The sequence below is a fragment of the Terriglobales bacterium genome (assembly GCA_035651995.1).
Taxonomy (GTDB): domain Bacteria; phylum Acidobacteriota; class Terriglobia; order Terriglobales; family Acidobacteriaceae; genus DASRER01.
On the sequence record DASRER010000035.1, the window covers coordinates 1 to 57671 of the forward strand.

48 protein-coding genes and 1 pseudogene are annotated in these 57671 nt (G+C 64.7%); 16 read left to right on the forward strand and 33 right to left on the reverse strand.

Going from position 1 to position 57671, the window contains the following annotated elements:
- The first annotated feature begins 214 nt into the window (after positions 1-214).
- Complete coding sequence (locus VFA60_12265; GenBank protein HZQ92562.1) at positions 215-2146, forward strand: ATP-dependent DNA ligase; 1932 nt, start codon at positions 215-217, stop codon at positions 2144-2146.
- On the opposite strand, the gene VFA60_12270 is transcribed toward VFA60_12265, so the two are convergent.
- Entirely contained in the window at positions 2143-3063 is a 921-nt protein-coding gene (locus tag VFA60_12270) for a cation diffusion facilitator family transporter (protein ID HZQ92563.1), read from the reverse strand. The genes VFA60_12265 and VFA60_12270 overlap by 4 nt on opposite strands.
- Positions 3064-3480: 417 nt before the next feature.
- Between VFA60_12270 and VFA60_12275 the strand changes: the two genes are divergently transcribed.
- The 3 genes from VFA60_12275 to VFA60_12285 all read left to right on the forward strand — a co-directional run bounded on the left by VFA60_12275 (position 3481) and on the right by VFA60_12285 (position 7138).
- On the forward strand, positions 3481-4833 hold the full coding sequence (locus VFA60_12275) for a BON domain-containing protein (protein ID HZQ92564.1): 1353 nt from the start codon (positions 3481-3483) through the stop codon (positions 4831-4833).
- A 322-nt stretch (positions 4834-5155) separates the two neighbouring features.
- Positions 5156-6052, forward strand: coding sequence for a thioredoxin domain-containing protein (locus VFA60_12280; GenBank protein ID HZQ92565.1), 897 nt, complete (start codon positions 5156-5158; stop codon positions 6050-6052).
- Between the two features lie 45 nt (positions 6053-6097).
- Positions 6098-7138 (forward strand): SurA N-terminal domain-containing protein, encoded by a 1041-nt coding sequence (locus tag VFA60_12285; protein ID HZQ92566.1) that lies wholly within the window; start codon positions 6098-6100, stop codon positions 7136-7138.
- A gap of 85 nt (positions 7139-7223) precedes the next feature.
- On the opposite strand, the gene VFA60_12290 is transcribed toward VFA60_12285, so the two are convergent.
- The 13 genes from VFA60_12290 to VFA60_12350 all read right to left on the reverse strand — a co-directional run bounded on the left by VFA60_12290 (position 7224) and on the right by VFA60_12350 (position 19381).
- Positions 7224-7796, reverse strand: coding sequence for a biotin/lipoyl-containing protein (locus VFA60_12290; GenBank protein HZQ92567.1), 573 nt, complete (start codon positions 7794-7796; stop codon positions 7224-7226).
- A complete protein-coding gene (gene accC / locus VFA60_12295) occupies positions 7793-9349 on the reverse strand; it encodes an acetyl-CoA carboxylase biotin carboxylase subunit (GenBank protein HZQ92568.1) in 1557 nt (518 codons plus the stop codon). The genes VFA60_12290 and accC overlap by 4 nt, the downstream gene beginning before the upstream one ends.
- Before the next feature lie 167 nt (positions 9350-9516).
- On the reverse strand, positions 9517-10374 hold the full coding sequence (locus VFA60_12300; GenBank protein ID HZQ92569.1) for a tetratricopeptide repeat protein: 858 nt from the start codon (positions 10372-10374) through the stop codon (positions 9517-9519).
- A 185-nt stretch (positions 10375-10559) separates the two neighbouring features.
- Positions 10560-10994 carry a biopolymer transporter ExbD gene (locus VFA60_12305; protein HZQ92570.1) on the reverse strand — a complete coding sequence of 145 codons (435 nt, stop codon included), beginning with the start codon at positions 10992-10994 and terminating at the stop codon, positions 10560-10562.
- 55 nt (positions 10995-11049) lie between these two features.
- Complete coding sequence (locus VFA60_12310; GenBank protein HZQ92571.1) at positions 11050-11520, reverse strand: biopolymer transporter ExbD; 471 nt, start codon at positions 11518-11520, stop codon at positions 11050-11052.
- A 113-nt stretch (positions 11521-11633) separates the two neighbouring features.
- A complete protein-coding gene (locus VFA60_12315; protein ID HZQ92572.1) occupies positions 11634-12362 on the reverse strand; it encodes a MotA/TolQ/ExbB proton channel family protein in 729 nt (242 codons plus the stop codon).
- Positions 12363-12631: 269 nt separating this feature from the next.
- Positions 12632-13375 (reverse strand): TonB family protein, encoded by a 744-nt coding sequence (locus VFA60_12320; protein HZQ92573.1) that lies wholly within the window; start codon positions 13373-13375, stop codon positions 12632-12634.
- Between the two features lie 143 nt (positions 13376-13518).
- A complete protein-coding gene (secF, locus tag VFA60_12325) occupies positions 13519-14745 on the reverse strand; it encodes a protein translocase subunit SecF (protein ID HZQ92574.1) in 1227 nt (408 codons plus the stop codon).
- Between the two features lie 112 nt (positions 14746-14857).
- Positions 14858-16477 carry a protein translocase subunit SecD gene (gene secD, locus VFA60_12330; protein HZQ92575.1) on the reverse strand — a complete coding sequence of 540 codons (1620 nt, stop codon included), beginning with the start codon at positions 16475-16477 and terminating at the stop codon, positions 14858-14860.
- 132 nt (positions 16478-16609) lie between these two features.
- Positions 16610-16927 carry a preprotein translocase subunit YajC gene (gene yajC / locus VFA60_12335; protein HZQ92576.1) on the reverse strand — a complete coding sequence of 106 codons (318 nt, stop codon included), beginning with the start codon at positions 16925-16927 and terminating at the stop codon, positions 16610-16612.
- An 833-nt stretch (positions 16928-17760) separates the two neighbouring features.
- Entirely contained in the window at positions 17761-18900 is a 1140-nt protein-coding gene (gene tgt / locus VFA60_12340) for a tRNA guanosine(34) transglycosylase Tgt (GenBank protein ID HZQ92577.1), read from the reverse strand.
- A 41-nt stretch (positions 18901-18941) separates the two neighbouring features.
- On the reverse strand, positions 18942-19157 hold the full coding sequence (locus VFA60_12345; GenBank protein HZQ92578.1) for a type II toxin-antitoxin system HicA family toxin: 216 nt from the start codon (positions 19155-19157) through the stop codon (positions 18942-18944).
- Complete coding sequence (locus tag VFA60_12350; GenBank protein HZQ92579.1) at positions 19154-19381, reverse strand: type II toxin-antitoxin system HicB family antitoxin; 228 nt, start codon at positions 19379-19381, stop codon at positions 19154-19156. The genes VFA60_12345 and VFA60_12350 overlap by 4 nt, the downstream gene beginning before the upstream one ends.
- Positions 19382-19498: 117 nt before the next feature.
- Here VFA60_12350 and VFA60_12355 point away from each other — a divergent pair, with 117 nt between their 5' ends.
- Both VFA60_12355 and VFA60_12360 read left to right on the forward strand, forming a co-directional pair.
- Positions 19499-20614 carry a PQQ-dependent sugar dehydrogenase gene (locus VFA60_12355; protein ID HZQ92580.1) on the forward strand — a complete coding sequence of 372 codons (1116 nt, stop codon included), beginning with the start codon at positions 19499-19501 and terminating at the stop codon, positions 20612-20614.
- 41 nt (positions 20615-20655) lie between these two features.
- The gene (locus VFA60_12360) at positions 20656-20880 is read left to right on the forward strand and encodes a BrnA antitoxin family protein (GenBank protein ID HZQ92581.1); all 225 of its coding nucleotides are present in this window, start codon (positions 20656-20658) and stop codon (positions 20878-20880) included.
- A 31-nt stretch (positions 20881-20911) separates the two neighbouring features.
- Here VFA60_12360 and VFA60_12365 read toward each other — a convergent pair whose 3' ends face one another.
- The 5 genes from VFA60_12365 to VFA60_12385 all read right to left on the reverse strand — a co-directional run bounded on the left by VFA60_12365 (position 20912) and on the right by VFA60_12385 (position 26193).
- Entirely contained in the window at positions 20912-22024 is a 1113-nt protein-coding gene (locus VFA60_12365) for a deoxyguanosinetriphosphate triphosphohydrolase (GenBank protein ID HZQ92582.1), read from the reverse strand.
- 128 nt (positions 22025-22152) lie between these two features.
- Positions 22153-24267: a tetratricopeptide repeat protein gene (locus tag VFA60_12370; protein ID HZQ92583.1), complete on the reverse strand. Its 2115-nt coding sequence runs from the start codon at positions 24265-24267 to the stop codon at positions 22153-22155.
- A 267-nt stretch (positions 24268-24534) separates the two neighbouring features.
- Positions 24535-24810 carry a DUF2277 domain-containing protein gene (locus tag VFA60_12375; GenBank protein ID HZQ92584.1) on the reverse strand — a complete coding sequence of 92 codons (276 nt, stop codon included), beginning with the start codon at positions 24808-24810 and terminating at the stop codon, positions 24535-24537.
- Between the two features lie 35 nt (positions 24811-24845).
- Positions 24846-25943 (reverse strand): AI-2E family transporter, encoded by a 1098-nt coding sequence (locus VFA60_12380; protein HZQ92585.1) that lies wholly within the window; start codon positions 25941-25943, stop codon positions 24846-24848.
- A gap of 118 nt (positions 25944-26061) precedes the next feature.
- Positions 26062-26193: a hypothetical protein gene (locus VFA60_12385; protein HZQ92586.1), complete on the reverse strand. Its 132-nt coding sequence runs from the start codon at positions 26191-26193 to the stop codon at positions 26062-26064.
- A 727-nt stretch (positions 26194-26920) separates the two neighbouring features.
- Here VFA60_12385 and VFA60_12390 point away from each other — a divergent pair.
- Positions 26921-28126, forward strand: coding sequence for a hypothetical protein (locus VFA60_12390; protein ID HZQ92587.1), 1206 nt, complete (start codon positions 26921-26923; stop codon positions 28124-28126).
- A 511-nt stretch (positions 28127-28637) separates the two neighbouring features.
- On the opposite strand, the gene purH is transcribed toward VFA60_12390, so the two are convergent.
- Together purH and VFA60_12400 are read right to left on the reverse strand one after the other, a co-directional pair.
- Positions 28638-30200, reverse strand: coding sequence for a bifunctional phosphoribosylaminoimidazolecarboxamide formyltransferase/IMP cyclohydrolase (gene purH / locus VFA60_12395; GenBank protein ID HZQ92588.1), 1563 nt, complete (start codon positions 30198-30200; stop codon positions 28638-28640).
- A gap of 138 nt (positions 30201-30338) precedes the next feature.
- Positions 30339-31007, reverse strand: a complete 669-nt coding sequence (locus VFA60_12400) for an MXAN_5187 C-terminal domain-containing protein (GenBank protein ID HZQ92589.1) — start codon at positions 31005-31007, stop codon at positions 30339-30341.
- Positions 31008-31144: 137 nt separating this feature from the next.
- Between VFA60_12400 and VFA60_12405 the strand changes: the two genes are divergently transcribed.
- Positions 31145-31891: a response regulator transcription factor gene (locus VFA60_12405; protein ID HZQ92590.1), complete on the forward strand. Its 747-nt coding sequence runs from the start codon at positions 31145-31147 to the stop codon at positions 31889-31891.
- Positions 31892-32060: 169 nt separating this feature from the next.
- Here the strand turns inward: VFA60_12405 and larE are convergent, their stop codons facing one another.
- Entirely contained in the window at positions 32061-32888 is an 828-nt protein-coding gene (gene larE / locus VFA60_12410; GenBank protein ID HZQ92591.1) for an ATP-dependent sacrificial sulfur transferase LarE, read from the reverse strand.
- A 182-nt stretch (positions 32889-33070) separates the two neighbouring features.
- On the opposite strand from larE, the gene VFA60_12415 reads away from it, so the two are divergent.
- Positions 33071-33277, forward strand: coding sequence for a hypothetical protein (locus tag VFA60_12415; GenBank protein ID HZQ92592.1), 207 nt, complete (start codon positions 33071-33073; stop codon positions 33275-33277).
- Between the two features lie 135 nt (positions 33278-33412).
- Here the strand turns inward: VFA60_12415 and VFA60_12420 are convergent, their stop codons facing one another.
- Positions 33413-34276 (reverse strand): sensor domain-containing diguanylate cyclase, encoded by an 864-nt coding sequence (locus VFA60_12420; protein ID HZQ92593.1) that lies wholly within the window; start codon positions 34274-34276, stop codon positions 33413-33415.
- 342 nt (positions 34277-34618) lie between these two features.
- Here VFA60_12420 and VFA60_12425 point away from each other — a divergent pair, with 342 nt between their 5' ends.
- A complete protein-coding gene (locus VFA60_12425) occupies positions 34619-35731 on the forward strand; it encodes an OmpA family protein (protein HZQ92594.1) in 1113 nt (370 codons plus the stop codon).
- Positions 35732-36003: 272 nt separating this feature from the next.
- Here the strand turns inward: VFA60_12425 and VFA60_12430 are convergent, their stop codons facing one another.
- The gene (locus VFA60_12430) at positions 36004-36210 is read right to left on the reverse strand and encodes a hypothetical protein (GenBank protein HZQ92595.1); all 207 of its coding nucleotides are present in this window, start codon (positions 36208-36210) and stop codon (positions 36004-36006) included.
- 227 nt (positions 36211-36437) lie between these two features.
- Here VFA60_12430 and ruvB point away from each other — a divergent pair, with 227 nt between their 5' ends.
- Positions 36438-37448, forward strand: coding sequence for a Holliday junction branch migration DNA helicase RuvB (ruvB, locus tag VFA60_12435; protein HZQ92596.1), 1011 nt, complete (start codon positions 36438-36440; stop codon positions 37446-37448).
- Between the two features lie 159 nt (positions 37449-37607).
- Here ruvB and VFA60_12440 read toward each other — a convergent pair whose 3' ends face one another.
- Positions 37608-38546 carry a redoxin family protein gene (locus VFA60_12440; protein HZQ92597.1) on the reverse strand — a complete coding sequence of 313 codons (939 nt, stop codon included), beginning with the start codon at positions 38544-38546 and terminating at the stop codon, positions 37608-37610.
- 257 nt (positions 38547-38803) lie between these two features.
- On the opposite strand from VFA60_12440, the pseudogene VFA60_12445 reads away from it, so the two are divergent.
- Positions 38804-39280: pseudogene (locus VFA60_12445) on the forward strand (redoxin domain-containing protein).
- 221 nt (positions 39281-39501) lie between these two features.
- Positions 39502-39720, forward strand: a complete 219-nt coding sequence (locus tag VFA60_12450; GenBank protein HZQ92598.1) for a hypothetical protein — start codon at positions 39502-39504, stop codon at positions 39718-39720.
- Here the strand turns inward: VFA60_12450 and VFA60_12455 are convergent.
- From VFA60_12455 to VFA60_12480, 6 genes are all read right to left on the reverse strand, one after another.
- On the reverse strand, positions 39712-40347 hold the full coding sequence (locus tag VFA60_12455) for a TetR/AcrR family transcriptional regulator (protein ID HZQ92599.1): 636 nt from the start codon (positions 40345-40347) through the stop codon (positions 39712-39714). The two genes, VFA60_12450 and VFA60_12455, sit on opposite strands and share 9 nt — an antisense overlap.
- A 110-nt stretch (positions 40348-40457) precedes the next feature.
- Complete coding sequence (gene accD, locus VFA60_12460; protein ID HZQ92600.1) at positions 40458-41309, reverse strand: acetyl-CoA carboxylase, carboxyltransferase subunit beta; 852 nt, start codon at positions 41307-41309, stop codon at positions 40458-40460.
- A gap of 140 nt (positions 41310-41449) precedes the next feature.
- Complete coding sequence (gene cobO / locus VFA60_12465) at positions 41450-41986, reverse strand: cob(I)yrinic acid a,c-diamide adenosyltransferase (GenBank protein HZQ92601.1); 537 nt, start codon at positions 41984-41986, stop codon at positions 41450-41452.
- A 146-nt stretch (positions 41987-42132) separates the two neighbouring features.
- Positions 42133-43617 carry a proline--tRNA ligase gene (gene proS / locus VFA60_12470; GenBank protein HZQ92602.1) on the reverse strand — a complete coding sequence of 495 codons (1485 nt, stop codon included), beginning with the start codon at positions 43615-43617 and terminating at the stop codon, positions 42133-42135.
- 125 nt (positions 43618-43742) lie between these two features.
- Positions 43743-44894, reverse strand: a complete 1152-nt coding sequence (locus VFA60_12475; GenBank protein HZQ92603.1) for an FAD-dependent oxidoreductase — start codon at positions 44892-44894, stop codon at positions 43743-43745.
- A gap of 83 nt (positions 44895-44977) precedes the next feature.
- Positions 44978-45916 (reverse strand): hypothetical protein, encoded by a 939-nt coding sequence (locus tag VFA60_12480; protein ID HZQ92604.1) that lies wholly within the window; start codon positions 45914-45916, stop codon positions 44978-44980.
- Between the two features lie 139 nt (positions 45917-46055).
- On the opposite strand from VFA60_12480, the gene VFA60_12485 reads away from it, so the two are divergent.
- Entirely contained in the window at positions 46056-48698 is a 2643-nt protein-coding gene (locus VFA60_12485; GenBank protein ID HZQ92605.1) for a glycosyl hydrolase family 2, read from the forward strand.
- A 175-nt stretch (positions 48699-48873) separates the two neighbouring features.
- On the opposite strand, the gene VFA60_12490 is transcribed toward VFA60_12485, so the two are convergent.
- Both VFA60_12490 and VFA60_12495 read right to left on the reverse strand, forming a co-directional pair.
- Positions 48874-50226 carry an APC family permease gene (locus VFA60_12490; protein HZQ92606.1) on the reverse strand — a complete coding sequence of 451 codons (1353 nt, stop codon included), beginning with the start codon at positions 50224-50226 and terminating at the stop codon, positions 48874-48876.
- A 122-nt stretch (positions 50227-50348) separates the two neighbouring features.
- A complete protein-coding gene (locus VFA60_12495) occupies positions 50349-52979 on the reverse strand; it encodes a winged helix-turn-helix domain-containing protein (GenBank protein HZQ92607.1) in 2631 nt (876 codons plus the stop codon).
- 328 nt (positions 52980-53307) lie between these two features.
- Here VFA60_12495 and VFA60_12500 point away from each other — a divergent pair, with 328 nt between their 5' ends.
- Together VFA60_12500 and VFA60_12505 are read left to right on the forward strand one after the other, a co-directional pair.
- Positions 53308-53826, forward strand: coding sequence for a hypothetical protein (locus VFA60_12500; GenBank protein HZQ92608.1), 519 nt, complete (start codon positions 53308-53310; stop codon positions 53824-53826).
- Positions 53827-54165: 339 nt separating this feature from the next.
- A complete protein-coding gene (locus VFA60_12505; GenBank protein HZQ92609.1) occupies positions 54166-57543 on the forward strand; it encodes a carboxypeptidase regulatory-like domain-containing protein in 3378 nt (1125 codons plus the stop codon).
- The last annotated feature ends 128 nt before the right edge of the window (positions 57544-57671 follow it).

A 57671-nucleotide genomic window follows, 5' to 3' on the forward strand; every position in this document is an offset into this window, starting at 1 on the left:
GCGCCGACGAACCCGACCGATGGTGTGCTTTGTGAACGTCAAAAGCGTGGACCGAATCATCTACTCCATTTTCCAGAGATTTACCCTGGAATGGAAAACCCGCACCCTCAAGCTATTTACACAAGCCGCGTGACATCACCCCTGGCAGTTGGCCCTCCGCCCTTGGCCCCTGCGGGCGCTATTTTGGCGCACAACATAGGACCCTAACCGCCAAGTGCCAACTGCTAAATGCTGGTGCCGATTCTGCGACAATGACACGTTCGTGCTCGCCTTTGCCCAGACTGCCGGCGCCGTTTCCGCCACCACCAGGAAGACGGAAAAGGTCCGCCTGGTGGCCGAACTGCTCAAGTCACGCCCGATCGAGGAAGCGGGCATCGCGGCGCTTTTTTTCTCCGGGCGCGTCTTCCCCGCCTACACCGAAACCACGTTGCAGGTGGGCGGCGCGCTGCTCTGGCAGGCCATTGCCGAGGTCAGCGGCGCGGGCGAAGCGGCGCTCGCCGCAGCTTATCGCCGCCACGGCGACCTCGGCGCCGCCGCGCACGACGTCCTCGCCCGCCGCAAGTTACAACCGCCGGCCTCCTCCTCGCCGCTCACCCTCCCCGACGTCGTGTCCCGATTCGCCGCCATCGCTTCGGCGCGCGGACCAGCGGCCAAGCTGGCGCTGGTCATTTATCTGTTGGCGCGCGCGTCCACGCTCGAGGCCAAGTACCTGGTCAAGCTGATGGCCGGCGAGCTGCGCATCGGCCTGCGCGAGGGCCTGGTCGAGGAAGCGATTGCCAAGGCCTGCGACGCGGACATTAAGTCGGTGCAGCGCGCCAACATGCTGCTGGGCGACATCGGTGAGACTCTCCGTCTCGCCGCCGCAGGACGCCTGTCCGACGCTCGCATGCGGTTGTTTCACCCGATCGGCTTCATGCTGGCCACCCCGGCCGGCTCCGCCGAAGAAGCCTTCGCCGGGTTCCCCGAAGCCGCGGTCGAAGACAAATACGACGGCATCCGCGCGCAGGCGCACATCGGCCCCGCCGATGACCAGGGCGCGCCCGGCGCGCGCCGCGTCCGCCTCTTCTCGCGCACGCTCGACGAAGTCACCGGTTCGTTTCCCGAGTTGGTCGCTCCGCTCGGAGGCTTCAGCGAAGACCTCATCCTCGACGGCGAAATCGTCGCCTGGTCGTCGCTGATCCCCGGAGAAACAGCTCCCGGCGCACTTCCCGGCCGCGCCCTGCCGTTCTCCGAGCTGCAGAAGCGCCTGGGACGCAAGCGCGTCACGCCGGCCATGATGCGCAGCGTGCCCGTGGCTTACGTCGCCTTCGACCTGCTCTATGCCGGCGGCGAGTTGCAGATCGATCGCCCGCTGCGCGAGCGCGCCGCGCTGCTCGACCAGGTCTTCGCCCGGCGCGCGCCGGTCGCATCGCACCCACCCGCGCCGCGCTCGCAGTCGCGCCTCGCATTCGAAGACGCCGCGCCCGCGCCGCTGGCCGATGCCGCCATCTCCGCCCAGGTGCTGCGCGCGCCCGCTTTCCGCGCCACGTCAGCGGAAGAACTCGACCGCCTCTTCGACGCTGCCCAGGCGCGCGGCAACGAAGGCCTGATGATCAAAGACCTTGCCTCCGCCTACACTCCCGGCCGCCGCGGCCGCGCATGGCTCAAAATGAAGCGCGAGCTGGCCACGCTCGACGTGGTCGTCACCCTTGCCGAGTACGGACACGGCAAGCGAGTGGGCCTGCTCAGTGACTACACCTTCGCCGTGCGCTCAGGCGACGAGCTGCTCAACGTCGGCAAGGCCTACTCCGGCCTCACCGACGCCGAAATCCTCGAACTCACCCAGTGGTTCCTGGCGCACACCCTCGAAGACCGCGGCTTCTCGCGCCTCGTCGAGCCCAGGATCGTGTTGGAAGTCGCCTTCAACGCCGTGATGCGCTCCGACCGCCACAGCAGCGGCTTCGCGCTGCGCTTCCCGCGCATACTGCGCATTCGAACCGACAAGCCTGTGGATGAGATCGACACGCTCGACCGCGTGCGCGAAATATTTCAGCAACAGTCCTCGCTCACTGCCCTTCGGCCGTCAGCCGGGCTTCCGCAAGGCGGCGACGATGAGAACGGGAGGTTGGGCCAGGGACCGAAGACCGAAGGCCGACAACGCTCCTAGAGCGTGTGCCCGCTCTGCTGTTGCCCTACCGGCGCCACGCAGCCGTGCGCCACTTCACACACCGCGTGCTCGAACTGGATCGTGGTGTGGTAAATGCGGAAGCGCTCGCGCAGCGCGATCTTGACGTCGCGCAGGATCGCTTCGCTCTCCGACGGCGGAATGTCGGCGATGCTGATGTGGCACGACAGCGCGTGCGATTCCGACCCCAGGCTCCACACGTGCAGGTCGTGCACGTCGTTTACGCCCGGAATGGCGTGGATGGCTTCCGCAATCCGCCCTAGCTGCATCCCCCGCGGCGTCCCTTCCAGCAGGATGTTCAGCGTCTCGCGCACAATGCCGAGCGACGACCACAGGATCAGCACCGCAATCCCGATCGAGAGTGCCGGATCGATCCACGTCTGCCCCGTCCACAGGATCGCCCAGCCGCCCAGGATCACCGCCGCCGTCGAAAGCGTGTCGCCCACCTCGTGCAGGAAGGCGCTGCGGATGTTCACGTCGCGGCTCGATCGCCACAGCAGCAGCGCGATCACGCCGTTCATGATCACGCCCGCCCCGCCCACCATCATCATCAGGTCGGGATGCACCTCCACCGGCGCGTTCAGCCGGCGGAACGCCTCGTAGAAAATGCCGAAGCTGATCACCACCAGCGTGCCCGCGTTCAGGAACGCCGCCAGCACGCCCGCGCGCTGATAGCCAAACGTCTTGGTCGACGACGGCGGACGCTGCTGGATGTACACCGCCGCCAGCGAAAGCAGCAGCGCCAGCAGGTCCGAAACGTTGTGTCCCGCCTCCGACAGCAGCGCCAGGCTGTGCGCCCGGATGCCGGCAAACACCAGCAGGCCGATGTAGACCAGGGTGGCGGCGAGCGAAAACTTCAGCACGCGCGAGGTGTCTTGACGGTGCGCGTGCTTATGCATGCGTTCAGTTTACTGTCGCGTGCGAGCGGCGTTCAACAACCCTGCAGAAGCCGGCTCTTGGCATTTCGCAACGAGCATTTGACCGGGCAGCGTGGGACGCGCCGGGGCGAAGGGCTGACTGCCAGGTTCTAAATGCCCGCCCACCTTGGGCACCGGCGTGCCCACAATTCCCGGCCCGCTCCCGCCACCCCGCCAGGGCCCTCTGCGGGCCGCGACTCTGCTTGTAAGTAGCTCGATTTCCGCCATTTACGGGCAGCCCCGCGCGCCTGGGCTGCACCCAATGGTGTACAGCGTGCAGCCAGGCGCGAAGGAGTGAGTTCTACTGGCCGCTCGATATTTCCTTTGCGCGCCCTTCGTCAATTTCGCGGGCACATCCCGCGGCATCGCACACAAAAATCCATCGGGGAGACAAGAGTTATGAGCAAGCACGTCTATACATGGGTTCTGGCGCTGGCCGTTTCAGCGACCCTGGCCTATGCGCAGGCGCCTTCGCAGACGCCGGGCTATCCGCAGGCGTCGCCCGGACAAGCGCCCACAACCCCTTCCACGTTCCCGCAGACCAGCGATCCCACACAGACCAACAAGAATCCTGACCAGACCAAGGACGAGACCCAGCAGCCGGCCAGGACCGAACCGGCCAAGCCTGAGAAGGCCGAGGCCAGGGTCGACGATGCAACGCTGGAGCGCCAGGTCAAAGAGCAGCTTTCGACCGACAGCAGCATGTCGAACGTTGTCGTGAAGGTTGAGAACGGCAAGGTCACCCTCACCGGCAGCGTCGCCAACAAGGACGACAGGAAGAAGGCGAAGGAAATGGCGAAGGCCGTTCCCGGCGTCCACAAGGTCGAGACCAAGCTGGAAGTTGCGCCCTCCACCGGCGCCTCCGCGTCGAGCAAGGCGCCAGGCAGCACCGACGCGCACGCCACGGCTGACACGCAGAAGTCCACCGCCGGCGCGACCGCTGGCAGCGCCACCAGCGCCAACGCCGGCGAGGGCCGCGCTGACACGATGGGCTCTGTCCCCAGTGGCAGCCAGAGCGCCGCGCCAAGCAGCGCCAACCCGAGCACATCGTCGCAGAGCGGCATGGGGCAGACGCCGAGCAGCGCCTCTGGTGCCACTGCGGCAGGCTCGGCGGCGCAGGCCCAGTCGCAGATTCAGGGCGCCCTCATGCAGCAAACCAACCTGAGCGGCGTAACGGTTGCGGCGGCCAGCGACAGCAGCAACAACATTCAGCTTTCCGGTACCGTCTCCAGCGAGGCTGACAGGGACCAGGCCACGCGCATCGCGCAGTCCGTGGCGCCCAACATCAACATCGTTGACAACATCAAGGTGACCGGCTCACCGTCCGGCTCATCCAGCGGCGCGATCGCCGGCGCCGGATCCACTGGCGCGCCCGGTCTGCCGCAAACCGACCAGCCTCCTGCCGGCCAGACCAGCGGCTCGCAGGCGTCCGGCAGCCAGGCGGGCACTCAGTCCGGCGCTCAGCAGTCGACCACGGGCGGCCTCGCCGCCGGCGGCCAGACCGTGGGCGGCGACCTGCAATCGCAGATCCAGACCGCGATCAAGAACGAGAGCACGCTGGCCACGAGCAACATCAACGTCAACGTCACCGACTCAGAGATCGAGCTGACCGGCGCCGTCTCCACCGGCAAAGAGAAGCAGACCGCCAAGCGCATCGCCCAGTCCTACGCGGGCAATCGCAAGGTCGTGGATCACATCACCGTGACCGGCAAGGGCAAAGACTCGAGCGACTCGATGACGCCGCCGAAATAGCCTCGTTCGGCGTCCAACTCCGGCGGCTGCCGCAGACGGCAGCCGCTCTTCTTTTCTTCTCACAGGTTTTGCTTCGAACGGGCGCCGGCATGGTGCCCCACGCCTGCCCTGTTTTGCCGGACGTGGACCGGCGATTGCGTCGTCGCCGCCAGCGCGTCCCTGCCACCCCCGCCAATCCGCTCTCCGGCATGAGATAATCACAGCAGATTCCCACGTCTGGAGAAGTTTGTTGCGTCCTGTCCAAAGATCTGTTTTCTGGTTATTGCTGGTTGCGCTGGGGTGCTCAGCGCAGTCGGCCTCGAATTCCGATGTCAACCGCCGCGTGGAACACCTGCTGCGGGCCCACTACAACATTCCCGCCAGCGTAAACATCGCCATCGGTCCGCGCCGCCCCAGCAGCGAGTTCCCCACTTACGACCTAGTCCAGGTCACGCTCAGCCGCGCCGACAAGACCACCACCCGCGAGTTCCTGCTCTCCAAAGACGGGCAAACGCTGAAGCAGTTGGTCAACATCGACGACCCGACGGAAAAGATTGACCTCAAGGGCCGTCCCTGGCGCGGCGCCAAAGACGCCAAGGTCACCGTCATTACCTACGACGACTTCCAGTGCCCCTTCTGCTCGCGCAACCACCAGACCATGTTCGACGCCCTGCTCAAGAGCTACGGCGATCGCGTGCGCTTCGTCTACAAGGACCTGCCGCTGGCCACGCTGCATCCCTGGGCCACGCGCGCGGCCATCGATTCCAACTGCCTGAACGCGCAGAGCAACGACGCCTACTGGGATTTCGCCGACTACGTGCACGCCAACCAGCGCGCCATCACCGGCGCCCAGCGCACGCCTCCCACCGATCCCAGTCCTGAGAAAGTGAAGGAATTCCAGCAGCAGGCGGCCACCGACCGCGCCGGCCAGTTCGCCCGCCTCGACGGCGCCGCGCAGGATGCCGCCCGCAAGCACGGGCTCGACCTGCCCAGGCTCCAGGCCTGCCTGAAGAGCCAGCCCGACGACGCCGTGAAGGCCTCGCTGGCCGAAGCCGAAACCCTTGGCCTCGATTCCACGCCGGTGAATTTCGTCAATGGGGTCAAACTCGACGGCGCCGTACCCGAAGAAGACTTTCGCAAGGCGCTGGATCAGGCCCTGCGCACTGCCGGGCAGCCTGCCGGTCCGGCCGGCGCCTCCGGCCCCAATGACGCGTCAGGCCAGGGCCGTAATTCCAACTAGCGGGAGCACGATCTGATCGCATCGTTCATTCGCAAACCTGGGCCAGTGGCGGCGCTGGTACTGCTCATGGCCGCTGCCGTCGCCTGCAAGGCCAAGCCGGGCGGCGACGTGGTCGCCACCGTCAACGGCAAGAAGATCCTCCGCGCCGAACTGGAGAAGTACTATCGCAACCAGACTGCCGGCACGCCGCAGCAGCCCGCCCAGCCGGTCAGCGACGAGCAGTCCGCCAGCCTGCGCCTCAGCATCCTCAAGGAACTCATCGACAACGAAATCATCATGCAGCACGCCGAGAAGCTGGCGCTGCTCGCCACCGACGAAGAAGTGGACGACAAGCTCAAGGAGATCAAGTCGCCCTACTCGGCCGACGAATTCAAAAAGCGCCTGCAGGAAAAAGGCATCACCGAAGAGGACTTCAAGCGCGACCTGCGCCGCTCCCTCACCGCGCAGAAGGTCCTGAACAAGGAGATCACGTCCAAGATCAACGTCTCCGACAAGGACATCGAGAGCTATTACAACTCGCACAAGGCTGAGTTCAACCTCATCGAGCCCCAGTACCACCTGGCCCACATCATCGTCACGCCCATGCCCAATCCGCAGGTTCGCAACCTGAAGAACGACAAGGCCAACGGCGACGCCGAAGCGCGCAAGAAGGCGCAGATGCTGATCAACCGCCTCGACAGCGGTGAAGATTTCTCCACCGTGGCGATGAACTACTCCGAAGACCCCGACTCCAGCAGCAACGGCGGCGACATGGGCTTCGTCCCCGAGTCGGCGCTGAAGGGGACCGACCCGCTCACCCGCGACGCCGTGATGAAGCTCAAGCCTGGCCAGTACAGCGCCATCATCCGCGCCGTCGATCCGCGCACCGGACAGGTGGTGGGCTACCGCATCGTGAAGCTCATCTCCAAGGAACCCGCGGGTCAGCGGGACCTCACCGATCCGCGCGTGCAGCAGGCCATCCGCGAGCAGCTCCGCGACCGCCGCGAGCAGTTGCTCAAGGCCGCGTACTACGAGAGCATCCGCGACCAGGCAAAAGTGGAAAACTTCTTCGCCGATGAAGTTCTGAAGAACGCCGGCGCGCGCTAAAAACGCTTGCCGCCGATTTCCGCGGATAAACGCGGATCAAAACAGCCAGGACCTCAGGTCGCTCTTCTCCCGGCAAGTTTTTTCGTTACTCGACTACCGCTAACACATCCCCGGCATTCACCGCCGCCCCCTCGCTGACGGCAATCTTGCTGACAGTCCCCGCCTTGGGCGATTTCAGCTCGTTCTGCATCTTCATCGCCTCGATCACCAGCACGCCTTCGCCGGCCTCGACCTTGGCGCCCACGGGCGCAAGCACCCGAATCACCTTGCCTGGCATAGGGGCCAGCAGCCTGCGAGGGCCGTCGGCATGTCCGGCGGCTGCGCGCCGGCTGCGCAGCGCCCTGGGATCGCGGACCTCCACCAGGAAGCGCCGCCCGCGCACTCGGATTTCTGCCGCGCCGTTCTCGGTGATGGTGGCATCGCGAAAGACTTCGTAGGACCTCCCGCCAATCAGCAGTGACAGCATGTCGCGCCCGACAGCGACCGCATCCGCTGTCACTTCCCGGCCGTCCACCAGCACCCGCCACTTGCGGCTGCCCCGCTCAAGCCTTCCGTTGGCTTGAGCGGGATCTTCGGCGGACGCTCCTGCGCCCGCGTTTTCCAGCGCTTTCAGCTCCACCCGGCGCCGCTTGCCGTCAACCATGACGTCGTAAATCATCGCAGCGACTCCTCGCGCGCCGCCCGCTTCCAGTTCCCCTTCTGCGGTTGCACCGGGCCGTTCCGGGCGCCCCACTCAGGCCCTCCATTGGCTTGAGGGGCGAAGTTGGCCGGCACAACTCCTGCGCTTCCGTTCAGTGCGCTGAAGATGGCCGCCGCGGCCGCCGCAACTTCCGCCAGGTCGCCGTCCTCGCGCTCCGCGCCCCCTTCAGCCCGCGCCAGCAGCCGATCCAGGAAGCCCGTGTCGATTTGCCCCGCCACAAACTCGGGGTCGCGCAGGATGCGGCGAAACAACGAGAGATTGCTGCGGATCCCGCCGATGAAGTACTCATCGAGCGCGCGCCGCAGCCGCGCGATGGCCGAAGCCCGGTCGTCGCCGAACGCGATCAGCTTGGAGAGCAGCGGATCGTAGTCGAGCGGCACGGTCCATCCTTCGTACACCCCGCTGTCCTCGCGTATGCCGGGCCCGGAGGGCGTCACCAGCCGCGCAATGCGCCCCGGCGAAGGAAAAAAATTGTTCTCCGGGTCCTCGGCGTACACCCGGCATTCGATCGCGTGCCCGCGCAGTTGCACATCGTCTTGCGCGAAGGGCAGCGGCTCACCCGCCGCGATGCGCAGTTGCAGGTGCACCAGGTCGAGCCCGGTGACCAGCTCCGTCACCGGATGCTCCACCTGCAAACGCGTGTTCATCTCCAGGAAGTAAAAGTTGCGTTGCGCGTCCACGAGAAACTCGATCGTCCCCGCGTTGGTATAGCCCGCCGCCAGCGCCGCCCGGACGGCCGCCTCGCCCATGGCGCGCCGCATCCGCTCATCCACCAGCGGCGATGGCGCCTCTTCCACCACCTTCTGATGCCGCCGCTGCAGGGAGCACTCGCGCTCGCCCAGGTAAACGCAGTGGCCGTGCTCATCGGCCAGGACCTGGATTTCGATATGCCGCGGCCGCTCGATCAGTTTCTCGATGTAGACCTCGCCGTCGCCGAACGCGCGCAGCGCCTCGCTCTGCGCGTCGCGCAGCGCGGCCCCGAGCTCGCTTTCGCTGCGCACCAGCCGCATGCCCTTGCCGCCGCCGCCCGCCGCGGCCTTGAGCATCACCGGATATCCGATGTCGCGCGCCAACCGGCGCGCCTCCTCTGCTGACGCAAGGCCGCGCGTCGACCCCGGCACCATCGGGACGCCCGCCGCCCGCATCGCCTGCCGGGCGCGGGTCTTCGACCCCATCAGCTCCATCGCCGCCGCCGTCGGCCCAATGAACTTAATGCCCGCTTCCTGGCAGGCGCGCGGAAACTCCGGCCGCTCCGACAGGAACCCGTAGCCGGGATGCGCCGCCTCGGCCCCGCTGCGCCGCGCCACCTCGATCAGCTTGCCGACGTTCAGGTAAGACTCCGCCGCCGGCGCCGCCCCGATCCCGTACGCCTCGTCGGCCTGCTGAACATGCAGCGCCGCGCGGTCCACGTCCGAATAGACGGCGACCGTGGCGATGCCCGCCTCGCGGCACGCGCGAATCACCCGCACCGCGATCTCACCGCGATTGGCAATCAGCACTTTGCGGAACATAAAAGGACGCTGCTGCTCCTCGCTGATTCCTGCTGGACAATGCGCCGCCGCTTCCCCTCAATGATTGCCCTTGGCGGGGTTCAGCCAGTGGCCGGCGGCCGGCAGCGTTTTCCGATTCTAAAAGAAAAGCCCGGCCGCTTCGGCCGGGCTCTGATCACAGGCAACCCTCACTTGGTCGGCTGGTCGAGCGTGATGCCGCCCGGACCTTGCTGCTTCTCCGCCTTGGCCTTCTTGGTGGCCATGGTCTTGTCCACCCACTCGTCAGCCGTCTTCAGGTCCGCCTGCCGCGCTTCCGAATCGCCGCACGCGATGTCACCCTTGCGCCGATACAGCAGGTTCATGTAGGCCATCGCGTCGTCGTAATCGGGACGCAGATCGAGCGCCTTCTTCAGCATATCAATGCCTTCATTCACACGCGGCTCGTTCTTCTCCTTCAGCTGCTGGCAGAGCTTGTCGTTCTTCTTGCCGGTGACGTCGTCGTCCACCTTCATCCCTTCGGCGGCCTTCAGGTCGGCCGAGTCCTTGTAGGACTGCGTCCAGTCGATCACCGCCACCGAGTAGTACGCCTCGGGATCGTTGGGATCGAGTTCGATCGCCTTCTTGTAGTACTCCTTCGCGTCGTCGAACTTCTTCATCTGCAGATACAGGTACGCGATGCCCTTCACGCTGTTCACGTTCTTGGAATCGCGCTGCAGTACGTTCTTGTACTCTTCGATCGCCTGCTCGCCGTACTTCACGTTGTCGGGGCTGTCGACGCCGGGGATGTACTGTTGCGCATAAGCGGTGGCCAGGTAGAGCCGCGCGTTGATCAGCGAGGGGTCCTGCTGCACCGCGTTCTTGAAGTGGTCAATCGCCTCTTCGTAGCGCGCGTTCTTGTAGGACTGCACGCCCTTGTTGAGCTGGTCGCGTGCCCGCAGCTTGTCGCAGCCGGCGGCCACCAGCATCACCCCCGCCAGGGCGCAGATCGCCAGCGCCCTCCCCGCGGTTTTCCTGCCTCCGTTCACCCTCTGTTCGCTTCGCCTCATTTGAGTTCCATCACTCCGTAAGGAATTCGCCGGGCCCCTTGCGCCGCGCCCATCGGGCGCCCCGCAAACGCGGGATTATACGCGCGCCAGCGGCGCGCCATCGTGACTCAACCGGCCGTGTCCGCAAAATTGTTTGGGCCGAAAAGCCGCGCGCCCGGCGCCATGCGCCGGGCCCGCGTGACGTCTTAGCCGCCCTGCTCGATCTTCGCCGTGATCAGGCCGATCTTCAGGTCGGGGTCGGCGCCGTGCGCGATGTCGATCACCTGCGCCACGTCGGCGAAGGGCAGATTGTCGTCCGCCTTCACGAACATTACCTTCTGCGCGCGCGTCTTGTAGATGTCGGTTAGCCGTCCCTGCAGCGACTCCCAGGTCACATCGTCCTGGTTGATCTTCAGCGACGGCTTGTCGGTGCCGTTGGAGATGAGCTGCACCACAATGGTGCGGTCCATCGGCTCACTCTGCTTGGTCTGGTCCTTCGGCGGCTGCGGCACCAGCGCGTCCAGGCCCTTGGGCGTGAGCGGTGTGATCACCATGAAGATGATGAGCAGCACCAGCAGCACGTCAATCAGCGGCGTTACGTTGATGTCGGCGGAGGGCCCGTTGCCACTCCCCATGCTCATTGCCATAGCCGGAACCTTTCGTCAGCCCGCTCGCGGCGGGCTTGAATTCTTGCCGCTATTTCCCGCCGCCCGTCGGCGCTGTCCCCGGCGCCGGCGCGAACGATCCCTGTTTGCGCTGCTCGGTGAGCAGCCCAAGCTGGTCCACGCCCGCGGCGCGCACGTTGTCCACCACCTCCACCACCGACCCGTACTTGGCGCGCGCGTCGGCGCGGATGAACACCCGCTTGTCCACTCGGTTGGCGATGCGGTCTTTGATCTTGGGTGAAAGCTGGTCGGCCGTCGTCTGGTCGTTGCCGAAGAACACCTTGCCGTCGCGCGTGATCGCCACCAGCAGCGCGTCTTCCTTGTCGGCGTCCGGCATCTGCTGCGGATTGTCGGTCCTGGCCATGTCCACGCTCACGCCCTTCTGCAACATCGGCGTGATGACCATGAAGATGATCAGCAGCACCAGCATCACGTCCACCATCGGTGTGACGTTGATGTTCGAATTGACCTTGCTGCCTTCGTCTCGTTTTGCGATTGCCATGCTCTGCTATCTCCCGCCTCAGCCGCTGTTTTCGCGCCTGCGGGCCCGCCCTGCCGTTGGCAGCCGGGCGGACCCGATTCAGGCTGGAGGAAAACAACCTCGAGGCCCTGGAACTACGGTCGGCGCGCTGCGCCCCGCCGCTTCAGGAAGTAATCGATCAGCTCGCTCGACGAGTTGTCCATCTCCACGTCGAACGCTTCCACGCGGTTGGTGAAGTAGTTGAACATCATCACCGCGGGAATGGCCACGAACAGCCCGATGGCCGTCGTCACCAGCGCTTCGGAAATGCCGCCCGCCACCGCGCCCAGTCCGGTTGCCTTCTGGTTCGAGATTTCGCGGAATGCGTTCAGAATGCCCACCACCGTGCCGAACAGGCCCACGAACGGCGCCGTCGATCCGATGGTCGCCAACCCGCCCAGGCCGCGCTTCAGCTCGGCGTGAACGATGGCTTCGGCGCGCTCCAGCGCGCGCTTGGAGGCTTCAATCGTCTCGCCCGGAATGTCCGAGGAATCCGAGTGCGCCCGGAATTCCTGCAATCCCGCGGTCACGACCTTCGCCAGGTGGCTCTTCTTGTTGCGCTCGGCTACGCGGATCGCCTCATCGATCTTGCCTTCGCGCAGCGCTCCCGCCACCGCCGGCGCGAAGGCGCGCGACTGCTTGCGGGCGGCGCTGAACGCCATCCAGCGGTCAATCATCACCCCGATCGACCAGCCCGACATGATGAACAGGATGATGACCACGATCCGGGCCAGCCACCCCATCTGCTTCCACAATGAAACCGGGTCCCATCCAACCGCGCCCTCTCCCTGCATCCAGAGCGCCAGGGTCCCGGCATGCGTCATTGCCAGTGCTGCTAGGTTTGCCAACATGAGTTGTTGTTTTCCTCCTCAGGAACTCGTTACGAATGACCGATTGCTGAAAAACTCCGGGCCGCCTGCGTCCATCCTTGCCGGCGGCCCCGGCCTTCTTACAGACAACGTCTCAGACGCCGCGAAAATCCCACGATTGTACGCCTCCGCGCCAGCCCGGCGGCCACAGCAGCTTTGATTCCTCGTACCTGCTCCGGGTGGGCCTGCCCTACCCATTGCCGCCTGCGTCCGGCCCAAGACGTTTAGCCGCCCGAGAGCGTGAAGTTCACCGTAATCTGCGTCTCCACCTCGACCGGTTCGCCGTTCAGGATGTACGGCTTGTAGCGCCACTGCTTCACCGCATCGAGCGCCGCCTGCACCAGCATCGGGTGTCCGCTGGCCACCCTCAGGCCTTCGATCGTGCCCTGCTTGCTGATGATGGCTTGCAGCACCACTGCGCCCTGCACGCGCGCCGCCTTGGCGATCGCCGGATAAATCGGCTTCACGTCGTGGATCAGGTTGCCCGTGGTCACGCCCTGCGAGACGCGCACCCGCTGCGGTGTCGCCACCTTCGGCACCGCCACCGGCGCGGAGCTGATGATGCCGCCAATGACGCCGCCCATCTGCCCGCCCGGCACGCCGCCGGGCACGCCGCCCACCACGCCCGCCACCCCGGAAACCGGCGGCGGCGCTTCCTCTTCCTTGATCATCTGGATCTTCTGGGGAATCTTGGTGGGTGTGCGGAGCTGCCCGTTTTCAATTTCCGTCTGGACGATCTTGACCACCTTCACCGGAGTGGCCGCCGGAGGCGGCGGTGGCGGAGGTGGCGGTGGCGGGGCCACCAGGAACGTCATGAGCTGCTGCTTCGGCAGCGCCTCGGTATAAATCAGCGGGATCAAAATCAGGATGATGATCAGCCCGGTCTGGAAGGCGAACGAGAAAATCGTCGTCCAGCCCCGCTTCGTTTTTAGCCGGCCGCCGGATTCAATAAGGCTGTCTTCAAACATAGCCTCATACCCCCCTGCAACACGTGTCCCTGTTGTTTTGACACCGGAAGCCGCCAGTTTGCTCCCGGGATGGTCTCTGCTGCTGGGCCCTTTCCGCCCCATCGCGCCAAAACCCGGCGCCACGGGGCCGTTTTCCTTGGAAATTATGCCTTTACCCGGACCTTCTGCTTCCGGGCCGGTTCACTGGCCACCGGGGCCAGGGTCCTGCGTCCCTGCTTCGCGCGCCACTCCTGGTAAGCCACCAGCATGGGCGCGGCGACCGCGACGGACGAATACGTACCGATTAAGATGCCGATTACCAGGGCAAAGGAGAACCCATGCAGGACCTCCCCGCCGAACACATACAACGAGAGCACCGTCAGGAATGTCAAGCCTGAGGTCAGGATCGTCCGGCTCAGCGTCTGGTTGATGCTCCGGTTCACGATGTCGCCCAGCGGCTCGCGCCGCAGCAGCTTCAGGTTCTCGCGAATGCGGTCGAAGATCACGATCGTGTCATTCATCGAGTAGCCGACCAGCGTCAGGATGGCGGCAATCACCGTCAGGCTGATTTCCTTGTTGGTCAGCGAGAACGCGCCCACCGTGATCAGCGTGTCGTGGAACACGGCCACCACCGCCGCCACGCCGTAGATCAGTTCGAAGCGGAACCACAGGTACACCAGCATGCCCGCCAGCGATCCGAGGATCGCCCAGCGCGCCTGGGTCTGCAGTTGCTTGCCGACCTGGGGCCCTACGATCTCCACGTTGCGCACGCCGAAGCCGGAAAGATAAAAGCCGTCTTTCAGCGCGTCCACTACTTTCGCATCCACCGCCTGGCGCAGGTCGTCAATCGAGCGCAGCACGCCCCCGTGCGCCTTGTCGCGGAAGCTCACAATCTTCTGCGCTTCGGCCTGGTATTTCTGCGTCGCGTCGGTCCCGGCGCGCAGCGGGTCTTTTTCCATCAGGAAATTCTGGATGGTGAGCGAGCTGGCGTTGTTCAGGTCTCGCTTGCCGGCGTTGGCGGCGGCCTGCGAGGCCGGCGAACTCTTCTCCAGCGCCTCGATGATGGTGTTCTTGCCCTTGTCCAGCGAGGCCTCGCTGGTTTCCTTCTCTGCCAGGCCGATCAGCACCTCATTGCTGCCAGCTTCGCCGTAGCGCTGGATGCGGGCGTTCTTCAGCCCGGCGCGGTCCAGGTCGCCGCGGATCTGGTCCAGGTTCGGCGTGTCCACGAACTTCACATACGCGTCGGTGCCGCCGCGAAAGTCAACACCCAGCGGAATGCCGTGCCACAACAGCATGCTGAGCACGCCCGCCACGCTGAACATCAGCGAGAAGCCGAGAAAGTACCACTTCTTCCCTAACCAGTCGATGTTCGGATTACGAAAAAACTCCACAAGTACCCCGGAATTCCTTATTTGTCGTTTCCTGTTGGTCCTTTGTCATGGGCGGCGCTCTTCGACGCCATCCCGCGCTCTCGCCAGGTAACCGATATCAAATCACCAGTCGCTAAATGCTCAGCGCTTCGCCCGGCTGCTTGCGGTTCAGCACCGCATCGAAGATCACGCGCGAAACGAACACAGCCGTAAACAGGTTCGCCAGCAGGCCGAAGGTCAGCGTGACCGCAAAGCCGCGCACCGGCCCGGTGCCGAACACGAACAGAATGAATGCCGAAACAATCGTGGTGACGTGCGTATCCACGATCGTCACCCAGGCGTGCTTGAAGCCCTGGTCGATCGCCGCCGCAGCCGACTTGCCCGCGCGCAGCTCCTCCCGGATGCGCTCGAAAATCAGCACGTTGGAATCCACGCCCATGCCGACCGTCAGGATCACGCCGGCAATGCCCGGCAGCGTGAGCGTAGCCCCGGTGAAGCCGAGGAAGCCCAGCAGGATGATCAGGTTCAAAATCAGCCCGACGTTGGCGTTGATGCCCGCGCCGCGGTAGTACACCAGCATGAAGATCAGCACCGCCGCCATGCCGATGATGGCCGCGCGCACGCCCTGCCGGATCGAATCGGCGCCCAGCGACGGCCCCACCGTGCGCTCCTCCAGGTACCGGATGCCGGCCGGCAGCGCCCCCGAGCGCAGCACCATGGCCACGTCTTTCGCGCGCTGCTCGTCGCCAATGCCGGTGATCTGGCCGCTGTCGTGAATCGTTTCCTGGATGGTCGCCACTTCCTGCACTTTGTTGTCGAGCACCACCGCGAGCTGGTCGCCCACGTGCGACCCGGTGAAGGCCGCGAAGCGGCGTCCGCCGTCGCCGGTCAGGTTGAAGTGCACCGCCGGACGCCCGTTCTCATCCCGCGATGACGAAGCGTCCCGCAGGTCGCGCCCCGCCACGGCCGAGCTGCGCGAAATCAGGTAGAAGGCCTCGGCCGGCTGGTCCCCGCCACCCGAGCGGAAGTTCCGCCCCTTCATCAGCACCTGGTCAGGTGGGATCGACCCGTTGTGCGCCGCCAGCGCTTCCTGCTCGCTCGCGTACGGCCCGCCAAACGACTGCCGGATTTCCAGCATGGCGGTGGACTGCATGATCTCTTTCACCCGCCCCGGATCGTCGACGCCGGGGAGCTGAACAAGAATCTGGTAATCGCCCAGGCCGTGCTCCTGGATGATCGGCTCGCTCACGCCCAATTGGTCAATGCGGTTGCGGATGGTCTCGATCGCCTGCTGCACCGCCTGGTTCTTCAGCGCGGCCAGCGACTGCGCCTTCATCGAGAGCGTCCACGTGTTCTCGGCCCCGGAAGCCAGGTCCCACTCGGGAAGCTGCTCACTCACCAGGTTGCGCACCTGGCTGGTCGCGTCGGGCGGAACTCCGCGGATCACCACTTTGTCGGGCGCGCTCGCCGCGTCGGGCTTGCTGATGTCGCTGTAGGTAACGCCGGCGCGCTTCAGTTGGTCCTTCAGGCGCTCCACCACGCGGTCGGATTCGGCGTTGACCGCGTCGGCAACCTGCACTTGCAGGATCAGGTGCGTGCCACCCTTCAGGTCGAGCCCGAGATGAATGCGGTCGGTAATCCCGGCCAGCAGCGCGCCGCCGCTCACGCCCTTCGGTATCCCAACGATGCCGAACAGGAACACCAGCAGCACCGCGCCAATCAGTATCGTTTTGCCGAGTAGGTTCTTCTTCATGAACTGCCCTGGGTCATTGAAGATCGGGTCATTGAAGATCGGGTCATTGTCTCATCGGGTCATTTGGCCGCTGTCGGCTCACGTGTCCAGTCTCAATGACCCGATGACCCGATGGCCCGATGTTCACTGCTATCAACTTTTTTCTTCCGCCACCTGCACCACCGACGACCGCGTCACTTCCAGCCGCAGGTTGTCGGGCGGCACGCGCAACTGCACCGCGTCCTCCTTGATGGCGATGATGGTGCCGCGCAGGCCGCCGCTGGTCACCACTTTGTCGCCCGTCTTCAGCGCGTTCAGCATCTCCTGCCACTTCCGCTGGCGCCGCTGCTGCGGCAGGATCAGCAGAAAGTAAAAGACACCGAAAATGAACACCAGGGGCAGCCACATCAGGATGCCCCCGCTGCCGCCCGGCGCCTGCAGGAGGACGCCTGCGCTGCTGAAGACTGTCATCGGAGCGGCCAAGTCCTCTCAACCGGGAACTCGCAGCGCCCATGCTCGTGCTCGTCGCTGCCCAGTCTTTCCTCTGTGCTTCTGCTTCGGGATTCGGGTCCCCAGGGGTACAAGCCTCGGGGATGTCCTTGCCGCTCAGGCGCGCGCGGACAACTGCTGCTTCCGTCCCTTGCCCCAGGCGCCTGCTTGCCGCCGTCCGCGTGGTGCCTCGGTGAAGGTCGGGCGTTACAGACTGGGGTGCTGCTCAATGCCACTTCGGAATGCCGCGTCCCGCCGCCACCCCCGCAAACTGCCCCGAACGCGGCGCAGGGGGACCTCAGACACAAGCCCTGCCAACTCCCCAAGTCCCATAGAATGCCGCAGCCTGCGCGCAAGTGTCAAGGTTCCAGAGACAACAGAGAGAGCGCCGGGACAAAACGGTGCAGTACGCACAATTTACGTTGCACTCACAACCGTTTTGCACGCCGGCGACCTCGCCCGCGAGCATCCCGGCACGAATATCTCGGCCCAGCACAACCCGCGTGGCGCGGGCGCCCTCGTCCGCGAGCTGGCCACCACTGCCCTCGAGGCTGTAGCGACGGGCGCCCTCGCCCGTCGGCACGCCACCTCACCCGGTTGTAGAGCAAACGCGGGAGCTCACGTAGCGACGGGCGCCCTCGCCCGTCGGCACGTCACCACCGACCGTGGGGATGTAGGCGACCTCGCCCGCACCCAGGTCCATGCACTCGACCTCTGCCAACCACCCCGCCCGCAAAGCGGGCGACATTCGTTGGCCCAGGGCCGAAGCCCCGGGGTACACGCCGGGAAACCATCGTGCCCTGGAGGGGCGGCACTCACCGCGCCACCGAAGCTCCCTGCTCAATCCGCTCCCTTACCCCGCGCATCACGCCCAGGTAATACGCCAGGTTGTGCGCCGTGTTCAGCACCCCCGCCAGCGACTCGTTCGTCGCATACAAGTGCCGCAGATACGCCCGCGAATAGCGCGCGCACACCTTGCACCCGCACCGCGGATCGAGCGGCCCGTCGTCCGCCGCGTAGCGCGCATTCTTGATCGTGATGCGCCCCTCGCTGGTGAACAGCAGCCCGTGCCGCGCCGCCCGCGTGGGCAGCACGCAGTCCATCATGTCAATCCCCATCTGGGCGTACTGCACAATTTCTTCCGGAGTGCCCACGCCCATCAGGTAGCGCGGCTTGTCTTCAGGAAGCAGCGGCACGGTCGCCGCCACCACCTCGCGTGTCATCTCGCGCGGCTCGCCCACGCTCAACCCGCCGATCGCATAGCCATCGAAACCGATCTCGATCGTGCGCTCGGCTGATTCTTTCCGCAGATCGGGGAAGACGCCGCCTTGCACGATGCCAAACAACGATTGCAGTCCGGCGGTTTCACTCGGTACTCGGCACTCGGCACTTGGCACTTCTACCCAAGGCGCCTCGTGCTTGTGCGCCTCGAAATACGCCCGGCACCTCCCCGCCCAGCGCGCGCTCAACTCCATGCTCTCCCGCGCCCGTTCCCGCTCCGCCGGATACTCGGTGCACTCGTCGAACGCCATGATGATGTCGGCGCCCAGCGCGATCTGCGCCGCCGTCGCGCTCTCCGGTCCCAGAAAACACGACGCGCCGTCCAGGTGCGAGCGGAACTCCACGCCGTCTTCGCTGATCTTGCGCAAGTCGCTCAGGCTGAACACCTGGAACCCGCCCGAATCGGTCAGGATGGGCCGCGGCCAGCTCATGAACTGGTGCAGCCCGCCCAGTTGCCGCACCTGCTCCACGCCCGGCCTCAAATAGAGATGATAGGTATTGCTCAGAAGGATCTCGACGCCCAGCTCCTCGAGCACATCCTGCGGCACGCTCTTCACCGTCGCCAGCGTCCCCACCGGCATGAAGACAGGCGTCTCCACCGTGCCGTGCGGCAAGCACAGCCGCCCGCGGCGCGCAGCGCCGGAGCGGGCAAGGATATCGAAGCGGAGGGACACAACAGAATTCTAGCGGACGGGAATGCGGTCAGTTCGGCGGCTCACAGGTCTTTCGGTTTCAGTCCCGTGTACTTCGCGATTTTCTTCAGGGCAATCGGACCGGTCTCCACCGAGTCGTGCCACGCCCACGTGAACTCCCGATATCCTTCGCGCTCACGCTGAACGTGCGATCCGCCTTTGCCAGGTTTGCGACGCCACCCGATGCGCAGCAAGGCTTGGTAAACACGCCGTGCTTTGCTGCCCGGCAACGAATTCACTGGAACTTGATAGCTTTCGGAGGCTTTCTCGACTCCTCGGTGCGATCTGCAATCACGCGCAATGCCAGCGCGGTAACCGCGACTTCGGCGTCCTCCCTGGTCGCGCCATAGGCCATGACTCCCGGCAGTTCGGGGACCTCGGCGAGCCATCGGCCGCCGGTTTCGCGTTCAAAAACGATGCTGAACGATTCCGGTCTCTCCGGTGGCTGCGGAACGGTGGCCATTCGCTCTCCCTGCAACTGGCAGGAACTGAACTTGAAAGCGATCATGGGGATTCAAGCGGCCCGCGCTCGTTCCACCATCCGAGACCGTCCAGCACCCCACATTTACAATGCTCCCCCATGCGACGACTCTTTCCCGTGCTGCTGTTCGCCATCATCACGACTACCGCGTGCCGCTCCGCCGAAGTCGATCTCAACCGCCTCCACCTCCCGCCCGGCTTCCACATCTCCATCTTTGCCGAGACCGGCGCGCATCCGCGCCTCATGGCCTTCAGCCCCGGCGGCGTGCTGCTGGCCACCTCGCAGAGCGACGGCCTGGTGCTGGCGTTCCCCGATCCCCTGCACACCGGCAAAGCGCAGCGCGTCGTGAAGGTCCTCGAAGACCTCGACGTGCCCCACGGCATCGCCTTCCACAACGGCAAGCTCTACATCGCGGAAACCAACCGCGTCGTCCGCTACGACTGGGACGAAGCCAGCCTGAAGGCCACCAACCCGCAGCCCATCCTGGAGACCCCGCGCAGCGGCATGCACTCCACCCGCACCATCGTCTTCGCCAACGGCAAGCTCTACGTCTCCATCGGCTCGTCGGAAAACGTCACGCCCGAAAAAGACCCGCGCCGCGCCAGCGTCATGGAGTTCAACGAAGACGGCGCCGGCGGACACGTCTTCGCCCGCGGCCTGCGCAACGCCGTCGGCCTCGCCTACAACGAGAAGACCGGCACCGTCTGGGCCGGCGACAACGGACGCGACTGGCTCGGCGACAACCTCCCTCCGGAAGAAATCAACGACCTGGGCAAGACCGGCGGCGACTTCGGCTGGCCCTACTGCTACGGCGACCGCGTCATCGATCCGGCCAACGCCGCCGAAGGCGCCAGGCGCTGCCCCTCCACCATTCCGCCGAAGGTGAAGTACCAGGCGCACTCGGCGCCGCTCGGCATCGCGTTCTACTACGGCTCGCAATTCCCCGCCGAATACCGCAACAGCCTCTTCGTCGCCTTCCACGGCTCGTGGAACCGCAGCGTCCCCACCGGATACAAAGTCGTCCGCATCCCGCTCCCCGATGGCTCCACGCCCGGCACGCCGCAGGACTTCATCACCGGCTGGCTCAAGCCCGGCGAAACCAAAAAGGGCGAATGGATGGGCCGGCCCGTGGGCATCGCCTTCGACAGCCAGGGCTCCATGTACGTCACCGACGACGCCAGCGGCCCCATCTACAAGATCACTTACGGTAAATAGGACGGTCATTGCGTTGTAGTTACATTTGTAGCTACAATACGGTGCGATTTGAATGGGACGAGCGCAAGCGCGCTCTCAATCTCAAGAAGCACGGAATTGACTTCGCGGATAACGCGATCCGAATCGCGCCACGCAAGAAACAAGTCACCCTTCGAGTCGACGCAGACGTTCTGGAGTTCTTCCGCAAGCGCGGCAAGGGTTATCAGACCGCAATCAACCTGTTGCTTCGGCGCTATATGGATGCTCAAAAGAAACGTGCCAGCTAGCCCTGTCTCTGTGTCTCTGCGGTGAACACCTTTACCCCGTCACCCTTCGGTGCTGCTCCAAAATAAAGTTGTCGGTCATCCCCGCGATGTAGTCGCACACCACGCGCGCCAGAGGTTCCTGTCGCGCTTTCTCCTGGTAGCTGCGCGGCAGGTCTTCGGGTTTCTGCATCCAGTGCGCGAACAGCTCTGAGATCACCCGATCGGCGTGCTCCTTCTCCGGCTTGAGATCAGGACTGTAATAGAGCGCCTCGTACAGAAACGCCTTCGCCTGCGCGCGCTGCCGCTCCACCGCATCGCTGAACGCCGCCAGTCGCTGCGGATTCGCGCGCACGTCTTCCACGCTCTTCACGCCGGCCGACGCGATGCGCGCCCGCGTGTTCTCGATCAGGTCGGTCACCAAGCGGTCGAGCATGCGCTTCAGCGCATCGTTGAAGCGCAGCTTCTCCGGAGCTGAAGGATGTTTCCGTCCCGCCTCGTCGTAGAAGCCCGCGAAAAGCTCCACCCGCTCCCGCACCTGCTCCAGCTTGAGAATGCGCGCTTCCATCCCGTCGTCGATATCGGCCGTGTTGTAGGCGATCTCGTCGGCCAGGTCGATCAGCTGCGCCTCCAGCGGTGGCCGCTCGTCCAGCAGGTACTCCGCCAGCTCGGGAAACTCGCCCGCGCTCCAGTCGCGCGAGTGCTTGATGATGCCTTCGCGCAGCTCGAACGTCAGGTTCAGTCCGGAAAACTCGGCGTAGCGCTGCTCGAAGCTCTCCACCGTGCGCAGGGCGTGCAGGTTGTGGTCGAAGCTCAGACCGTGCGCGCGCATTTCGGCGTCCAGCGCCTTCTCACCCGCGTGTCCGAACGGCGGATGCCCAATGTCGTGCGCCAGCGCCAGCGCTTCCACCAGGTCTTCGTTCAGCCCGAGCTGGGCCGCCACGGTGCGCGCGATCTGCGCCACCTCGATGGTGTGCGTGAGCCGGTTGCGGAAGTGGTCGGAGTAGCGCCGCGTGAAGACCTGCGTCTTGTTCTCCAGCCGGCGAAACGCGCGCGCATGGATCACCCGGTCGCGGTCGCGCTGGAAGGCGTCGCGATACGGATGCGGCGGCTCAGCGTGCCGTCGTCCGCGCGAGTCCTCGGCGCGTACCGCGTAAGGCGCCAGCATCACGTGAATTTATCACGCGCGGCCCCTCCAACCCCGGCGACGCCGCGGCGCCGAGAAACGGAAAGAAAAAGAGACGCAGTCACGCTGCGTCTCTCCCGGGAACTGAGGACTGTGAACTGAGGACGGCTCTACTTCACGCTGCTCTGCTGCTGCGCCAGCTTCGTTTTCGCCGACTCGAGCTTCTTCTGCACTTTGGCGACGTCGTTGTTGTCCACTTCCGCCGCCACCGACCTGTTCCACTCCTCCAGCGCGCGTTCCCAGTGCGCTGCCGCCAGCTTCAGGCGTCCTGTCTTGTTGAACAGGTCGCCGAGATGGTCCTGGATGGTTGCGTCGTTGTTGATCTTCTCGCTCGCCTTGCGCAGGTTGTCTTCCGCCAGCTCGTAGTTGCCCATCTTGTAGTAGACCCAGCCCAGCGAATCCAGGTACGCGCCGTTCTGTGGATCGAGTTCCACCGCCTTCTTGATGTATCCCAGCGCCTCGTCCAGCCGCACGCCGCGGTCGGCCAACATGTACCCGAGATAGTTCAGCGCCATCGCGCTGTTCGGGTCCGACGCGATCACCCGCTTGAAGGCCTCTTCCGCGGACTCGTACTTCTTCTGCCGCTCGTAGATCGAGCCCTGGATGAAGGCGGCATAGTCCTTCTCTTCCTGCTTCTTCGAGAGATCGAGCGCCTTGGCGATCGCCTCTTCCGCCTCCGGCCAGTGCCGCAGCCGGCTCTGGATTTGCGCCAGCGCGATATACACCTCGCGGTCCTCGGGCGCGCCCTTCAGCATCGCCTTCACCTGCGCAACCGCCTCTTCGCTCTTGCCGGAGTCGGCCATCTGGCCGGCGAGCACCAGCTTCATGGCGCGGTTCTGCGGCAGCCGCCCAACCGCTTCCTGCGCCGTGTTCGTGGCGTCCTGCCACTGCTTGGCGTCGCGATAAGTTTCGATCAGCTGGTCATACCCGCGCGCCACGTTCTCATCGCCCAGGTCGAGCATCTTGCGGAAGGCCTCGACGGCCAGCTGCGTTTTGCCCGCCTCGCGATACACCGTGCCCAGCCGCTCCAGAAACACCGCGCGATTGTTGCGCTCGGCGTTGCTCGGCGTGCTCCCCGCCGGCTTGCGGTTCGCGAGCTGGTTCAGGATCACCGCCGCTTCGTCGTACCGCCCCTGCGCCTCGTAGATCAGCGCCCGGTTGTACGGAATCTCGATCGAGTCCTGCACCAGCGCTTCGGCTTTCTTCAGCACGTCGAGTCCCGCGTCGAACTTGCCGTTGCGCCGGTAGATGTCGGCCATGCGCACCAGCGTGGTCGTGTCCTGCGGATCGGAGTCGGCAATCACCTTGAACTGCTCCAGCGCCGCCTCTGCCTGGCCGTCGTTCAGCAGGTTTTGCGCCAGCCCCCGCACCGCGTCCAGGTTGTCCTTGTCCTGGTCGGTGGCCTTGCGGTAGGCGTCAACCGCCTTCTTGTATTCCTTCTGCTGCTCGTAGGTGTAGCCCAGCGCCATGTACAGCTTGGCGGTGCGCGCCGCGTCGGGCACGCTGCTCAGCACCTGCGCCGCCTTCGCCGTGTTGCCCTCTTCGTTGTACAGGTAGGCCAGCGTTGTCACCGCGTCTTCCGAATCCGGATCGATGCTGATCGCCGTCTTGAATTCCTGCTCCGCCTTCAGCAGTTCGTTGTTCATGCGGTACAGGCGGCCCAGCAGCACGTGATCTTCAACGCTGGTGGGATCGATGCGCACGATCTGCTCGTACTGCTGGATGGCCAGCCTGAGCATCTCGTTCGAGCCCTGTCCGCCCTGCACGTCGCCCAGCGACCGCAGATAGATGCGCCCCAGCAGCTTGCGCGCGTCCAGGTTGTTCGGGTTTTTCTTGATGATCTCCTGCGCCTCGAGCACCGCGTCGCGGATGCGCCCCGTCTTGGCGTACAGCTCGGCCAGCCCGGCGCTCAGATACGACGAGTCCGGATCGTTCTCCAGCGCCAGCTTGTATTCCTCGATGGCCCGGTTGCCGTACTCGGTGCGGCCGTACATCACCACCAGCTCTTCGAAGATGTGCGCCATCGCGTAGTGGTAGTAGGCCGAGGCGCGGTCCGGCGCCTTCGGCGCGGCCGCCTTCGGGGCCGGCGGCGCGTCCTGCGGAGCTGCCTGTTCCGTTGCCGGCGCGGGACTTGCGGGAGCGCTGGCCGGTTCGGTCTTCTTCTGTTGCGCCAACGCGCCCGCGCACGTGAGACTCAGGATAAGTACGGTTGCCGTTTTCTTCATTGAGACCTGCAGGGAACCTGATTGCACGTTTTTTGGATGCCGCCACCCCGCCCCGGTATGCTGGCTATTTTACGCCGTTTCGCCCCCAACCGCGCTCAGGAAGAACGCCGGAGCGGCGCGAAATTGCGACGCATGGAACGTCGGTGCCATCGCGTCATGGGGTTCAATGTTTCACGATGTCCATTGAATTGCGCCGCATTGAACATCCCATCACCGGCTCATTGGTCCGCCTGCGGCCCAATCTTCACTGACCCGATGACCTGATATTCAATGTTGGCTTCCAAATCGCAGCGCTGCCCTCGCCTTCGCCTTGGCGGCTTCTTCTTCTCGATTGCGCGGTGGAGCGCTGGTCTCCAGTGAGCGCAGCAGGCGCAAGGAAATCTCGGCCACGTCCTCAATCGCCCCGTTGAACGCCGCCTCGTTCGCCTTCGACGGCTTGTTGAACCCGGTGATCTTGCGCACGAACTGCAGCGACGCCGCCCGCACCTCGTCTTCGGTCACCGGCGGCTCAAAGTTGAACAGCGTTTTGATGTTCCGGCACATGTGGATTGGATATCCTAAACCGCCGCCGCCGCGCTTCAATCACCTTTCACGCTTCGCGATACGGCGGCAATCACGCCGCCTGGCGCCGACTCCCCGGCCGGAGTCATCCTTTGAAGCTCCTCCACCACCGCCTGCGTCATCGCAACCAGCAGCGGACCGGCCAGCAACCCGATGGGCCCAATCGCAAACGTCCCGCCCAGCATGGAGAATCCCACCAGCACGGGATTCATCTTTACCCGCTTGCCCACCACGAGCGGCCGCAGAATGTTGTCCAGCGAGCCCACAAACAGGGAGCCCCACAGCGCCAGCCCGATTGCCTTCCAGTAAGAACCCGCCATCGCCAGCCAGATCGCCATCGGCGCCCAGACCAGCGGCGCCCCCACCAGGGGAATAATGGACGCCACGCCCCCGAAAAATCCCCACAATAGCGGCGAGCTAACCTCCACGAACCAGAACGCCAGCGTCAGGCATACTCCCTGTGCCAGCGCCACCACGAACACGCCGTTCACGTTGGCGACAATCGAGTCCCGCGCCGTCCGCAGCAGGTTGTCGGTCACGCCAGGACTCAGCGGCGACAGCGCCGCCACATGCCTCACCCACCCTGCCCCGTATCGCAGCAGGTAATAGAGGAAGAAGGTCGCCAGCAGCACCGTGATCAGCGCCGACGTCGCCCCGGCGAAGCCCTCCCGAATCTTGCCCAGAAGATAGGTCCCGCCCACCTTGACGCCCGAAATCAACTGCTCTCGAATCGTCTCCCGCGGCACCGGCAGCCGCGCCGCCAGTGCATCCAGCACGCGGTCGGTGGCTGCGGTGATCTTGTTGCCGCCGCCTTGCGATTGCTGCTTCACCGCTTCCTGCAGCCGCACCGCGTCTTTCACCAGCCGCACGCCGAACAGCGAGACCGTTGACCACATGACAACGAACACCGCCAGCGTGGTCAGAAGGCTCGCCAATCCGGGACGCCGCAATCGGCGGCTGGTCCGTTCATTCGCCGGGTGCAGCACGATCGCAATTACGCCCGCCAGCAGGAAGGCGCTGACAAACGGCCAGGCAAACCAGAAGAGCAGCAGGAGCTGCACCCCAAGCATGGTCCCGAGAACAATCCGCTGTTGTGAAACGGAGGGATGTGCCATGCGAGGACCTCGACCGTCGCTCCCGCCTTCGGGCCGTCGGGAGTTCGGTGGCGCGCTCCGGGCGCAGCGAATCAGAACATCATAATGGACGCCGGCGGGCGCCTGTCGTAAAGGCCTCCTACCTTGCCGTCACCACCACCGTCTGCTGTGTCCGCCCGTACTGGTTGGTCGCATAGAGGGTATAGGTCGTGGCGGCCGTCGGAGTCACCACCGCGCTGGTTCCCCGCACCGCGCCTACCTGCGGCGACACTACTCCGCTTTGAAGGGGCACGGCTTCAGCCGTGCCGAAACGACTCCTTGATTCACCTCGCGCGCCGAGGAAGCTACGCGACTGAGGCGCGACACCCCTAGCAGACGCCGGACGGGTGGCCTCTCAGCGGGCGACCGACAAACCTGTACATGACCGTTGGTGCCCCTATCTCCCAAGTCTGCGTGGCGCCGGACGTTTCGTCCGGCGGCGCCCACCACGCCCCTTCCCTTCGGTGGCCGAATAGTTGTTCCCATCAGCATCTTTTCACGCGCCTTTCACACTGACGCTTCATGACGCTTGCCAAAAACCGAGGGGGGGGAGAACACTGACACCAATCGTTCGCTTCAATGGAGTAAAGCACGTGTACAGGAGAAGAATGATGACAACTTGGAAAATGTGCTGCGCATTTTGTGCTGTTAGCGAGTAGCGCGCTGTTCGGTGCTACGTGCCCGCTTCCTCAAGTACAGAACATTTCGTGCTCAAACGAGAATGGCTGCCGTGGGAGTGTAGGCGTTGATGTCTGCTCCGGCCCCGCGGCTTCTAACGCCAAGTGCATTAACAGCACGGGTATGTTCCACTTCTGCTGCGGCCAGGTTTACTCCGATGCGACACAGAACGGCTCTTGTGGGTCGGGGGGTACGGGACCAGCGGCGATGAAGGAGATTCCATTCGGCGCTCGAATTCGGCTTCAGGTAGCGGACTGCGATGGACGATACCTTCCCGTCGCATGGAATTCGTCACCCAAAGAGAACGCCGGGGAAAGGCTGGACGATCTGATTCCAACTCGGGGCAGCGCCGGGGGCTTGTGGTGAGGCCAATCGTCGCCCCGTTGCTGCTGCTCAACGTCGTCGTGCTTCTTGGTGTTGCGGCCGTTGCTCAAAAGCAATTGGCGGGAAAAGAACTGGTAGTCTCATCGGAACTGAATCGCCCCATCTACAATCCTGTGCGATGCGACGCGAAGGGCAACATCTATGCGCGGATCTATGCTCCAGGACAGGTCGAGCCTGTCCTACGCGTCGATCCCAGGGGACAGACAACGAAACTCTCCTTCGCACAGGATACTGATCTGCGGGATGCCACGGCGTACGACTTTGCGGTGAACGCCGACGGCGAGGTCTTTCAGGCTCCCTACGCTGATGGTGTCGGGTATTTGGTGAGGTACTCCGCGGATGGAGCCTACCGCGGCAAAACGAAGCTTGAAGGTCGCTTCTGGGTGGCGCACCTCGCGCCTCTCGCGCCGAGGAACTTCCTGGTCACCGGCTCGGAAATTACTGGAGAGGGGACAGCGGATCCTCCTAGCAATCCACCCCAAAGGCCTGTGACTCTCATCATGAACGACAGCGGGCAGGTGGTGAGAGATCTTGTACTGCCCGGCGATATAGTTAAGGAGGTTGCTGCTACACCACTCAGATCGCAAAGGGGAGCTCCCACGGAGGCAGCGCGGAAGCAAGGGGAAAACACACCCGAAGTGAAAGCGTCCGAATCGAAAAATGGAACAGACTCCGACTCGGACACTGATATGGCCATGTTGCCACTTCTCCTGGGCGATATTCGAGACGGCGGCGATGGTTATGCGTACCTCCTCCGCCGCGGTTCGCCCGCGCTCGTGTACGTGATCTCTCCAAGCGGCCGCGTAAGGCGTACGCTCAAGCTACCCTCGCCGCGACCAGAGCTCATGGTCAGTTCAATGCATGTGGCTGCGGGGCGACTAGCGCTAATGTTTCGTCAAGCTGCGCAGAAGCCAGATGGCGAGCCCGAGCGCATACCGGCAATGGTTGTTCTCTTTGACGCCAGCACAGGCGAGAAGATTGCCGAGTACCAAGAGACTCGAAAGACGGGAGGCACGTTTGCCTGCTATCAGCCCCCCGATAGGTTCGCGTTCATAACCTCCTCGCAGGGTAAGTTGGCGATTCGGTGGGCCGAGCCAGAGTAGTACGCCTGGGCCATTCGGCAGGTTGAAACAGGGGTGGACCGGTGCCGGTACGCGTCCGTCGCTGAGCTTCGCCGTTGCTGAGCAGGGCGCGCCGCTCTCCGCTACGCCTGTGTGAGCAAACGCAGAAGTGTTGTCAAGCCCCTTTCGCCGCAGATTCCCCGCAACCCCAACGAAATGCTCACACAAAACTTCGGTCCCGCCTTCCCATTCTCCCCACCCAATCTGCTAGGCTGGAAGCAGGCCTGCGCACACGCGCGGGCTTCGCTCTTTGACAGCTAAGTCCTTGCGGCGCCTGAACATAGCTCTAACCCCTGTAGATCGCCTGTATTGGCGGAAATTTCTCGCTAAAGCACTGATTTGCAAGGACCGGGGGGGGAGGGGGGTACCCGGACAACGGAACGGTCCGCCGAAACGCGGACGCGGTTTGCCCGCGTCCACACGCTCCGCGCTGCATTCGGGCTATCGGCTCATTGAACATCGGGCCCAATGACCTGATGGCCCGATGACCCGATTAATGCCGGAAGTGGCGTACGCCGGTAAACACCATCGCCAGCCCCAAACGGTCGGCCGCGTCAATCACTTCCTGGTCGCGCACCGAGCCCCCGGGCTGGATGATGGCCGTCGAGCCGGCGCGGGCGATTTCTTCCACGCCGTCGGGAAACGGGAAGAACGCGTCCGAGGCGGCGACCGTGCCCTCGAGCGGCAGCACGGCCTTCATCGCGCCGATCTTGGTGGAGTCCACGCGCGACATCTGCCCCGCGCCCACGCCCACCGTCTGGCCTTCGCGCGCGTAGACGATGGCGTTGGACTTGACGTGCTTAGCCACCTTCCAGGCGAAGAGCAGCGCGCGCAGCTCCGCGTCGGTGGGTGCTCGCTTGGTTGCGACCTTGAGGTCGCGGGCGGTGATGGGATGCACGTCCGCGTCCTGCACCAGCATTCCGCCGGAGACGTGCTTGTACACCCACTTGGGCGCGGCGCGCTTCACCTCGACCAGGCGGAGGTTTTTCTTCGCCGCCAGCGCCTCGCGTGCGGCGGCTGAAAACGATGGCGCGGCAATCGCCTCCACGAACAGCTTGGCGACTTCGGCGGCCGTGTCGCCCTCGACCTCGCGGTTGAAGCCGATCACGCCGCCGAAGGCCGACACCGGATCGGCCTCGAGCGCTTTCTTGTACGCCTCGACTTGCGTCGCCGCGGTCGCCGTGCCCGACGGGTTGGTGTGCTTGATGATGGCGCACACCGTCTCGTCGAACTCGCTGGCCAGCTCCCACGCCGCCTCCAGGTCAACGATGTTGTTGAACGAAAGCTCTTTGCCCTGGAGTTGGCGCGCGTTGGCGATGCCGGCATCGCCGCGGTTTTGAAAAGAAGTAGCTTCGCGGTAGAGCGCGGCCTTCTGGTGCGGGTTCTCGCCGTAGCGCAGGTCCATCGCCTTCTGATACTGCAGTCGCAACGACGGCGGAAACGGCGGCGCCGGCGCTTCGCCTGCGGGCGAGATGCCTTCCAGCGTGGAAGCAATCGCGGCGTCGTATGCGGCCGTGGCCGCGAACGCCTTCTGCGCCAGGCGCCAGCGCGTTTCGCGCGAGAGAGACATTTTGTTCGCCGCCATCTCGTCGGCGATGGCGGCGTAGTCGTCCGGCGATGTGACGACGGCTACGTCTTCCCAGTTCTTCGCCGCCGAGCGGATCATCGAAGGCCCGCCGATGTCGATGTTCTCGATGAGTTCGTCGAGCTTCACGCCCGGTTTCGCGGCCGTCTGCTCGAAGGCGTAGAGGTTGACCACCACCATGTCGATGGGCGCGATGCCGTGCGCGGCGACCGCTTCGCGATGCGACGCATCCCCGCGGCGATGCAGAATGCCGCCGTGGACCTTGGGATGCAGCGTTTTCACGCGGCCGTCGAGCATCTCGGGAAAGCCGGTGAGCTCGCTGACGTCGCGCACGGCGAGCCCTGCGTCGCGCAGCGCGCGCGCCGTTCCGCCGGTCGAAACCAGCTCGACTTTCATCCCGGCTAAGCGCCGGGCCAGGTCCACCAGTCCGCTCTTGTCGGTGACGCTGAGGAGGGCGCGTTGTATGGGCATAAATCGCTGCGGGCTGCCAGCTACTGGCCGCTGGCAAAAATCGCGAACGAACAGTGATTCTAAACGCAGCTCCTTGTTTCGCCCGCTCCTGGAGAGGACAACGGGGGAGCGCATTGGCCGGCAGCCAGCAGCCAGCGGCTAGATTTTGGCCCTCGCCTTCAGGCGCACTTGTCCGCTCTCGATTTCGACCGAGTACTCGACGCTGCTGCATCCATAGTCTTTGCGGATCTGCTCGGTCTTCTTCTTGACGAAGGCCTTGAACGAGTCGAAGGCGGCGCCGGAGGCGTTGGCGTCGCCGGCCTGCCTGCGCGCCGCGATCATGGCGTCAAAGAGCGAGCGCACGCGGTCGGCGTCGGCGTCGGCATCGGAGCAGGAGATCCTGAAGGGCTGCGCGCCGGCGTCGGCGGCAGCGCCCATGGCGCGCGCCGCTTCCTTTTCCTCGCCGGTGCGCATGCCCTGGATGCCGAGCGCGGCGTCCTGCGGACGGCGATAGCCTTCTTCCTTGATCTTCAGCTTCTGCCGCCACAGGTCGCTGAACAGCGCGTAGCGCTGCACGATGCTGTTGTAGCGGAAGCGCTGCGGAAAGGTGAGCTTGCTGCTGTCGCTGAACTTCCTGATGAGCGACTGCACGCGCCACTCGGTGTCGCTGGGCGGCTTCTTGGAGCCGCCGCCGAAGAAGACGTCGTACTCGATCTTGAGGCGCCGGACCTGCTCTTCCAGGACGTTCAGTTCTTCGTCAATGGTCACGCCGCGGCCCCTGATGGCGGCGGCAGCGCTGCTGCCGCGAGAAGAAGCGGAATATACCACACGGCTGCGGGCCCCTCGTGGGCCTTAGTTCGCATCCTAGTCAGGAAGCAAAGCCCTGCGCGGAGCGCAGCTCTGGCCGAAGTAGGCGCTGGAACCAGCGACCGCGCGGGCGCATCCGGCCCTCGTCAAAGGCCATTATGAAAGCGAAAGAGAAGGAGCAGAACAAGAAGGACCACGGCCAGGCGCCGGGCGGCAACGCCGAACCGCAAGCCGGACTGCACAACGGCGAGGGTGAGCGCGAAAAGATCAACATCGTGATCGCCGACGATCATGCCGTGCTGCGTGAGTCGCTGGTGGCGCTGCTCAACACGCAGCCCGATTTCCTCGTGGTGGGCTCGGCATCGAGCGGAACCGAAGCCCTGTCGCTGGTGCAGCAGCACCGTCCCCAGGTGCTGGTGCTCGACCTGTTCATGCCCGAAGGCGACGGCTTCGATGTGCTGCGTACCCTCGACCAGGCCGGCAATCGCGTCGCCGCCGTGGTGCTCACCGGCTCGGAGAGCCAGACCGACTACGTGCAGACGGTGCGGTTGGGCGCGCGCGGCCTGGTGCTGAAGAGCGACGGGCCGGAGAAACTGTTTGCCGCCATCCGCAGCGTGGCCGGGGGCGAGCTGGCCTTCTCCGATGAGGTTGCGCACCGCGTGCTCACCGCCATGGTGGAAGACACGCGCACCGAAACGCGCTCGCTCGCCCGCCTGAGCGACCGCGAGCGGCAGATTTCCTTCCTCGTAGCCCGCGGGCTGAAGAACCGCGACATCGCCACCGAATTGCAAATCAGCGAGAACACGGTGAAGCGCCATTTGCAGAGCATCTTTTCCAAGACCGGCGCGCGCGATCGCCTGGAGCTGGCAGTGATGGCGCTGAGCGAGGCGACGAAGGCGGCATAAAGCCGGCAATCAGCACTCAGCACTTGGCATTCAGCCCCTGAACGTCTGGGCGAATCATAGGCGGCGCCGCAGAAGCCGTTCGGTGCAAGGTGTTCTCTTACCGCGAATATCCCGCTCTCTTGAGCAGAAACACGCAAGGGCTGAATGCTGAATGCTGAGTGCTCGCGGATCAGCTACCCGATTTGGCCAGCGATTCCGCGCTGAGCAGCGCGTTCATCGAGCCGGAGCGGAAGCCTTCCAGATCCAGCGTGACGTAAGTGAAGCCGAGCGGCTTGAAGATGGCGGTGAGGCGCGCGGCCATGGCGGGCGTGAGCGCGCGGGGAAGCTCGTCGGGCGCGATCTCGATGCGCACGATGGCGCCGTGATGCCGCACGCGGAACTGGCGGAAGCCGAGTTCGCGCAGCGCGTCTTCACCGCGTTCCACCGCCGAGAGCGCTTCGGGTGTGACGGCGCGTCCGTACTCGATGCGCGAAGCGAGGCACGCTGAGGCGGGCTTGTCCCAGACGCGCAGGCCGGCTTGCTTTGCCAGTTCGCGGATGTCGCTCTTGCCCAAGGCGCAATCGAGCAGCGGCGCGGCAATATTGTGCTCGCGGGCGGCACGCTGGCCGGGACGAAAGTCACCCTGGTCGTCGCGGTTCACGCCGTAGGCAACGGCGTCGAATCCGCGCTCGCGGCGAAGGTCCTCGAGCACGTTGAAGAGCTCGTCCTTGCAGTGGAAGCAGCGCTGCGCATCGTTGCGCGCGTACTCGGGATTGTCGAGCTCGGCGGTGTTCACCACTTCGACCGGGATGTGCTGCTCGGCGGCGAAAGCGAGCCCGTCGGCCAACTGCGTGCGGGCCAGCGAAGGCGAATCGGCGATGACCGCGAGCATATCGTTGCCCAGCGCGCGATGCGCCGCCCAGGCGAGAAACGCCGAGTCGACACCGCCGGAGTAGGCAACGATGAGGCGACCGAGCCCGCGAAGATGGGCGTCGAGTTGGGCGAGGCGATCCGGCATCGCGGTCTATTCTAACGGTAACGTTTGGCGCCGTGCCGGTCGAGGGCGACCAGGCTCCATTGCGCCTGGTCCCCAACCCGTTACCACTCGTTACCGAAGTACTCTTGTTGCTCCGGCGCTGATCTGCGGAAATAGTGGCTGCGGCGTGAAACTCCGGCGCCGCTGGAGCATCCAAACCAGCCGTGACCCTGCAATTCATTGACGACCTGCTGGCACGCAGCAGCCGCCCGCTGTGGTTTGAATCGATGAACCTGGCGCGCCTGCTGTGGACCTCGGCGCTGGTGATGGCCGTCGGCATCTTCAATCTGAGCTTTGGCCTGACGGCGCTGGGGCTGGACACCGCGGTCGAGGTCACGAGCGACATCGCGCAGCGCGCGATTGGGAAGTAGTTCTCAGGGCTCAGTCTCAGTTCTCACGCCTCAGTTCTCACGCTCCACAAAGACTGCGCCGTCCCGCCGCGGCGCCCGCCAGCGGGCGAAGTCCCCCGCGCCCACACAGTCCGTGCCGTCTCGCTAAATTCGCGTTTATCGGCTGCGGCGTTCTTCGGTGCGGGAGCGCTCTTGGGAGCGCACGGCGAGCAGGGCCTTGTCGGCGCGATGGATGGTGCGCTCCAGCGACTCGCCGCCTTCCCGCGCGGCCCATCCGAGCGAAAACGACACCGGGACCTCGCGCGCGCCAAGTTGCTTCAGGCGGTCGGCGGGGCGCTCGGTGCTGGCCGCGTCGGCGCCAGCGAGGAGCACGACAAACTCATCGCCGCCGAAGCGGACCACGCCTTCGTCGGCGCGCGTCTGGCGCATGAGGAAGCGGCTCACGCGACGCAGCACCTGGTCGCCGATCTGGTGGCCGAAGCGGTCGTTGTATTCCTTGAAGCGGTCCACGTCGAGCACGATGCAGCCCCAGTCGCGGTGCTGGCGCAGCATGTGGCTTTCGAATTCGCCCAGGTAGCGGCGGTTGAAGCAGCCGGTAAGCGGATCGCGGATGCTCTGCTCGACCAGCTGTTCTTCAAGGCGCTTGCGCTCGGTGATGTCGACCAGAATGCCGTAGTACAGCGTCTCGCCGTTGGGCGCTTTGACGGCGTAGGCGGCATCGATCACGGTGCGGACCTGGCCGTCGGGGCGGCGGATCTTGAGTTCGTAATCGCGCAGCGAGCCGTACTCGCGCAGCAGCCGCACCTGGCGCTCGCGCTCTTCCGGGTCGACGAGCAGGTCGGCGGCGCTATACTGGCGAAGATCGGCGAGGGAAGCGACGCCGAGAATTTCCAGAAATGCGGGATTGGCGTCGAGGATGCGCCCGCGTTCAGTGGTGACGTAGATGCCCTCTTTCAGGCGACGTACCAGCTGGCGCAGGCTCTCGGGGTCCTCCAGACCGCGAAACTCGGGCTCGGACAATCCGCCTCCCTGGATCGCTGCCGCTCGCGCTGTGGCGGGCATATCGTAACAGCAGTGGCCCGGCTGCTCGGGTATTTCTCGCCGCCCGCCGGACAAAATTACCGGGGACGGCGCAGAGGGCCGCGATTGGGGCTCGTGAGGTGTTTCTAAGTAGTTGACTGATAGTGCTTTGCAGGCGGTCGAGGCCGGCCGCTTTGGCATCTGAATTGATATAACGCAAGCCGAGCGAGCACGGTCCAAAGCCGGCCGCGAAAGTTTCTAAAGCCCCGGGGTACCGGCATACGGGCTACGGCCCATGGCCGGGAACAGCTTCCGAAGGCTCCCCTAGTCGGAGGAATCGCAATGAAGAACCGCACGTTACTCGCGCTACTGCTGATCGCCGGGCTGGCTGTTACGGCCGTGGCGCAACAGCAGACGCCCTCATCGCGGCCGGCGCCCGCGGCGCAAAGCGCGCCGCCGCAGACCGATCAGACGCCGCCGTCCAGCGCGCCCAGCGACCCGAACACGAGCCAGGCAGCCAAGGACCAGGCCAGCCAGCAGCCTTCCAACCTGGCGAGCGGCAAGCAACCGCTGGCCTATGAAGACCACCAGGGCTTCTGGGGCAAGATCAACCCGTTCGCGCGGAAGAAGTATGTGCAGCGGCAGCTGACGCCGGTGCGCGATCGCGTCAACGAACTCGATGAACTCACCGCCGCCAATTCGAAGATGATCCGCGACGTGGATGCGCGCGCCAGCGAGGGCATCCGGCTGGCGGCGTCGAAGGCCAGTGAGGCCGACCAGCACGCCATTGACGCAGGCAACCGCGCCCAGATGGCGCACCAGACCGCGCAACAGGCCAACGAGCGGCTTGCGGGCGTGGAGCAGGTGGTGGGAACGCTGGACCAGTACAAGGCGGCCACGCAGGTGGAGTTGATCTTCCGTCCGGGCCAGCTGGCGCTCAGCCAGAAGGCGAAGGGAGCGCTCGACGAGCTGGCTGCCTCGCTGAAGGCCAAGCGCGGCTACATCGTCGAGGTACAGGGCTTCTCCAGCGGACGCGGCGCCGAGGCGATCCAGAATTCGCAGAAGATGGCCGACGCGGTGGTGCGTTACCTGGTGCTGAATCACGAGGTGCCGGTGTACCGCATCTACACGCTGGGCATGGGCAACGCGCCGGTGCCGGCGTCGAGCGATACCGGCAAGACGCGGCGCACCCGCGGTGGCCGGGTGGAAGTCAGCCTGATGACCAACGCGCTGGCCGACATGAGCCAGTCGGCGCAGAACACCGCGCCGGCAACCATGGGCAGCACGTCGGGCAGTTCGACGGAACCGGCGGCGAGCGGCAGCTCGAGCATGCCGCAGTCGGACAACCCACCGGCAGCGCCCGCGGTGACCACGCAACCGTCGGCTCCGCAGGCGCCCGCCACCACGCAGCCTGGGCAGCAGCAGACGCCGCCGCCCACGCCGCCGAAGATGTAAGTCAGTCTGCCGTCGGCGGCCCGGCTTCGCAGGGGAAGCCGGGCTACCGCAAAGCAGGCACCACAATCCGAGTTCCCCCGGGTTGTATGCAGCAACAGAGGCCCTTCGCAAAGCGGAGGGCCTTGTTGTTTTACAGCAAGTTTCACGTTTCGCGTTTCACGGTTCACGTTCCTGCCGGTAGCAGGTCTCGGCAATTGGACGTGATAGCCCGAGATGAAGTGGCCACATACCAGGCGCCAGGTGCGATTAGCGGAAGCGGAAAACGGCCTTTCCTACGGTTGTTGGCGCATGGCGCCAATCTCAGCCAGGACTTCGCGGCTGACCTCGCGGCCCCCTTCATACTGAACATGAATCACGCGCACGGCGCTCTGGCGTCCACGGGCGACGGCGTTGGCCAGCGCCAGGTCGGGGAACCACCCTATCGGCTCCCAGCGGGTACCGTTGAGCCTCCAGACTTCGTATTGCTCCCAGTGGGCCACTGCACAAGATTTGGATGCGAAAAGAAGTGGATCGTGAACCGTGGAAAGTGGACCGTGAAGCTCGGGATCCGCCGGCCTCTGTCGAAGTCTCCAGCGTGAGTTGCCGCTGTTCACTTTCCACTGTTCACTTTCCACTGCTTTCAGCTTAGACTCCGAAAACGGTGGAATTTTCGGAGAAGCAATCGCGAAAGGCGGCGGTGGCCGCAGCGGAGGGCGCGCCACAGCGCATGGTGTCGGCAGCGGCGGTGGACGACGATGCGTCGTTTGAGCTGAAGCTGCGGCCCAGGCGCTTGCAGGAGTTCATCGGCCAGAGCAAGGTCAAGGAGAACCTGGGGGTGGCGATTGCGGCGGCGCGGCAGCGCGGCGAGCCGCTCGACCACGTGCTGCTCTACGGGCCGCCCGGCCTGGGCAAGACGACGCTGGCCACCATCATCGCCAACGAAATGGGCGCGGCGTTCCAGCAGACGTCAGGGCCGACGCTGCAAATCAAGGGCGACCTGACGGCCATCCTCACCAACATCCGCGAACGGCAGGTGCTGTTCATTGACGAGATTCACCGGCTGCAGCCGGCGCTGGAGGAATTGCTCTACTCGGCGCTGGAGGACTACCGGCTCGACATCATGATCGGGCAGGGGCCGGCGGCGCGCACGCACACGCTCGAAGTGAGACCGTTCACCTTCGTGGGCGCGACCACGCGCGCCGGGCTGCTCTCGGCGCCGCTGCGTTCGCGATTCGGGATCGTGCTGCGGCTGGAGTTCTATACGACCGAAGACCTGCGCGTGATCGTGGAGCGTTCGGCCGAGATTCTCGGCGTTGCTATTGATGCGGGAGGCGCCACCGAGATTGCGGCACGGTCGCGCGGCACGCCGCGCATCGCCAACCGGCTGCTGCGCCGCGTGCGCGACTACGCCCAGATCAAGGGCACATCCGGCGGACGCATTGACCAGGCCACAGCGCGCGCGGCCCTGGAGATGCTGGAAGTGGACCAGCACGGTTTTGATGAAGTCGATCGCCGGCTGCTGCTGACCATCATCGAGAAGTATCAGGGCGGGCCGGTGGGCGTGAACACGCTGGCAGCCGCCCTGGCGGAAGAGGCCGAGGCAATCGAAGAAATCTACGAACCGTTCCTCATCCAGATTGGCTTCCTCGACCGCACACCGCGCGGGCGCGTGGCCACGCAGTTGGCCTATCAGCACTTCGGGCTGACGCAGAAGCGGAAACAGAACAGTTTGTTCTGAATTCGCCAACCGCGGACTCGGAGCCGCAAAGGCAACTGGAAAACCGGCTTGCCAGGGATGCGCGCGGATTTCCACCGATCGCAGGCACGTGAGGGTCGGTGAGAATCCGCGGAATCCGTGGCGAGGATTGTCTCGGTTGCTCCGCGTCTCCGCGGTCATTCAGATTCCCACAGCTTCGTAATCGTCCGTATCGTCGCGCGACGGGCGGCGGCGCTGCTCGATTTCGTATGGCAAGCGCCGTTTTAGGCGCTCGCGTCGCAAGCGGCTGCCGCCCATCAGCGCCGCCGTGATCACGCCGCCGGCAAGCAGCGCGCCGGCCGCGGCGTTGCCCGGATTGAGCACGATCGGTTCGACCACGCGGCTGCCCATGAGCGTGAGGCGGCCGGGAATGCCGACGGCTTCCTGAAAGTTTTCGATGCTGCGGCGTCCGCCGCGCTCCAGGGCGCGCCACATGAAGACGGCGGCGCCGGTGTAGGGCGTGGATGTGTCTTCGCCGCCGCGCACGACGACGGACTCGTGGCGGCCGTCGCCTTCGGCCGCGCGCTGCTGCAACCTCAGCAGCTCGTCGAGCGCGGCTGCCAGTGGGCGTCCCTGCGCCCACAGCATGCGGTAGGCAACGCGACCGGACTTGTCGATGACAAACGCGGGGTTCGCCAGCTTTCCCCAGCGGCGATGGACGGTGCCGCGCACGTCATCGATCGCGATGGGAATGTGGACATCTTCTTCGTCGCGCAGACACTCGGCGGCGGCGGCCTTCTGCGCCGGCGTGCGGTGCGCCGGCAGCTGGTCTCCAGGATGCGCCTCGCGAACGTAGATGAGCGCGAACTCCACGTCATCGCTGGCGTAGCGCTTGGCAAGGCGATTGAGGCTGCGAATGGAGGCGGCGGTCATGGGACACGTCGCGGAACCAAAGCTCAGGACCAGGTTCTTGTTGCCGCGAAAGTCGCTCAGGCGGAAAGGGTCACCATCGAGCGTGCGCAGGGTGAAGTCGGGTGCGCGTTCGCCCGGTTCCGGGGCGTCACGGAAACCGGCCCTGAGGTTCTCCAGCCCCTGCTCGCGGGTGAAGGCGGCGTAGTTGTAGGGCTTGTAGCCAAACATGGCTCGGAACTCCTTGGCTGGAAATTTTACGCTTGGCCCCGGGCGCGCAGGCCGCGCGACCACCGATTTTGATGCCGCGGGCGCGCGGCGGCGTTGACCGGCTGATTGATTTTTCCAAGCGCGGATTTTTTGTGAGCGCGCCCTTGTTACCGCGGATGCCTTACGTGGCGACTTGTCGCATCCTGACGCACCCAATAAAATGCCAGTTCCACTTTTTTCTGCGGTTCAATCCCCTAAGTGGAGGTTGCATGGCACCACTGAAAGTCGGAGACATGGCGCCCGACTTCGAACTGCCGGCGGTCACCGGCGAACAGCGGCACCGGGTTCGGCTGAGTGACTTCCGCGGCAAGAAGCACGTGGTGATTGCTTTTTATCCCCTCGCCTGGACTCCGGTGTGAGCGGCCCAGATGCCGGCGTACAACGCGGACTATGACAAGTTCGCCGGCTACGATGCCCAGGTCGTGGGCATCAGCGTAGATTCCATCCCCAGCCACCTGGCGTGGCAGAAGCGCGACATCGGAATACTGCGGTATCCGCTGGCGAGCGACTTTTGGCCGCACGGCGAGACGGCCCGCAAATTTGGCGTCCTGCGCGAGGGCGATCCCATTCCGGGGATCAACGAACGCGCCGTCTTCATCGTGGACAAGGAAGGCAAGATCGTCTTCTCCAAGGTGTATCCCCTTGACCGCCAGCCCGATAACGAAGACGCGTTTGAGGTGCTCAGAAAGCTTTAGCAGCACTTCACGACCTGCAGGAAGGCCGCCCGCAACCGGGTGGCCTTTGTTTTTGCCATGACCCCGATAAAAGTTTCGTTCGCGACTCCAGCGCTACCGGCGCCCACAAGACATGGAAGCCCATCCTCGTCCGCCGCTGTGGAAGACGCTGTTCGCCTTCGCGATGATTTACTTCGTCTGGGGGCCCGACGTTACTGGCGATTCGCGTCGGCGTGGAGGAGGTGCCGCCGTTCCTGCTGGCGGCCATCCGCTTCCTCATCGCCGGCCTGGTCCTTTACGGCTGGATGCTCGCGGTGGTGGTCGGGTATTTCTTCGGCGGCGAGGCGCTTGACCTGAGGACGATCTTGGGCACGTTCCTCGTGCTGGCGGGCGTGGTGGTAATCACCACCACGCCGGCGAAGGTGAACATTGCGGCGCGCGCGGTGGAAGAGTCAGGTTGAGGACTCGCCGCGTTGGGCCACCACGAAGGCCGAGATGGCCGCGTCGAAGATGGCGGTGAACTCGCGCCGCGTGAAGCTGGCGGGATAGCCGGCGCGCTCGGCGAGCAGATGGTCGCGCATCAGCCCTTCAAACATTCCAATGAGCGCCGAGCGGATGGCCTGCGGATGGAGTTCGGCGCGCAGCTGGCCCGCGGCCTTCAACTCGGCGACGGTCTGATCGATGAAGCTCACCAGTTGCAGGTAGCCGGCGGTCATCAGGACGGCGTTGCCTTCGCGCCGGACGCGGCGTCCCTCCAGCAGCATCAGCTCTCTCATCTCGGGATCGTTGTCGAGCGCCTGGACGATCAGCTCCATGGTGGAGCGCAGGCGCGCCACCGGCTCGGGGACGCCTTGCAGGGCATGCAGTCGGCCGCTCATCGCCTGCCAGCCGCGCTCGAAGATGGCCTCCAGCAGACCTTCCTTGCTGCCGAAGTGCTTGGTGAGCTGCGACTCGCTGGTGCCGGCCAGCCGGGCGATGGCCACGGTGCTGGTGCTCTCGTATCCGCGGGTGGCAAACAGCCGCTTGGCCGCGGCCAGAATACGGTCGTGCGAGGAAACCGGCGCCGGGGAGTTGGACTGCTGCGCCATGGGTAGTAATGGTACTACGCGCACATCCACCACAAAGACACCGAGGAGCCAACCAGCGCAGGAAACGTTGCGCTATCAATCTCGGTGCCCCTGTGTTTCGGGAGTGGATCTCAGCTTCCGTTCGTGGTCATAAACTCGAAGGCGCGCGCCAGGTAGGCCTTCATGTCCTTGCGGTGGACGACGGCGTCGAGGATGCCGTGTTCCAGCAGGAACTCGCTGCGCTGGAAGCCTTCGGGAAGCTTCTGGCGGATGGTGTCTTCGATGACGCGCGGTCCGGCGAAACCGATCAGCGCGCCCGGCTCGGCGATGTTCAGGTCACCGAGGAGAGCATAGGAGGCGCTCACGCCGCCGGTGGTGGGGTCGGTGAGGACGGAAATGTACGGCACCCTGGCCTGGTCGAGGCGGGCGAGCGCGGCGGAGATTTTCGCCATCTGCATCAGGCTGACCACGCCCTCCATCATGCGCGCGCCGCCGGAGGCGGAGACAACGACAAGCGGATGTTTCAGCTCGCGGGCGCGCTCGACGGCGCGTGTGATCGCTTCGCCCACCACCGCGCCCATGCTGCCGCCGATGAACGAGTACTCCATGGCGCTGACCACTACGTCGCGGCCGTTCAGCTTGCCGCGCGCGTTGACGATGGCGTCTTTCAGCCCGGTTTCGGACTGCGCCTGGCGGAGGCGGTCGGCGTAGGCGCGCTTGTCGGCGAACTTGAGCGGGTCGGTGGAGGCCAGATTCTGGTCGTCCACCGTGTACTGGCCGTCGTCAAGCAGCAATTCCAGGCGGCGGCGCGCGCCAATACGGAAGTGGCGCTGGCAGCGCGGGCAGACGTTCAGGTTCTCATCCAGTTCTTTCTTCCAGATGATCTGGCGGCAGTCGTCGCACTTGACCCACAGGCCTTCGGTGCGGACGCGCTTTTCGCCGCCGGGTTCCAGCTCGCCGGGTTCGCGTTTGAACCAGCTCACGTTCGGTCGTTGGCCCTCGGTCGTTGGTCGTTGGCCAAGCGCTCGCGGCAACGGCCCCGCACGCGATCGTAGATGAAAATGGGCATGACGGTGGCGCTCAGGATGCTGCCCGCAAGCCGGACCCACTCAACCGTGCGCAATCAGTACTCGATTCCCCGCTGCGCCTGCACGCCCTTTTCGTAGGCGTGCTTGACCTGGCGCATTTCGGTAACTGTGTCAGCTACTTCGATGATTGTCGGATGCGCGTTGCGCCCGGTCAAGATGACGTGCACCATCTCGGGCTTGCGCTTGAGCGCTTCGACAACCTTGGCCGGATCGAGCATGCCGTAGCTGATGGCGTAGTTGATTTCATCGAGCACCACCAGGTCCCACTGGCCCGACAGGATGGCCTGTTCGGCTTCGCGCCAGGCGTCTTCCACCAGCTTGATGTCCTCGGGATCGGTTTCGGCGCCGCCCACCTTCACGAAACCGCGGCCCATCTGCTTCATGACGAACCTGTCGCCGAAGGCCTTCACCGCGTCGAGTTCGCCGTAGTGCCACGAACCTTTCAGAAATTGCAGCATGAGCACGCGCATGCCGTTGCCGACGGCGCGCAGCGCCGTGCCCATGGCGGCGGTAGTTTTGCCTTTGCCCGGGCCGGTGTTGACGATGATGAGACCGCGACGAATATCGCTCATTAGCGCCGCTCTAACAGGACCTCACGAACCGCAGTTCGAATGCGTTCAGCGCCTTTCAGCAGTTTGTTCAGCGCTCTCCTTCGACGAAGGTTCCTGCGTTGCCTCACGCCAATCCTCAAATCTCGAGTCCATCTCATAGCCTGCCGCTAATATGCCTTCGCGAACACCGCCCGCTTCACGGCTTCCTTCCCCGTGTACACGCACTTTCCTGTTCCGGCGGGCTGCTCGAGCGGGAGGCAGCGTATCGTCGCCTTCGTCTCTTCCTGGATTCTTTCCTCGTCCTCGCGCGAGCCGGCCCACCAGGCCCAGACGAAGCCTTTTTCCACGCGCTCCTTCAGTTCTTCGTAATCCGACGCCTCGAAGGTGTGCTCTTCGCGGAACTTGAGCGCGCGCTGGAACAAGCCGCTCTGCATCTGCGCGAGCAGCCCCATGACGTGCTCGGTGAGCCCCGCCTGCGGCACGAACGACTTCGGCGCTTTCGCCGGCTTTCCGCCTGCGGCCTGCGCAACCGGCTGCGAGTTGTTCAGCTGGATGCGCTGGGCGATCGCGACGCTTCCCTTCTCCACGTCTTTGGGGCCGACTTCGACGCGCAGCGGGATGCCTTTCAGCTCCCACTCGTTGAACTTGAAGCCGGGCGTGAGGTGGTCGCGCGTGTCCACGTGGAAGCGGATGCGTCCCTTCCAGTCAGCGGTGATCTTCTGCACCGCGTCGAGCACGGTGGCGCGCTCGGCGTCGGTCTTATAGATGGGCACCACGACAGCCTGGATGGGCGCCAGGCGCGGCGGCAGCACTAGGCCGTCATCATCGGAGTGCGCCATGATGAGCGCGCCGATCAGGCGCGTGGTCACGCCCCAACTGGTGGTCCAGGCGTGCTGCACCTGGTTGTTCTTGTCGGCGTACTTGATGTCGAACACCTTGGCGAAGTTCTGCCCGAGGTTGTGCGAGGTCCCCGCCTGCAGCGCGCGGCCATCCTGCATCATGGCCTCCATGCAGTAGGTCCGCAGCGCGCCGGGAAACTTTTCTTTCTCGGTTTTCAGCCCCTGGATGACCGGGACTGCCATTTCCTTTTCCACGAAGTCGGCATAGACCTCGCGGAGAATCAGCAGGGTCTCGCGCTCGGCATCGGTTTCGTCAACGTGGACGGTGTGGCCTTCCTGCCAGAGGAACTCGGTAGTCCGAAGGAACGGGCGCGTGCGCAGCTCCCAGCGCATGACGTTGGCCCACTGGTTGATGAGCAGCGGCAGGTCGCGCCAGGAGCGCACCCACTTGGCGTAGAAGTAGCCGATGATGGTCTCCGACGTCGGCCGGATTACGTACGGCTCGGCCAGCTCTTCGCCGCCGGCGCGCGTCACCTCGGCGACCTGGGGCGCGAAGCCTTCCACGTGCTCGGCTTCCTTCATCAGGAAAGACTTTGGAATGAGCAGCGGGAAGTAAGCGTTTACGTGCCCGGTCGCCTTGATGCGGTCGTCGAGTCCGCGCTGGATGGCTTCCCATAGCGCGTAGCCAGTCGGCTTGAAGACGATGCAGCCGCGGACGACCTCGGCGTAGTCGGCCAGGTCGGCACCGCGAACGATATCGAGATACCACTGCGCGTAATCCTGCGCGCGGGGAGTGATGCCCTCTTTTGCCATGATTCGCTTTTAGCTCTTGGCTTTTGGCTACAGCTTCGCCTCTGGCACGGATTGGAGCGTGTGCAAAGGGCGAAACTCTGATTGTAGCGGATTCAGCGCGGTGCGTCGGCCAGCTTGCGCGATTGTCAGTACACCGCCCGCGCGCGCACCGTTTTCTTGGCGGCGAGGGCGAAGCGGGGTTCCGGCGCGCCGCTGCCGGCAACCGTGGACGCCACGTACTCGCCGACCATGGGACCGTGTTTGAAGCCGTGTCCGGAGCCGCCGCCGACCAGCCACACGTTCGTCCACTCGGGATGGCGATCGATGAGGAAGTCGCCGCTGGAGGTGTTCTCGTACTGGCAGACGCGGGTTTCGACGATGGGCGCATTCGCCAGCGCGGGAAGTCGGCGGGCCACCACGGCGCGCATGGCATCGGCGGAGTTTTGTGAGACCACGCGCGAACCGGTGTCGGGATCGAAAGCTTCGCCGTGGCGGTCGAGGGATATCTTCACACCGCGGTTCTCGACGTCGGGCATGCCGTACACGTCTTCGGCATGCCGCAGCCAGGTCGGCATGGCGGGAGGGCGGAAGCGAGTGTCGCCGGCGGGCGCGCCGAAGAAAAAGACTTCCTGGCGCGTGGGAAAGATGCGCGCGCCGAGCAGCTCGGGAAATAGGCGCGGCAGCCACGGCCCGCAGGCGAAGAGGTAAGTGCCCGCGCTGAGCTGGTGGCCATCGCGGGTGCGAACGGCGTCGAGTCTTCCCACAGCGCCGGGCGGCTCGACCGCGGCCTGGCGGAACTCGACGCCGAGCGCTGCGGCGCGCTCTACGAGCGCCCGGACGCCGCGACGCGCCATCAGAACGCCGCTCTCGCCTTCCAGGAAACCCCAGGTCACATCGTCGAGCGCGAACTGCGGATAGCGACGCGCGAGTTCGGCACGCTTCATCTCTTCAACGGCGACGCCGTTTCGCTTCACCACGTCGAATGATGTGCGGCTGTACGCGTCGGCGTCGTCGGCGAGCCAGAGCACGCCGGTCCGGAGGAAGATCGTGCTGCGAGTTTCCTCAGCCAGTTGCTTCCAGCGCGCGAGCGAGGCGATGGCCCAGCGGGTGTAGAGCTCATCGGCGCCGTAGGCCGTGCGAATGATGCGCGTCTCGCCGCCCGACGACGCGCGGCTGTTGCCCGGACCGTAGGCGTCGACGAGCAGGACGGAGTGTCCGGCGCGGCGCAGCGCCAGCGCCGTCCAGGCGCCGAAGACGCCGGCGCCGATGACGAGAGTGTCTGCCGTGGTGCGCGGCATTTTTAGAATCTACAACAAGTGGACAGTGAACGGTGAACAGCCACTTGGTTGTCCACGGCGCCCTGTGCACTGTTCACGGTCGACTATCCACTTATCACAACCCGCGCAGCCGCCAGGTCCTCCAGCGCACACCCGACACTCTTGAACAGCGTGATTTCGTCCGGCGAGCGGCGCGCGCGTTGCTTGCCGCTGACGACCTCGTGGAGGTCGCCGGCGACGTGATCGCGCGTGATGGCGCCCTCGGCGATGGGGATGAGCAGGTCGCCGGCTTCGGCGAGCGCGCCGGCGTATGTGTCCACTATGACGCGGGCGCGGGCGACAGTGGCGGTATCCACCTCGCGCGTGTGCGGCTGGAAAGCGCCAATCAGGTTGAGGTGGGTGCCGGGGCGCAGCCACTCGCCGGGAAAAAGCGGCGTGGCGCAGGTAGTGCAGGCGCAGATGACGTCGGACTCGCGGGCGAGTTGCTCGGGCGTGGCCGCGACGAGTTCGAAGCCTTGCCGAACTGCGCTCGGTGTGGCCGGACGGGACGTCCGGCCCCACGTGCGTACGAATGCTTCGGACTTTTCCGGCGAGCCCCCGGATACAAGCACACGGTGAAACCTGCGCACCAGCGGCAGCGCGTCGAGATGGGCGCGTGCTTGCCGTCCGGTGCCGAAGATGCCGAGCGTCTCGGCGTCAGGACGCGCGAGCAGGTCGGTGGCGAGCGCGGAGGCGGCGGCGGTGCGGACGTCGGTGAGATAGTTGGCGGCGATGGTGGCCAGAACTTCGCCGGTCTTCGGATCGAGCCAGAGATAGGTCGCGCGAACTGCGTCCGATACGCTGACCAGCTTCACACCGGCGGCGGGAACGGCCGGATCGAAGCAGGGCATGATAAGGAGGACTCCCCCGCCGGCGAGAGGCGCCTGCGTGCGCGTTGGCATTTCAAACGACGCCGGACCGCGCGCGAAGGCTGCGCGCAGGGCGACGAGGGCACGGGCGGGGGTGAGCGCGCGGATGACGTCGTCTTCGGAGAGCTGGAGCATCCGGGGGAGGGTAACAAGATGAAAAGCGTTCACACAAAGGACCCGGGACAACACGAAGGCCGCAAAGGAAGCTGGCATAATCGTGCGGCGAAAATCTTCGCCACAGAGGGTACAGAGGAACACAGGGATGAATGGCAGGGTGAGCTGCGCGGTCGTTTCGGCATTCGTGCTGTTCAGTGTGGCGGCGCATGCCGGTGAGCGCACCTACCTGCGCGAGGGCTGGCAGATTCAGTCTTCGTGCAGGGTTGGCGAAAAGGGCGAGACCATCTCGACCATCGCGTTCAAGCCGCAGGGCTGGATTCCGGCGACGGTGCCGACCACGGTGCTTGCGGCGCAAATAAAGGCGGGCGTGTTCGATTCGGTTTTCGACGCGAAGAACAAAGACCCATACTTCGGGATGAACCTGCGGCAGGTTCCGGGGACGACGTATCCCATCGGCAAGATGTTCGCAAATTTGCCGATGCCGGTGGACTCACCCTATGCGTGCTCGTGGTGGTATCGGACGGAGTTTGGGCGGCCAAAAACGCGGGCGGGGTCGCCCGCGTCCCCACAAGCGACGCAGTTCTGGCTTCATTTTGCAGGTATCGGGTTTCGCGGCAACGTGTGGCTGAACGGAAAAAAGATCGCCGACGCGAAAGATGTGGCCGGCACCTGGCGTGAATTTGAGTTCAACATTACGAGCGATCTGGTGAGTGGCGGCAATGTTCTTGCGGTTGAAGTCTTCGCACAAGAGGACGACGACCTGGGCATCACCTTCGTGGACTGGAATCCGATGCCGCCGGACAAAGACATGGGGCTGTGGCGGCCGGTGTGGGTGGAGAAGACGGGGCCGGTGCGTGTGCGCAACGGATTTGTGAGCAGCCGAATATCGGCCGATCTCAGGACTGTGGATTTGAGCGCGTCTGTCGAACTTACAAACGCTTCCAACCATCGCGTGCGAGGCATTCTGGTGGAAACCGTGGAGCGACGCCAGACGCGTCAAGCGCGAAAAGCTGCTCCCATCGAGCTGGCGCCGCGGGAAACTCGCGTGGTGCACACGGACCTGCTGTTGCATCTGGGAGACGCGCAACTTTGGTGGCCATACGGCATGGGACCACAGAGCCTGAACAAGGCCACCTTTGAGTTTGGGGCAGGTCCTTCGGCGGTTTCCGACGCGCAGGTGGTTCCGTTCGCCATCCGCTCCGTCACCTCCGAACTCACAGCCGACGGGCATCGGCTGTTCAAGATCAACGGCAAGCCCTTCCTCGTCCGCGGCGGTGGGTGGACGCCGGACATGATGCTGCGCTCGTCTCCCGAGCGCCTCCAGGCCGAGTTCAACTACGTGCGCGACATGGGGCTGAACACGATCCGGCTGGAGGGCAAGCTCGAGTCTGACGAGTTCTTCGAGACGGCCGACCGCATGGGCATCATGGTGATGCCCGGGTGGTGCTGCTGCGATCACTGGGAGCACTGGAAGAACTGGAAACCGGAGGACTACGAGATCGCGGCCGCGTCGCTGGAAGACCAGACAAAGCGGTTGCGGAATCATCCCAGCGTGCTGGCGTGGCTCTACGGCAGCGACAATCCGCCGCCCCCGGATGTCGAAAAACGCTATCTCGCCGTCTTCGACAAGGTGCAGTGGCCGAATCCGGTCTTGTCATCCGCCACGGCGAAGCCCACCAGCGTCACCGGCCCGAGCGGCGTGAAGATGGCAGGGCCCTATGACTTTGTCCCGCCGAATTACTGGCTGCTGGATACGGCGAAGTACGGAGGAGCCTACGGCTTCGCGACCGAAATCGGCCCCGGTCCGGCGATTCCGCCTGTTGAGAGCCTGCGCAAGTTTCTGCCCGCCGACCATCTGTGGCCGGTGGACGAGGTGTGGAACTTCCACGCCGGCGGAGGCACGTTCAAGAACCTCGATCTCTACAACCGGTCCCTGGCCGCCCGCTATGGCGAACCGAAGTCGCTGCGCGACTACGAGCGCAAGTCGCAAGCGGCGGCCTACGACGGCGAGCGGGCGATGTTCGAGGCCTACACACGCAACCGCTATCGCTCCACCGGCGTGATCGCATGGATGCTGAACAACGCCTGGCCTTCGACCATCTGGCACCTGTACGACTACTTCCTTCAGCCGGCAGGCGGGTACTTCGGAACGAAGAAGGCGAACGAGCGGGTGCACGCCATCTACGGCTACGACGACGGCAGCGTCACGGTAAGCAACATGACCAATGTCGCGCAGCGCGGTTTGAAGCTGCGGGCGCGCGTCTTAAATTTCGACATGAAGACGAAGTTCGAGCGCGAGGTGGCGGTGAACGTGACTGCCGACGCGACAGAGCGCGCCTTGGTCATTCCGCCGTTGCCCGACATCACGCCGGTTTACTTCGTCGATTTGAGGCTGGTGGAGGCGAGCGGCCGCGAGGTTAGCAACAACTTTTATTGGCTATCGAAGCAGCCGGACGTTTTGCAGTGGGAGAAGTCCACGTACTACCACACGCCGCAGTCGCAGTACGCGGACCTGACCGCATTGCAGTCGCTGCCGAAGGTGAAGCTGGAAGTGAACGGCCGGGTGGAGGGTGGCACGGCGCGGGTGACGGTGCGGAATCCGTCGCCGCATTTGGCGTTCATGGTTCGGGTACGCGCGGTCGATCCGGCGACGGGCGACGATGTCTTGCCGGTGCTGTGGAGCGACAATTATTTTTCGCTGCTCCCGGGCGAGAAGCGCGAGGCCATCGCTACCTTCGGAGCAAACGCGCTCACGGGAAAAAAGCCGGTCGTGAAGATCGAAGGTTGGAATGTTGAGTAGCTTCGCGTAGCGCCGCCCCTCCGAGGCTTCCTCATTCCCTTCACGCTTACCCGCGCCACCCTGACTGCGCGCGGACGAGGGCGTCCGCGCCACGCAGTTCATGCCCAGCGACGTCAGCACAGAGCTCTTGCGCCCAATCTTCCTCTGTGCCTCCGCGATCCCTGCGGTGAAAGTCCTAGGCCCTTTCGAACGGCCACGTCGCATTGCGCCTGGCGTGCCAGAAGAACACCACCACGCCGGCCAGCAGCGTGACCAGGCCTGCCGCGATGTACTTCCATCCTGATGTAAGGAAGATGTAGCTCCAGCCCAGGAACGCGACCACGGCCGGCGCCGGATACAGCCACATCTTGTAGGGACGCTGCTCGGGCGGCAGGCGGCGGCGCATGAGCGGCAGCGCCACGATCTGCGCCAGGAACTGCACCAGCACTCGCGTGGTGATGAGCGCGCTGATGACCACGTCAAGCTCAAGGAATGCCGCTGAAATCGTGACGCCGGAGAGCACCAGCAGCGAGACGTGGGGAAAATGCTTGGTGGGGTGGAGCCGGGCAAACGGCTTGAAGAAGTATCCGTCGCGCGCGGCGGCGTAGGGAATATGCGAGTAGCCGAGCAGCACCGCGAAGACGGCGGCGAACGCCGTCCACAGGATCGCAGCCGTGATGGCGACGGCGGCGGCGTGGCCGTGCAGGCGCTGCATGAAGTCGGAGACGACGAACTGCGACTGCATCGCCTGGCGCCACGGCACTACCCCGATGATGACCGTCTCGATGATCAGGTAGCCGGTGGCGGTGGCGATCACGCAATAAAGAATGGAGCGCGGGATGGTGCGCACCGGGTCGCGCACTTCGTCGGCGATGTAGCACACGTCGTAGTAGCCGACGTAGTCGTACATGGCGATGAGCATGGCGCTGCCCAGACCTAGAAAGAACCCGCGCGAGAAGGTGAACGCGCCCGGCGGAAAGCTGAAGGCGAGCTTGGGATCGAAATGCGGCACGCCGGCGATGATGATGGCCAGCATGGTGGCCACCGTGCCGGCCCAAAGCGTAATCGTGATATGGGCCACGCCGGTGATCTTGCGGTAGAGCAGCCCGAGCGCGACCACGCCGACGGAGGCGGCGAGCAACTTCTGCTCCATCCCGGTCATGGTCGGCACCAGGTAGGTCGCGTACTTGGAGAAGCCGATCATGCCGCTGGCGATCTCCATGGGACCGCTCAGCACGAACGCCCATATGAAGAGGAAGGCCATCAGGCGTCCCGCGCCCTGGGGGCCGTAGGCCTCGCGCAGGTAGCGATAGCTGCCGCCCGATCCCGGCCAGGCGGCGCCAAGCTCGCTCCACACCTGCCCGTCGCAGGCGGCCAGTAAGGCGCCCAGGATCCATCCGAGCAGTACCTGCGGGCCGCCCATGCTGGCCAGCATGAGAGGAATGGTGATGAAGGGCCCGACGCCCACCACGTTCGACATGTTCAGCGCGGTGGCGTGCAGCAATCCGAACCCGCGCCTGGGCTCGGGAGAAGATTGAGTGGTGGCCAAAGTTCAGGCAGAGTCGCACGAACCGAATGAAGACGCAAGGAGGGAGCGGGCGTTTCGAGCTTCGAGTTGCGAGTTCGCGATCGCGATCACTCAAAACTTGAAACGGGAAACTCGAGACTGCTCTACCGGAAGTTGTCGGCCACCATGATGTCGGCGCCGCTGCGGTCCATCTGCATGTAGGCGACGCTGCGCCCGTCGGGCGCGATCGCCAGCCCCGGACCTGCCCTGGGTCCTTTTTCGAAGGCGAGCACGTCCTTCACCTTGTGTGTGGCAAAGCTGTAGAGCGCGAGCGCGGGATAGAGTTCGTCTTCCTTCTCGTGCCCGGGTTCTTTCGATTTCCGCTTCGCCGGCCGGACGTAGTAGATGCCGTGTTCGGTGACGGCCCAATATCCCCAGAGCCGAGGCAGCAGATCGGGGATGACCAGCACTTCGTCGTCCGAGGCGGATGGCGCTACGGGCGGCGCGTTTGCGCCGGGCGTTGGCGTGGCGGATTGCGTGACTTGCGGATGCGACGAGGCGTTCGGCTGAAGGGGCGGCCTTGGGACGGCGGGCGCGATCGGCTTGATCGGCGCCTGGCCTTGCTCTCCGCCGCGCCGTTGCCGCACGCCGCGTTCGTCGCGGCCATCGCGTTCGTGCTGTATCTCAGCCGTGCGCTCAATCGTGACAGATTCATGGCGCAACTCGGCGGCGCGCTCGAGCGTCGAAGAGGCACGCGGGCCCGCGACCTGGAGTGAGCGATGGCCCGGATTGAGCGATCGCGCGTAGAGCCCGGCCGCCTCCCACTTGGAGTAATACAAGGTGTTGCCGTCGGGCGACTCGAAGGCGCCGAAGCCGCCGTGGTGCGTGATCTGTTGGGCGTCAAGATCGTTGCCGTCGAGCGGCTGCCGCCAGATCTCCCACGTCCCGCCACGGTTTGAGCTGAAGTACACGTAGCGCCCGTCGCGCGAGAAGCTGGGAATCACGCTGTCGAACTTGGTCTGGGTCAGCCGCCGCACCGGACCGCCATCGGCGTTGATGAGGTAGATCTCGGAGTGTCCGCCGGGGCGTGAGTCGAAGGCGATCTGCTTGCCGTCGGGCGACCAGCGCGGCGTGCCGGTCTGCGGCCCGCCAAAGCTGGTGAGCTGGTGCGGCGACGAACCCTCGGCGTTCGCCGCCCAGATTTCCCAGTTGCCGCTGCGGTCGGAAGCAAACACCAGGCGCTTGCCGTCAGGCGAAAACTGCGCGCCCACCTGAAGGCGTGTTGATCCCACCAGGATGCCCGGCTTAGGTGTGGCGGCGCCCGCCGGCCCCGGCAGCGCATACGACCAGATGTTGGAGCTGTCCACGTGCTGCACGTAAGCGAGCCGTTCGCCGACGGGGGCGATATCGGGTTCGCTCACGTTGTCGCCGAACGGGATCCGTTCCGGCGTGTGGCCGCGTACCACCTTCACGCGCCACAACACGGCGGCTGAGGCGCCAGACCAGCGCGCGCCATAGACGATTTCGCTGCCGTCTCTCGTAAATGCCAGGCCGGTGATGGGCAGCGAGTCGAAGGTGATGCGGCGCGGTTCACCGCCGTTGACCGAGACGATGAACAGGTCGTCGGCGCCGCTGTGCAGCGTGCGGCTGAAGGCGACGAACCGGCCGTCGGGCGTGAAGCGTCCGTTCTGGTCGCCGGTGAAGCCGCGCGGCGGAAACGTGAGCTGCTTCTTCTCGTGCGTTTGCAGCGACACCAAGTAAAGAGCGTGCGGATCGGTGTCGCCCGGGCTGTCGCTGATGAGCAGCCACCTGCCGTCGGGCGACCAGGCCAGCGACGCCAGGTCGCGCACCGGCGTGATGCGCGTCTCCGGCCCGCCCAGCGCCGGCAGCGTGTAGACCGCAAGGTCGGGCGGCGGCTTGAGCAGCGTGCGGCGGTCGTCGTCGCTCGCCGGCCTGGCGTCGGGCGGCCTTGGCGGGCGCTGCATGCGCAGGCAGGCGAGGAATTTTCCGTCGGGCGACCAGACCGGAAGCCCGTAGCGGACGTCTTCGGCAACCGGCGTGATGCGCACCGGCGTCCCGGCGTCGAGGAGCTTGACGTAAACCGCCATCGCTTCGCCCCGATCGCCGGACCAGGCAAAAGCGATCTGCTTGCCGTCGGGTGAGAAGCGCGGCCCGATCTCCCATCCCATGGCGCTGGTAAGCGGCGCCACCCGCGTAACGGTCATGTTGCGCACACTGGGCGCGATGCGCGCCCGGCGGTTCAGATTCATGACCGTATTTGCGATTCCCATGATGGTCAACGCCGCCACCACCACCAGCGGCAGCACGAAGCGACGGCGACGCGCAGAAGCGGCGGCGGATCGGTCCAGCGGAACGGCGGTGGCCGGCGGCACTGCCGGCGACAGGGCGGGCGCGGCGACGGAAGGCGTCCCGTTGCCGTTGCCGTTCATTCTGACCGGGGCGATGAAGCGGTAGCCGCGCCGTGCCAGCGTCTCGATGAAGCGCGGGTTCTCGGCCGAGTCGCTGAGGGCGTCGCGCAGTTTCTTCACCGCCACGTTCAGGGCGTGGTCGAAGTCGCCAAAGCTGTCTTCCGGCCACAAGCGCCGGCGCAGTTCTTCGCGCGTGATGACCTCGCCGGGCTGCTCCAGCAGCGCCGCCAGCACCTTGAACGGCTGGTCCTGCACCCGGAGCCGCACACCGCCTTTGCGCAGTTCACGCGCGCGCAGGTCAACCTCGTAGATCCCGAAGCGGACAACGTTGGGCACCTTGGCGTTCTGTCCCTCGATTGGCTGCATGGCAAGTATGAACGACCGCTGCTCTGCTTTGGACGTTTCAACGCGCCAGGCAGTGCCCCGGTTTCACTCGCGCGGACTCGCCGCGATCCACGCGGAAGCTACGGCAGTTTACTACCGGCTGCATTTCGAGCGCCGCCGTGAGCGAGGTATTCCGCTTTGAAGATTGCGGCGCGTCATGCACTTAGCTGGATAGGCAGATTCTACGCAGAGGATAGCGGCAGAGCATTGAGGTACCCGCCGCCGGGCGGCAGATTCGCGTGGCCCGAAAAATTTTTTCGGGCGCGAAATGCTCGTTCACCGCCGAATTTGTCTGCTGCTCATCGCTTCGATGGCGATCACCGCCGGCGCACAACCCGCCCCGCCGGCAGGGGCCGGGGATTACGCCGCCGCAACCGGCGGCCCTGCGCGAGCCGAAAGCACGGCCGGGGCGTTGGTCGTCTGCGCCGGCGGCGTGGCTCCGGCAGACTGCGAACTGAACCGGGAGCGGGTGCGGCGCGCGCTGCGCCAACTCCGGCTCGATGGCGGGTTCGGCGGAAACTGGTGGCGCTACGTCGTGGTGGACGAAGCCGGCTGGCGGCAAACATTGCGGCAGTTTGGCGTCGAGCGCCATGTGCCTGCCTTTACTGCGCTGCCTGTCCGCACCACCTATCTGAACCTGGCGCTGCTCTCCACCGATGGCCGCGTGGACGAAGCCTTGCAACCCTTCGGCGACCGCGCCGTGATCCTGGAGCGTGTGCTGGCCCATGAAGCCGGGCACGTTCTGTGCCGAACGCACCGCGAGAGCCTTGCAGAAAACGCGGGCGCGCGGCTGCGCTACGGCAGCGGGCGAAGCTTGAACTGCCGATAATCACCCCCACCTACGTGCGCCACCCTTGCGCGCCGATCATCTCTCCTGATTTGCGTATTCGGCGGAAAGCGCTTATTTCGTCCCAAGTTCCAAGAAAAATGGCCGGCTCGCACTCCGAACACCTCCGTTTTTTGGAAGATAGGTGGCCAACTAAGTCCTTGGAAATCATTCACTTCTTTGTTGACACGCGTTTCACATGAACCTACGATAGCGCCCGCGTTCTTCATCTCTGGAATCTGTGACTGGTCTTTGCTGCGCCGCATTTCCGTGCCGGCAGTTCTCCGCATGCGGAGTTGCGGAATTTCACTCGACAAAATGCATTTCCATGTGGGGGATTCTATGTGTTTGAGAGTTTTTGCAGCTCTGTGCTGCTGCCTTCTGCTGCTCTCCAGTGTTGCCTGGTCACAGGGCGTGACCGCGACGATCGTGGGCACGGTGACCGATGCCACGGGCGCGGTGGTTCCGAACGCCAGTGTCACCATCAGCAACCAAGAAAAGAACATTGTCGTGCGAACGCTCGCGAGCGGTAGCAACGGCGAGTTTTCCGCTCCCTTGCTTCCGCTGGGTCACTACACGGTGACGGTCGAAGCCAAAGGCTTCAAGAAGTTCCAGCAGTCGAACCTGGAGCTGAACGTGGGCGACAAAGTGACCGTCAACGCCACGCTCTCGGTCGGCGCCACCGGCGAAGTGGTGACCGTCGAGGCCAATCCCCTCCAGGTGGAACTGCAGAACGCCAGCCCGGCCGGCTTGATCAGCGGCACGCAGGTTCGCGAGCTCTCCATCAATAATCGCAACTACGAGCAGCTGGTGGGGCTGCTGCCGGGCGTGAGCTACGGCGGGCAGGACCAGATTTACATCGGCACCACGAACTATGCATCGGGCACGTCGAACCAGCTGCTGTTCGCGATTAACGGCAACCGCAAGAGCCAGAACAACTGGACGGTGGATGGCGCCGACAACGTGGACCGTGGTTCCAACCTCACGCTGCTCAACTATCCCAGCGTGGATGCCATTGCCGAATTCAAGGTGACTCGCGGCGACTACACGGCTGAAACCGGACGCGCCGGCGGCGCGCAGATCAACGTGGTCACGCGCTCCGGGACGAGCTCGTTCCACGGAAGCGCCTACGAGTTCTTCCGCAACGACGTGCTGAACGCGAACAATTATTTCAACAAGCCCAACCCCATCAACCTGACCACCAACATTAAGCGTCCGCCGCTGCGCTACAACAACTTCGGCTACACGTTCGGCGGACCCGTTTACATTCCGGGACACTACAACCAGGAAAAGAACAAGGACTTCTTCTTCTGGTCCCAGGAGTGGCGGCGCATCATCACCTTCGGCCCCACGCAGAGCTACCTGGCGCCGACCGCGGGCGAATTGCAGGGCGTGTTCAGCGCGCCGGTGTGCATCGCCTTCTCGGCGAACCCGGGCGGCACCTGCACGGCGACCGGCACCACCATCACCAACATCAATCCCGCGGCGGCCGCGTACATCAAGGACATCTGGTCGAAAATTCCGACGGCGGCCAGCGATTCCAGCCGCACCATCTTCGTCGGCTTGCGGAGCCAGTTCTTCTCGCGACAGGAGTTGCTGCGGGCTGATCATGTGTTCGGTCCGAAGCTCTCGGTGTACTTCCGCTACCTGAACGACTCGATCCCAACCGTCGAACCCGGCGGCCTGTTCACCGGCATCTTCATTCCGAATTACCAGATCACAAGCACGAACTCGCCGGGCCGCAGCTACATCGGCCGCGGCACGGCGACGTTCTCGCCGACCCTGTTGCTGGAAGCCGGCTACGCCTACAACTACGGCGCCATCGTCAGCGATCCGACGGGCCTGAACCTGAAATCGAATTCACCTGACGTGGTCTCGGCCATCACGCTGCCGTTCGCGTCCACGCTCAAGCGCGTGCCCAGCGTGACCATCAGCGGGATCTCCACGCTGACCGGTTTCGGCGAATATCGCGACTTCAACCGCAACCACTCAGCCTACGTCAATATGACGAAGGTCTCCGGCAGCCACACCATGAAGTACGGCGTGACCTACTACCACTACAACAAGGACGAAAACAGCGCCGGCAACAACGTGGGCAGCTTCAGCTTCAACACCGCCAACGGTCAGCCCACCAACCTGGGCAACTCGACGGCGCAACGCATGTGGGCGAACTTCCTGCTCGGCCGCGCTTCGTCGTTCTCACAGGCGTCGGTTGACTTGCGTGCCGACATCATTTCGCAGCAGGTTGAAGCGTTTGCTCAGGACGAATGGCGGGTGCGGCGCAATTTCACCCTCACCTACGGCCTGCGTTATTCCTACTTCGGACAGCCAACTGACGGCCTGGGCCGGCTGACCAGCTTCCTGCCTTCGGCCTACAAGGCGGCCAACGCGCCGCAGCTGACGCCGCAGGGCAACCTGGTGCTGGGCACGGGCGATCCGTTGAACGGCATCATCCTGAACGGCGTCACCAGCCCGTTCGGCGATGCCGTCTCCAACTCCAACAAGAAGAACTTCGCCCCGCGGCTGGGCTTCTCCTGGGACCCGTGGAGCAACGGCAAGACGGCGGTCCGCGGCGGATACGGCCTCTACTACGACGTGTACTCGTACAGCCAGGCGGAGAACGACATCTTCACCAATCCTCCGTTTGTGCAGAGCCCGAGCACGCCGGCGACTCTGTTCACCAACCCGGCGGCGGCGGGCTTCAACATCAGCGCGACGACGCCCAACGGCATCCGCGCCATGCCCAGTGTGTCGCATCAGCCGTACGTCCAGCAGATCAGCCTGGGCGTGCAGCGTGAGATTACACGCGGATGGTTTGGCGACGTGAGCTACGTCTACACCAAGGGCACGCACCTGGTGGGCCGCCTCGACATCAACGAGGTCCCGCTCGGCGCGGCCGTGGCCCAGGGCCTGGTTCCGGCAGGGAGCATCAACACCACGTCGAACAACCCGATCCTGAACTTCGCCCGTCCGTTCCGTGGATATGGCGCCATCAACTCCATCCAGACCATCTACGGGTCGAACTACAACGCGCTCCAGGCGCAGTTGCAGAAGCGCTTCAAGGGCGACTCACTCATCAACGTGAGCTACACCTGGTCGCACGGCCTGACCGACGCGCAGCAGGACACCAGCGCGCCACAGAATAGCTACGACGTGCGCGCCGAGTACGGCAACAGCGAACTTGACCGCACGCACGTGTTCTCGGCCAACTGGGTGTATGAACTGCCCTTCATGCGCTCGCAACAGGGCTTCGCCGGACACCTGATCGGCGGCTGGGAAGTCAGCGGCATCCTGGCGATGAACGCCGGGCTCCCGCTCACCATCACCACCAGCGGCGTGGATCCGGGCAACCAGGGCATTCTGGGCGCCAGCTTCTCCGCGCCGCGGCCGGACATGATTGGCGATCCCAATGGCGCCAAGACGATCACGTCGTGGTTCAACCAGGCGGCGTTCGCGCCGGCCCCATCGGGCCGTCCCGGCAACGCCGGCCGTGGCGTGGTTCGCGGGCCGGGCTTCTCGCGCACCGACCTCTCGCTCTTCAAGAACATCCGCATCAATGAATCGATCAAGTTCCAGTTCCGTGCTGAGGCTTTCAACGTCTGGAACCACACGAACTACAACGCCGTCGGCACCACGTTCACAACCACCAGCACGTTCGGCAAGGTGACTTCGGCACGTGATCCGCGCCTACTGCAACTCGGCCTGAAGTTCTACTTCTAACGCAGTCTGAAGCATTAAGGCCCTCGCTCACGCGAGGGCCTTTTCTTCGGCGGCGCGAAAGAAAGGCGCTACGCGTTTCTGTTTGACAGGCTGAATTCAGCGCCCTAGGATAGCGCGCTACTGTGGCC

Excerpts from the sequence above, each read along its gene's own strand:
- VFA60_12270 (HZQ92563.1), bottom strand. The coding sequence starts at position 3,063 with ATGCATAAGCACGCGCACCGTCAAGACACCTCGCGCGTGCTGAAGTTT.
- VFA60_12275 (HZQ92564.1), top strand. The coding sequence starts at position 3,481 with ATGAGCAAGCACGTCTATACATGGGTTCTGGCGCTGGCCGTTTCAGCG.
- VFA60_12290 (HZQ92567.1), bottom strand. The coding sequence starts at position 7,796 with ATGATTTACGACGTCATGGTTGACGGCAAGCGGCGCCGGGTGGAGCTG.
- accC (HZQ92568.1), bottom strand. The coding sequence starts at position 9,349 with ATGTTCCGCAAAGTGCTGATTGCCAATCGCGGTGAGATCGCGGTGCGG.
- VFA60_12300 (HZQ92569.1), bottom strand. The coding sequence starts at position 10,374 with ATGAGGCGAAGCGAACAGAGGGTGAACGGAGGCAGGAAAACCGCGGGG.
- VFA60_12305 (HZQ92570.1), bottom strand. The coding sequence starts at position 10,994 with ATGAGCATGGGGAGTGGCAACGGGCCCTCCGCCGACATCAACGTAACG.
- VFA60_12310 (HZQ92571.1), bottom strand. The coding sequence starts at position 11,520 with ATGGCAATCGCAAAACGAGACGAAGGCAGCAAGGTCAATTCGAACATC.
- VFA60_12315 (HZQ92572.1), bottom strand. The coding sequence starts at position 12,362 with ATGACGCATGCCGGGACCCTGGCGCTCTGGATGCAGGGAGAGGGCGCG.
- VFA60_12320 (HZQ92573.1), bottom strand. The coding sequence starts at position 13,375 with ATGTTTGAAGACAGCCTTATTGAATCCGGCGGCCGGCTAAAAACGAAG.
- secD (HZQ92575.1), bottom strand. The coding sequence starts at position 16,477 with ATGAAGAAGAACCTACTCGGCAAAACGATACTGATTGGCGCGGTGCTG.
- yajC (HZQ92576.1), bottom strand. The coding sequence starts at position 16,927 with ATGACAGTCTTCAGCAGCGCAGGCGTCCTCCTGCAGGCGCCGGGCGGC.
- VFA60_12350 (HZQ92579.1), bottom strand. The coding sequence starts at position 19,381 with ATGGCCACCGTTCCGCAGCCACCGGAGAGACCGGAATCGTTCAGCATC.
- VFA60_12355 (HZQ92580.1), top strand. The coding sequence starts at position 19,499 with ATGCGACGACTCTTTCCCGTGCTGCTGTTCGCCATCATCACGACTACC.
- VFA60_12365 (HZQ92582.1), bottom strand. The coding sequence starts at position 22,024 with ATGCTGGCGCCTTACGCGGTACGCGCCGAGGACTCGCGCGGACGACGG.
- VFA60_12370 (HZQ92583.1), bottom strand. The coding sequence starts at position 24,267 with ATGAAGAAAACGGCAACCGTACTTATCCTGAGTCTCACGTGCGCGGGC.
- VFA60_12375 (HZQ92584.1), bottom strand. The coding sequence starts at position 24,810 with ATGTGCCGGAACATCAAAACGCTGTTCAACTTTGAGCCGCCGGTGACC.
- VFA60_12380 (HZQ92585.1), bottom strand. The coding sequence starts at position 25,943 with ATGGCACATCCCTCCGTTTCACAACAGCGGATTGTTCTCGGGACCATG.
- VFA60_12390 (HZQ92587.1), top strand. The coding sequence starts at position 26,921 with ATGGAATTCGTCACCCAAAGAGAACGCCGGGGAAAGGCTGGACGATCT.
- purH (HZQ92588.1), bottom strand. The coding sequence starts at position 30,200 with ATGCCCATACAACGCGCCCTCCTCAGCGTCACCGACAAGAGCGGACTG.
- VFA60_12405 (HZQ92590.1), top strand. The coding sequence starts at position 31,145 with ATGAAAGCGAAAGAGAAGGAGCAGAACAAGAAGGACCACGGCCAGGCG.
- larE (HZQ92591.1), bottom strand. The coding sequence starts at position 32,888 with ATGCCGGATCGCCTCGCCCAACTCGACGCCCATCTTCGCGGGCTCGGT.
- VFA60_12425 (HZQ92594.1), top strand. The coding sequence starts at position 34,619 with ATGAAGAACCGCACGTTACTCGCGCTACTGCTGATCGCCGGGCTGGCT.
- ruvB (HZQ92596.1), top strand. The coding sequence starts at position 36,438 with ATGGTGTCGGCAGCGGCGGTGGACGACGATGCGTCGTTTGAGCTGAAG.
- VFA60_12440 (HZQ92597.1), bottom strand. The coding sequence starts at position 38,546 with ATGTTTGGCTACAAGCCCTACAACTACGCCGCCTTCACCCGCGAGCAG.
- VFA60_12455 (HZQ92599.1), bottom strand. The coding sequence starts at position 40,347 with ATGGCGCAGCAGTCCAACTCCCCGGCGCCGGTTTCCTCGCACGACCGT.
- cobO (HZQ92601.1), bottom strand. The coding sequence starts at position 41,986 with ATGAGCGATATTCGTCGCGGTCTCATCATCGTCAACACCGGCCCGGGC.
- proS (HZQ92602.1), bottom strand. The coding sequence starts at position 43,617 with ATGGCAAAAGAGGGCATCACTCCCCGCGCGCAGGATTACGCGCAGTGG.
- VFA60_12475 (HZQ92603.1), bottom strand. The coding sequence starts at position 44,894 with ATGCCGCGCACCACGGCAGACACTCTCGTCATCGGCGCCGGCGTCTTC.
- VFA60_12480 (HZQ92604.1), bottom strand. The coding sequence starts at position 45,916 with ATGCTCCAGCTCTCCGAAGACGACGTCATCCGCGCGCTCACCCCCGCC.
- VFA60_12495 (HZQ92607.1), bottom strand. The coding sequence starts at position 52,979 with ATGCAGCCAATCGAGGGACAGAACGCCAAGGTGCCCAACGTTGTCCGC.
- VFA60_12500 (HZQ92608.1), top strand. The coding sequence starts at position 53,308 with ATGGCGATCACCGCCGGCGCACAACCCGCCCCGCCGGCAGGGGCCGGG.
- VFA60_12505 (HZQ92609.1), top strand. The coding sequence starts at position 54,166 with ATGTGTTTGAGAGTTTTTGCAGCTCTGTGCTGCTGCCTTCTGCTGCTC.